The organism is Mesorhizobium dulcispinae (assembly GCF_033977345.1).
GTDB lineage: Bacteria > Pseudomonadota > Alphaproteobacteria > Rhizobiales > Rhizobiaceae > Mesorhizobium > Mesorhizobium dulcispinae.
Genome location: NZ_JAVIIY010000007.1, coordinates 168,936 through 225,354 on the forward strand (window position 1 = coordinate 168,936; position 56,419 = coordinate 225,354).

A 56,419-nucleotide genomic window follows, 5' to 3' on the forward strand; every position below is an offset into this window, starting at 1 on the left:
CGCCTCGTCGAAGCGCGGCGCCTGGCTGGTCGGACCGATGAACAGGCCCGAGAACAGATAGGACAGCGACGGGTGACGCTGCCATTGCAGCACCAGGCTCTTCAACAGGTCCGGCCGGCGCAGGAACGGGCTGTCGTTGGGCGTCGCGCCGCCGACTACGACATGATTGCCGCCGCCGGTGCCGGTGTGGCGGCCGTCGATCATGAACTTGTCGGTGCCGAGCCGCGACTGCCGCGCTTCCTCATAGATCGCCGTGGTCGTGGCGACGCATTCCCGCCAATTGGCGGCCGGGTGGATGTTGACTTCGATGACGCCGGGATCGGGCGCCACGCGGATGACGTTGAGGCGCGGGTCGTGCGGCGGGGCATAGCCCTCGATATGCACCGGCAGGCCGATCGCCTTGGCCGCGTTCTCGGCCGCCGCCACCAGTTCGAGATAGTCTTCCAGCGCCTCGACCGGCGGCATGAAGACGCAAAGCCGCCCGTCGCGCGGCTCGACGGTGAGCGCGGTCCGCACCGCGCCGCCGATCTCGGTGAGCTGCTGCTCGACGCGGTCCTGCTGCGCGGTGGCGGCCGTGAACGAAGCTTCCGCCTGCTGCCGGGCGATGTCGTCTGCCCCGCCGGCTGGAGCCTCAGGCAGGATTGCGTCGCGCGCCGGCAAGGCACCACGCGGCACCGAAGGATCGACCGGCACGATGTAAGGAAATTGCGCCGGCGGCACGTAAGGCAGCGCCCCGAGCGGCAGCCGGTAGCCGACCGGGGAATCGCCCGGCACCAGGAACAGGCGGCCGCGCCGCGTCTTCCATTTTTCCGAGCGCCAGCGCTGCCCGGCGGCCTGGCTGTTCCAGCGCTGGACCGGCAGCACGTAGCCGGACGGCTTGGTCAGCCCGCGCTCGAAGACGCGCGCCATACGGCTGCGCTCCTCGGGGTCTTCCAGCTTGGAGTTCGAGGGATCGACATTGTCCGGCAGCTTGCCTTCCTTGAGCAGCCATTCGGCCGGGTCCTCATAGGCCTCGCTGACCATCGCCTTGTCGATGCCGAGTTCGCCGGCGATCGCGGTGAGCAGACTTTCGGCCTGTTCAGGTCCGACCGCGGCATTGCCCTTCTCTCGTGCGATCAGCGAAGGGTCGCGCCAGACCGGCTCGCCGTCGGTGCGCCAGTAGAGCGAGAAGGTCCAGCGCGGCAGGCTCTCGCCCGGATACCACTTGCCCTGGCCGTAGTGGAGAAAACCGCCCGGCGCGAAGCGTTCGCGCAGCCGGCGGATCAACTCGTCCGCCTTGTCGCGCTTGGTCGGGCCGACGGCTGCCGTGTTCCATTCGGCGGACTCGAAATCGTCGATCGACACGAAGGTCGGCTCGCCGCCCATCGTGAGCCGCACGTCCTGCTTTTGCAGAACCGCATCGACCTTGTTGCCCAGCGCGTCGAGCGCCTCCCAGCTCTCGTCCGAGAACGGCTTGGTGATGCGCGGATGCTCGGCGATGCGGTCGACGCGCATGTCGAAGCCGAAATCGACATTGGCGAAGCTCGCCATGCCGGAGATCGGTGCGGCATTGCGGAAATGCGGCGTCGCCGCCAGCGGCACATGGCTTTCGCCGGTAAGCAGGCCCGAGGTCGGGTCGAAGCCGATCCAGCCGGCTCCCGGGATATAGACCTCGCACCAGGCGTGCAGGTCGGTGAAATCGACGGCGGTTCCGGGCGGTCCGTCCAGCGAGACGAGGTCCGGCTTCAACTGGATCAGATAGCCGGAGACGAAGCGCGCGGCGATGCCGAGGTTGCGCAGGATCTGCACCAGCAGCCAACTCGAATCCCGGCAGGAGCCCTTGGCCGCGGCGAGCGTCTCTTCCGGTGAATAGACGCCGGTCTCCATGCGCACGATATAGGCGATCTCGCGCTGCAGCCTTGCATTGAGGCCCACCAGGAAATTGACGGTATTTGTCGGGCTGCGGTCGATGGTTTCCAGGAATTTTGACAGCAGCGGCCCGGGCGGCTCCGGCGTCCGGTAGATGGCGAGGTCTTCCCTGATCTCTTCCGGATACTCGAAGGGGAAATTCTCTGCCGACTCTTCAACGAAGAAGTCGAACGGATTGTAGACCGTCATGTCGGCGACGAGATCGACCTCGATCTTGAGTTCCGTTACCGGCTCCGGGAAGACGAAGCGGGCAAGGAAGTTGCCGTACGGGTCCTGCTGCAGGTTGACGAAGTGGTTCTTCGGCTCGACCTTCAGCGAGTGGCTGAGCACCTTGGTGCGCGAATGCGGCGCCGGCTGCAGCCTGATCACCTGGGGGCCGAGCACCACCGGCCGGTCGTATTTGTAATGGGTCAGATGGTGGACAGCTGCCAGAATTGCCATGGTGCCCCGGAGAATGGCGTTTTACCGCCAGACCCTGACACAAGTCCTGGGCATTCTCCAAGCAGAGATGTTGCGCTGCACCTAATTTAAGCAGCTAATAAACGCACTGCGTCGCCGGATAACAGCCAGTGTCCAACGCCCGCGATTGGCGAAGACCTCTGCGGCTTCGTCATCCTATGGCGGAGCAAGGAGCGGAGCGACGCGCGCAGACCATAGGATCCATTCCGTGACGCCAGCCGAAGAACGCGGCGGTGCAAACAAACCTCCGTCGCGCCCCTGCGCCGTAAATTCCTGCACCGCGGCGGCGCCTTGACGTCACGGAATGGATCCTCGGGTCAAGCCCGAGGATGACGAAGCCGAGGATCGGCTCAGAAAAACGCCTGGATACCGGTCTGCGCCCTTCCCAGGATCAGGGCATGCACGTCATGCGTGCCCTCATAGGTGTTGACCGTCTCCAGGTTTTGCGCGTGGCGCATGACGTGGTAGCCGATCTGGATGCCGTTGCCGCCATGCATGTCGCGGGCCTGGCGGGCGATGTCGAGCGCCTTGCCGCAATTGTTGCGCTTGACGATGGAGATCATCTCCGGCGCCATCTTGCCTTCGTCCATCAGCCGGCCGACGCGCAACGAGCCCTGCAGGCCGAGCGCGATCTCGGTCTGCATGTCGGCGAGCTTCTTCTGGAAGAGCTGCGTGCCGGCGAGCGGCTTGCCGAACTGCTTGCGGTCGAGACCGTATTGCCGCGCCCGGTGCCAACAATCCTCGGCCGCGCCCATGGCGCCCCAGGAGATGCCGTAGCGCGCGCGGTTGAGGCAGCCGAAGGGGCCCTTCAGGCCCGAGACGTTGGGCAGCAGCACCTCTTCGCCGACCTCGACGCCTTCCATCACCACTTCGCCGGTGATCGAGGCCCTGAGCGACAGCTTGCCGCTGATCTTCGGCGCCGAAAGCCCTTTCATGCCCTTCTCCAGCACGAAGCCGCGGATCTGGTTGTCATGCGCCGCCGACTTCGCCCAGACGACGAAGACGTCGGCGATCGGCGCGTTCGAGATCCACATCTTGGAACCCGAGAGCCTGTAGCCGTTCGCCGTCCTTTCGGCGCGCGTCTTCATGCCGCCCGGATCGGAGCCGGCGTCCGGCTCGGTCAGGCCAAAGCAGCCGATCCATTCGCCGGAGGCAAGCTTCGGCAGGTACTTCCTGCGCTGCTCTTCCGTGCCATAGGCATGGATCGGATACATGACCAGCGACGACTGCACGCTCATCATCGAACGGTAACCGGAATCGATGCGCTCGACTTCCCGGGCAACCAGGCCGTAGGTCACGTAATTGGCGCCGAGGCCGCCATATTCCTCCGGAATGGTGATGCCGAGCAGACCCGCCTCGCCCATCTCGCGGAAGATCGAAGGATCGGTCTTTTCATCGGCATAGGCTTCCTCGATCCGCGGCGCCAGCTTGTCGGCGGCGAAGGCCGCCGCGCCGTCGCGCACCATGCGCTCGTCCTCGGAAAGCTGGTCCTCGATCAGGAAAGGATCGTTCCAGACGAAGGCGTTCTTCTCGGCGGCCATGACCTCGGTCTCCCGGCAAAATCTTGGATTGCCCGGCTTATCGGCCTCCGCCTGCAAAAAATCAAACGAAATTGCATCACGGATCAATGAGCGTTAGTAATGGATCATGAATGTCCAGCGCCGCCTTTTGCCGAACACCGCCGCGCTTGCCGCCTTCGAGGCGGTGGCACGTCTCGGCTCCTTTACCGCCGCCGCTCGCGAGCTCGATCTGACGCAAGGCGCCGTCAGCCGGCAGATCGGCCTGTTGGAGGAGCAATTCGGACGCCGCCTGTTCGAGCGCGACAGCCGCAATGTCAGGCTGTCGTCGGCGGGAGAAATCTACGCAGAGGCGGTTCGCTCAGCGCTCGGCCAGTTGCGCGATGCGGCGCTTGGATTGATGAGCAATCGGCATAGCGGCGTTCTCAACCTGGCAATTCTGCCGACCTTCGGCACCCGCTGGCTGATGCCGCTGATCCCGGATTTCGTCGCCCGCCATCCGGACATCACCATCAACTTCGCCACGCGCATCGGCCGCTTCGACTTCGCCCGCGAGCGCCTCGACGCGGCCATCCACCACGGCATGCCCGACTGGCCGGACGCCGACTGCACGCTTTTGATGCGCGAAACCGTCATGCCGGTGGTTTCACCCGAATTTCTGGCCAGCCGCGACATCGCTACGCCGGCCGATATCAGCCGCCTGCCGCTGCTGCACATGGCGACGCGCCCCGGCGCCTGGAGCGAATGGTTCGAAGAACAGGGCCTCGACGCGCCGACCGGCCCCGGGATGCAGTTCGAGCAGTTCGGCACGGTCGCACAGGCCTGCATGGCGGGGCTCGGCGTGGCGCTGTTGCCGGAAATCCTGATTGCCGGGGAATTGCAGCGCGGTCAGCTGGTGCCCGCGCCCGGCCAGCCGATGCAGAGCCGCAGCGCCTATTATCTCGTCGTGCCGCACGACAAACGCGGCCATCCGCCGGTTGCCAGTTTTCGCGATTGGCTCCTGGGCCAGGTCGAGAAGGAGCCGGCTTTTCTGGCCTGGTAGCTACTTCCGCTTCATCGCCTCAGCGAGCGCCGCCCCGAACGCGCCCTGTGCCGGCCGCTCCGGCTGACGCTGCGGCGCCTGAGAACGCGGCGCCGGCTTGCCGCCGGCGTGATCGCGCTGACCACCGCGCGGCGCCCCGCTCTCACCGCCATCCTTGCGCATCGAGAGCCCGATGCGGTTGCGCTTGATGTCGACATCGACGACCCGCACCTTCACCACATCGCCAGCCTTCACCACCTCATGCGCATCCTTGATGAAGCGATCCGCCAGTTGCGAGACATGCACCAGCCCGTCCTGATGCACGCCGATGTCGACGAAGGCGCCGAAGGCCGCGACATTGGTGACGGTGCCCTCGAGCAGCATGCCGGGCTTCAGATCCTTGATGTCGTCGACACCTTCGGCGAAGGTTGCCGTCTTGAAGCCGGGGCGCGGGTCGCGTCCAGGCTTTTCGAGCTCCGCGATGATGTCGCGCACCGTCGGCAGACCGAAGCGCTCGTCGACGAAGACGCGCGGGTCAAGCGCCTTGAGTGCCGCGCTGTCGCCCATCAGCGAACGCACGTCTCGTCCGCAGGCGGCGACGATCTTTTTCGCAACGCCATAGGCTTCCGGGTGTACTGAAGACGCATCGAGCGGCTCGGTGCCGTTCGGGATGCGCAGGAAGCCAGCGCACTGCTCGAATGCGCGCGGTCCGAGGCGCGAGACATTGAGGAGATCGCGGCGCGTCGCGAACGGGCCGCCGACATCGCGATGCGCGACGATCGCTTCGGCAAGCGACGGTCCCAGCCCCGAAACGCGCGCCAGCAGCGGCGCGGATGCCGTATTGAGGTCGACGCCGACCGCGTTGACCGCATCCTCCACCACCGCCTCAAGCGAGCGGCCGAGCCGGTACTGGTCGACATCGTGCTGGTACTGGCCGACGCCGATCGATTTCGGCTCGATCTTGACCAGTTCGGCGAGCGGGTCCTGCAGGCGCCTGGCGATCGACACAGCCCCTCGCAGCGACACGTCAAGCTCGGGAAACTCCGCAGCTGCCGCGGCCGAGGCCGAATAGACCGAGGCGCCCGCTTCGCTGACGATCACCTTGATCGGCTTCGGCCCGCCATCCGCAGGCAGGCTGGACAGCATGTCGGCCACCAGCTTCTCGGTCTCGCGGCTGCCGGTGCCGTTGCCGATCGAGATCAGCTCCACCCTGTGCAGACGGACAAGCTTGGCGAGCTCGGCCTGCGTGCCCCGCACGTCATTCTTCGGCGGAAACGGATAGACCGTCGTCGTCGCCACCAGCTTGCCGGTGCCATCGACCACCGCCACCTTGACGCCGGTGCGGATGCCGGGGTCGAGCCCCATGGTCGGCCGCGAGCCGGCAGGCGCCGCTAGCAAAAGATCCTTCAGGTTGCGGGCAAAGACATGGATCGCCTCTTCCTCGGCCCGCTCGCACAGGTCGCGCATCAGGTCGAGCGTGAGGTGCAGCGAGAGCTTGATGCGCCAGGTCCAGCCGGCGACCTCCATCAGCCATTTGTCTCCCGGCAGCGTGCCGCCGATCGCATAGGCATTGGCGATCATGCGCTCGACCGGTTTCACCGGCGACTGATCGTCGGCATCGACCTCGATGTCGAGCGACAGCACCTCTTCGTTGCGGCCGCGCAGCATGGCCAGGGCGCGGTGGCTGGGAACGCCCGCCCAACGCTCCACATGGTCGAAATAATCGGAGAATTTCGCGCCCGCCTCCCGCTTGCCGTCGACGACCCTGGCGCGCAGGAAGGCGCGTTCCTTCATATAGGCGCGCAGCTTGCCGACCAGATCGGCGTTCTCGGCAAATTGCTCCGACAGGATGTCGCGCGCACCTTCGAGCGCCACCTTGGCGTCCGGCACCTCTTCCGTGACATAGGCAAGCGCGAGTTCGGCCGGCACCGCCGAACGGTCGGCGAGGATCGCCTCGGCCAGCGGCCCGAGCCCACGTTCCCTGGCGATCTCGGCCTTGGTGCGGCGCTTCGGCTTATAGGGCAGGTAGATGTCCTCGAGTTCGGCTTTGGTGCTCGCCGCAGCGATCTTGCCCTCGAGCTCTTCGGTCAGCTTGCCCTGCTCGCGGATCGAGCCGAGGATCGTCTCGCGGCGCGCATCCAACTCGCGCAGATAGGCGAGCCGCTCGGAAAGGTCGCGCAGCTGCGTGTCGTCGAGCCCGCCGGTGACCTCCTTGCGGTAACGCGCCACGAACGGAACTGTCGCGCCCTCGTCGAGCAACCCGATTGCCGCCGCAGCCTGTTCCGGCCGCGAGCCGATCTCGGTCGCGATGATTGCTGCGATACGCTTGATGTCCGATGCCATGCTGGTTCCTGTCGAAAAGAGCGGCGACCATAGGCCGGGATGCTCCGCCCGCCAACCGCCGTACGTTCACCCGGCCGGGAAGGTCCACAGGAAACAGCAATGAGGGCGGACCACCGGAGTGGCTCAGACCATCCGGCTCAGCGCTTCGAGGAAGACGACGATGTCGACATCGAGCTTGTCGTCCACCGGCTCCGGCTGCGACGACATCTTGGCGATCACCACCTCGGCCTTCGGATTGACGTAAATCCACTGGCCATGAATGCCGATGCCGCAGAAGGCGCCGCTCGCCGTGCCCATCTGGTACCATTTGTTGCGGTAGCGGCCTTCGGGGAAAAGGAACGCCATCGTGCCGCGCTGCCACGCCTCAAAGCTGCCGCCGGCGGCAACCGTGTCGCGCACCCAGGCTTCTGGCACGACGCGGCGGCCGTTGGCCATGCCGCCCTGCCGCATCATCTCGCCGATGCGGGCAAGGTCGCGCGGCGTCATCGACATGCCACCGGCCGTGCGCGCCGTGCCTTCCATGTCGACTGTCACCGACATCTCGCTCGCAGCACCCAGCGGCAGCCAGAGTTTCTCGCTGAGCAGGTCGCCGACGCGCTTGCCCGACGCCCGCTCGAGCAGGATGCCGAGCATATCCGAATTGGGCGAGCGATAGCGGTAGGTCTGGCCATGCGGCTCGGCGAGACGCTGGATCGTCAACAGGAACGCCGCGAGGCTTTCCGATCCGCCGCCAGGGTTCCACAGCGTCGCGCGGCGATAACGGGCGAAAGCGCTTTCCGGATCGAGATAGGCCTCCTCGAAGTCGAGGCTGACCGTCATGTCGAGCACGTTGCGCACGCTGGCATCGCCATAGGCCGAGCCTCTGGCCTCGGGGATGTACCGCGTCACCGGCGCCTCCGGATCGAACATCCCCTCGCCTTCGAGAATGCCGCCGAGAATCGCGGTAACCGACTTGCTGATCGAGAAGATGATGTGACGCTGGCCGAACGCCATATTCGGCGCCGACCAGTCGCCGACCAGCCTGCCGGCCTTCATGATCGCCAGCCCGTCGGTATCGGAGCGCTTGAGGAAGGCTTCGACGGTTTCGGGCCCGCCGGCGAGCGTGACCTTTTCGTCCAGCAAGCTGCCGAGGGATTTCGCCTGGCTCTCGCCGCCGGACGCGGCCGCGACATGCGCGCTCGGCACCAGCTCGCCGACATTCTGGAACGACCACTGGCTGAACGGCCTCAGCCGCCAGTTGTCGAGCCGCACATCCTTGCGGGCAAAGCCATATCTGGTCTCGAACGCGGTCTTGCCGGTCACGATCTCTCTCCCGGTTTTCTGTGTCTGCAGGTCAGCGAAGCGCCGCCGCTATGGCGTGCACGGCCTTCAGCGTCGCGACCGAATAGGTGGCGTTGATGAAATCCGGATAGGTCGACAGCTTCACCACGACCATCCTGTGCTCCCAGCTGACATGGATCATCTGGCCGAACACGCCCTTGCACATCAGCGCGCGCGAGCGCGGATCCTCGATCCAGAACTGGTTGCGATAGCTGCCTTCCGGCAGGCTGGGGCTGAAATCCGGTCCGTGCCTGCCGGTGCGCGTTGCCTCGATCCAATCGGCCGGGATCACGCCGCCGCCATTGTCGAGGATCAGCTGGCCGAAACGGCCATAGTCGCGCAGCGTCGCGTTGAAGCCGCCCTCGGCCAGCGCATAGCCGGCGCTGTCGACGGTGAAGCAGGCGCTCTCGTCGGCGCCGAGCTTCTGCCACAGCTCTTCCGAGACCAGCTGCGCCAGCCGCTTGCCGGTCACCCGCTCCATGATGAAGGCAAGCACGTCGGTTTCGATCGAGCGGTATTCGAAGGCCTCGCCATGCTCACGCACCTTATCCTTCAGCCGCAGGATCAATTCGAACATATGCGTTGGCCACTGGAAGTCGGGATCCGTGCCCGGCGGCACCGGTTTCCAGCCGCTGGCGACATCGACCTGGCCGATTTCGGAATAGCGATCGGTGTATTCTTCCGAGAAGCGAACGCCCGCCGTCATGTCGAGCACTTGCTGCACAGTGGCGCCGGCCCAGGCAGTCGCGCCGAGCTCCGGAAGATAGTCCGTCACCAATTTGGCCGGGTCGATCACCCCGCGCCCGACCAGTATGCCGAACACCGATCCGGTGACCGATTTCGCCATCGACTGCGACAGATGCAGCGTGCGCTCGTCCATGCCGTTGAAGTAGCGCTCGTACGCGATCCTGCCGTCCTTGAGCACGAGGAAGCCATCCGTGTAGGTCTCGTCGAGCAGGCCGGCGAGCGTCGTGGGCCGGCCCTCGCTATCCGCCACCGCCAGGCCATCGAGGTCCACGTCGGCGCGCTCGAGGCGGCGGCGATGGCCATGGCCGCGCCAGACTTCGACGGTCGGCAGGACCTCGCGGATGTTCTGGAATGCCCAGCGGTTCCAAGGGCCCCTGTCCCAATCGAGTTTGGGCGGCACCATGATGGGCGGCGAGCCTTGCATGATCGGCGGCCGCGGATCGGAATTGCGATAAGAGGTCATCAAATCCTCCCTGGACACAAGAAAGGGAGGCCGGAGCCTCCCCTCCTTTCACGCGTTCCCGCAGAACTACTTGCGCAGGTTGGTCCAGATCTTGTTGTAGATCTCCACCACGTCCGGCGGGCACGGCGGCACGAATTCCGGCGTCGGCGAGCCGGCCGGCGGGCTGATCTCCGGCGAGTTGGCGAACTCTGCCGGGAGGAATTTGTGGCTGCCGGCAATGCCGTTGTCATAGCCGGCGAACTCGGAGATCAGCGCCGCGTTCTCGGGCGCCATGACAAAGTCCTGGAACAGCTTTGCATTCTCGAGATTCTTGGCGCCCTTCAGCACCGCGACATTATCCATCCAGCCTTCGATGCCTTCCTTCGGATAGGCATATTTGATCGCCGGGATCTTCTGGCGCGAACGGTAGCTGGCACCGTTCCACTGCTCCGAGACGATGACGTCGCCCGAGGTGATCTTGGTGATGGTGTCGTAGCTGAAAGTCTTCCATGACGGCTTGGCTGCCATCAGCAGGTCGTTGATCTTCTTCAGATTGGCCTTGTCGGCGCCGCAGCGCGGCACGCCGGCATAGCGCTCGGCCGCATGCATGACGGAGTTGACGTCGTCGAGCACGTTGATCTGGCCCTTGAGCTCGTCCGGCGGGTTGAACAGGATGGCCAGCGTGTTGATGTCGCCCTTGAACTTGTCCGTATTGACGGAGAACGCCGTCGTTCCGAATTGCCACGGCGCGGTGTAATGGCGGCCAGAATCCCAATAGATATCGACGAAGCGCGGATCGATGTTCTTGCCGTTGGGCATCGCGTTGGGCTCGGTCTTTTCGAGCAGGCCCTCTTCGATCATGATCTTCACGGTGTAGTCCGAGGGCACCACGATGTCGTAGCCGGAATTGCCGGCGCGCACCTTGGAGAGCATGGTTTCGTTGGAATCGTAGTCGTCCAGCGTCACCTTGACGTTGTACTGCTTCTCGAACTTCTCGATCAGCTTCGGGTTGGTGTAGTCGCCCCAGTTGTAGATATGCAGTTCGCCGTCGGCGAGCGCCGGCACGGCCGACAAAAGCACGGCCGCGGAAACGGCCGCCATCAGTTTTCCAGACATTCTATGTTCTCCTTGCCTTCCCATTGTTTTTGCGTTGGAGCTCTTGGTCATTTCGCGCGCCGGCGCGCGATCAGGAACGAGACCGAGACGAACAGGATCGACACCAATAGAAGGATGGTGGAGATGGCGTTGATCTCCGGCGTCATCGGCCGCCGGATCTGGTTCCAGATATAGAGGGGCAGCGTCGTCTGGCCGGGGCCGGCGACGAGCTGCGTGATGGTGAAATCGTCGAAGGAGACGATGAAGGCGAGCGCCGCGCCCGACATGATGCCGGGAACCAGGAGCGGCAGCGTGATGCGCTTGAAGGCGTTCCACGGCGTCGCGTAGAGGTCGGCGGCGGCATATTCCAGCGTCAGGTCCATGTCCTCCAGCCGCGCCCGGATCGGCATATAGGCGAAGGGGATGCAGAACACGGTGTGGGCGAGGACCAGGTTGCCGATGCCGAAATTCAGCCCGAACGTGCCGGCGATCAGCGCGAAGAAGGAGAGCGTCGCCACCGCGGTAATGATCTCCGGCACCATCAGCGGCAGGTTGATGACCATGAAGGCAGCCGCCAGCCCGCGCCACGGCTTCACCCTTGTCATGCCGATCGCCGCCAACGTCGCGCAGACGGTAGAGACGATCGTGGCGCTCACCGAGATGATCAGCGTGTTGCGGGCAGCGCTGTGGAACTCCGCATTGAGCAGCGCGCTGCCGTACCAGCCGAGCGTGACGCCTTCCCAGTGCGTGACCAGCGAGCCGCTGTTCAGCGAGAAAACCATCAGGATCAGCACCGGCACGTAGAGCACCAGAAGGCAGATGATGGCGATGGAGCGGAAGCCCGGCTGGTCCTTGATATCGATGGTGCGGGGCTCAGCCATGCTGCACCTTGCCGGACGTGTTGCGGACGTAGAAGAAGAGCGCCACCAGCACCGCGGCCATCAGGATCAGCGCCTGAGCGCAGCCGAGCGGCCAGTTGCGCCCCGATCCGAATTGCTGGGCAATGAGGTCGCCGATCATCAAATGCACGCCGCCACCCAGGATCAGCGGTGTGACATAGGCGCCGAGCGCGGGGATGAAGACCAGCAGGCAGCCGGCGATGATGCCGGGCTTGGACAGCGGAATGATCACCCGCCACAGCACCTGCCGGCGCGTCGCGTAGAGGTCGTAAGCCGCCTCGATCAGCCGGAAGTCGAGCTTTTCCAGGCTGGAATAGAGCGGCAGCACCATGAACGGCAGGAAGGCGTAGAGCAGACCGAGCTGGATGGCGAAATTGGTGTAGAGCATCGTGATCGGCTTATCGATCACGCCGAGCGCCAAGAGCGCGTTGTTGATCAGGCCCTCGTCACGGATGATGAACATGATCGCCAGCGTGCGGACGAGCAGGTTCGACCAGAACGGAATGGTGATCAGGAGCACCCACCAGTTGCGCTGCGCCGGCGGCCGTGTGGCCATGAAATAGGCGGTCGGGAAGCCGAGCAGCAGGCAGATGACCGTCGTCACCACCGCGAACAGGAACGAGCGCAGATAGATGATCAGGAAGTCGGGCGTGAATTGCAGCGTGTCGTCGAAAATGTCGCGCTGAAACAGGAAGTTCAGATAGGCGTCGGTCGAGAACTGCCACTGCACGCCGCCATAGGGCGCCGCGACGAGAAACGAATAGACGCAGATGATGAGGAGCGGCAGCACGCCGAAAATGCCGATGATGATCAGCGCCGGCAGGGACAGCAGGCGGTTGCGCCGTGCGCCGGCCTTCACCGCCTGGGCTTCAAACGACGCGGCCTTGGAAAGCGTGGGTGGGGAGAGCGTGGCTGTCGTCATCAGTCTTTCAGAACGCGCGCGGCGTCCTCCTCGAACTGGATGCCGACCTTGGCGCCTGTCTCGTAGGTGGCCGGATTCGAACGGCTGTTCTGGTGGCGCACGATGAAGTTTTCGCCACCGCCGTCGAGCTTCACGTGATAATGCGTGTCGGTGCCGAAATAGACGATGTTGGCGAGCGTGCCGGTGATGGTGCCCTTGGCCGGATCCGGCACCAGATCGGCATGCTCGGGGCGCACGACAAGCGTGACTTCTCCCGACGGATCGAAGCCTTCCGGATAGCCTGCGGCGATCGTCGCGTTGCTCGCGAATTTGACCGTCGCCACGCCGGGCTTCTTCGACACCACCGTGCCGCCCAGGAAATTCGTCTCGCCGATGAAGTCGGCGACGAAGCGCTCGGCCGGGCGGTCGTAGATATCGCGCGGCGAGCCGACCTGCAGGATCTTGCCGGCCGACATCACCGCGATGCGGTCGGACATGGTCAGCGCTTCTTCCTGGTCGTGGGTGACGAAGATGAAGGTGATGCCGGTCTCGTGCTGCAGCCGCTTCAGCTCGATCTGCATTTCCTTGCGCAGCTTGTAGTCGAGCGCCGAGAGCGGCTCGTCGAGCAAAAGCACCTTCGGCTGCGGCGCAAGCGCCCGGGCGAGCGCCACGCGCTGCTGCTGGCCGCCGGAAATCTGGCTGGTGCGGCGCGCCTTGAGCGCCTCCATCTTGACCAGCTTCAGCATCTGGGCGACACGTGCCTCGATCTCCGCTTTCGGCCTGCCGAGCATCTCCAGCCCGAAGCCGATATTCTGTGCCACCGTCATGTGCGGGAACAGCGCGTAGCTCTGGAAGACGGTGTTGACCGGGCGCTTGAAAGGCGGCAGCGGCGCGATGTCCTGGCCGTGCAGGAGGATTTCGCCGGCGCTTGGGAAATCGAAGCCGGCAATCAATCTCAGCAGCGTCGTCTTTCCGCATCCGGACGGGCCGAGCAGGGTGAAAAACTCATTCTCGCGGATCGACACCGACACCGTGTCGAGAGCGGCGACCTGATTTTCACCGGTTCCAAATACTTTGCGTACGCCGCGAACTTCGATCGCGTTCTTACCCGGCTGTTCCGGCACGATTACCCCATTGAGAGAGCCTGCTCTTGTCGGCAGGTGTGTTCCTGTTTGATTGTCACCATAAGCCGGTCGGCTTGGCAACTGCGGAGCAGTGACTCGATCTGAGCCTCTATTCAATTAAGCAATTCCTATGCCATCGTTAGGCTTGGTAGGTGATCTTCCCCCCGCAGATGGTGGTCACCGGACGCACGGTGTGCAACGCTTCCGGCGCGGTCGCCTCGATATCAGCCGACAAAACGACGATGTCGGCGAGGTATCCGGTCTTCAGGCGACCCTTGCGATGTTCCATGAACTCGGCATAGGCGCCCTCGACCGTATAGCCGGCTATCGATTCATGCAGCGAGAAGCTCTGGTCCGGCAGGCCTTCCGCCCAAGGTTTGCGCATCACCGCCGCCTGGATGCTCAGGATCGGATCAACCGGCGAGACCGGCCAGTCGGACGCGAAGACGACGCGGGCGCCGGCATTTTTGAGCGTGCGCCAGGCATAGCTCAGCGGCCATTTATCGCGGCCGATACGCGAAATCGTCGGCTCCAGCGGGAAATTCAAGGCGCCCGGCGGATGCGCCGGCTGCATCGACGCCAGCACGCCAAGCTCGGCAAAACGCGGCACGTCGGACGGCGTGGTCACCTCGATATGCTCGATGCGGTGGCGGCTGTCGCGCCTGCCGTTCTTCTTCTGCGCCGCCTGGTAGCCGTCGAGCACCGCCCGCACCGCGCCGTCGCCGATCGAATGCACGGCGATCTGCAGGCCGCGCCTGTCGGCCTCGACCGCCACTTCGGCGAAATGCTCGGGCGAAAAAAGCGGCTCGCCGCGCCAGCCCGGACGGTCGGCATAGTCGTCGACCATCACCGCCGTCCAGGAATCCAGCACGCCGTCATAGAAGACCTTGACCATGCCGGACGACAGCCACTCGGAATTGTAGGTCGCGGCCATGCGCGAGGCTTTTTCCAGCATGTCCAGCTTCATGAAATTCTTGAAATGGAACGGGATCTTGGTGCGGCAAAGGAGTCGTCCCTCTTTCTCCAGCCCGGCAAGCAGCTCGAGCTGGTAGAGGTTGCCGTCCATGTTCTGGATCGAGGTTATGCCGTGCCTGGCGCACCACTCGAGCCCCCGATGCATGAGGTCACGGTCGGCGGCAAGCTCCGTTGCGGACGGATAGGGGTCCGGCTCCGCGCCTTCGAGACCAAGCCGCGTCCGGTTTGCCCCGAAATGATCGAGAACGGGGCCGAACGCCTCGCCCTCACGCAACTCGCCGGCGGCAAGTCCATACGCGCCCATGACGATCTCGTTACCCTGGCCCACCTGCTTTCCATGCAGCAGGCCGGCCTCCTCCAGCGCCTTGGTGTTCGCCCACATCGTATGGTGGTCGGACGCCGACATCGCGAACGGCCGGTCGGGGATGATGCGGTCGAGGTCATGCCGCGTCACCGGCTCGGGCAGGATCGCATAGTCGACGCCGGCGCCAATCAGTAGCCGGGCATCGGGACGCTTGGCGGCAAAATCCTGGATCGCATCGCGCAGCGCGTCGAAACCGTGCACGCCCGCCAGATGCAGATTGTCGAGCTCGGCCGCGCCGCCGAAGAGATGCATATGCGCCTCGATGAAGCCCGGCAGCACCGAGCCGCCCTGGGCATCGACAACCTTTGTCGCCGGTCCCTTGAGTTCTTGGATGGAAGCGTGGTTGCCAATGGCAATGATCACGCCGTCCTTGACGGCAACAGCCTCAGCGGCGGGATTGTCATCGTCCATGGTCAGAACACGGCCGTTGACGACCATCAGATCCGCACCACCATCCGCAACCGACATCGCGACTCCACATTTTGCTGAGGGACCGACAACGCCCAAGTCCAACGAGCAGCCGCTCCACCGGGGCGACGCCATGGGACAAAAGTCGATGCCGATGCGCCGTCTTCGAAATTCCCCTTGTTATCGTTGAAGACAGCGTGGATAAAGAATGCGACTGTTTATTCGCGTTTGTCAACAGCCGGAATTTGGAATGTATAGTGGACTGCACCGCGCGCCGATGGTGAGGCCGGGCGGGGAACGGAGGCAACGAGCAGTGAAGCGCAGTCTCGACCGCAAGACCAAAATAGCGCTCGAACCGCGCAAGCAGCCGCGGCAGCAACGGTCAAGCAAGGTGGTCGACAGGATTCTCGACGCGGCGCTGATCCTGACGCGGGAGCAAGGAACCAGAACGCCGACGACGCTCGCCATCGCACAACGCGCGGGCTTGTCGGTCGGTTCGGTTTATCAGTACTTTCCCAACAAGGAAGCCATCCTTCTGGATCTAGCCCGACGCTGGCTGTCGTCTTTTCCTGAGGTCATCCAGAAGCGCATCAACGTCCCCCGGCCAGTCAATCGTGACGAGTTTCGGCGCGAAGTGCGCAAGCTCTTCATCGACACGTCGAGGCTCTATCTGGACAACGTCACGCTGATGCCGGTGATCGAGGCCATTTCCGGCAACGCCGACCTCAGGCCGATCCAGGACGAATACGACAAAGAGATCATCGCCCTCTACGCAGCCTGGTTGCAGCATGTGAACCCAGCCCTTGAGGAAAAGACCGCCAAGCGGCTGGGCCTGGTGATGATGGAGGTCGGGCACGCCTGCAGGCTTGTCGGACTGAAGAGAGATCGCAAGACGTTCGACCTCATCGAGGACGATGTGGAAGCCATGTGGCTGGCTCTCGTTACCCCCTATCTCAACCTCGACTGATTTCGCACCTCCAACCGATTTCGCACTTCCAGGGGAATTTCTATGAAGACTGTCTATTCGCCGCTCCATGCCGGCCATTCAGGCCAGATGGAACTGGTCACCTCGGCGATCGTGCCCGGTTTCGAGAAGCCGTCGCGGGCCGAATTCATCAAAGCAAGGGTGGAGAGCGAGAAACTTGGGCCGATCATCGGGCCGGTCGAGCACGACCTCGCCGCCGCCAAGCGCGTGCACGAAGCGCATTACATCGATTTCCTGCCCGCCGTGTGGCCGGAATGGGTCGCCGCCGGCTTCAAGGGCACAGCCATGGGCTTCACCTGGCCGACGCGCGGCTTGCGCGGCGACGTGCCGCCGAAGCGCATCGACGCCTTGCTCGGCTATTATTCCTTCGATGCCGGCGCCACCTTCGTCGAAGGCACATGGAAAGCGATCAAGTCCTCCTATGACGTCGCGCTGACGGCGGCGGCCCTCGTTAAGGGCGGCGAGCGGACCGCCTTCGCGCTCTGCCGGCCGCCCGGCCATCACGCAGGCGCCGCCTTCATGGGCGGCTACTGCTTCATCAACAACGCCGCCGTCGTCGCGCAATGGTTCCGCGACCAGGGCGCCAAACGCGTCTCGATCCTCGATGTGGATTACCACCACGGCAACGGCACGCAGGAGATCTTCTATCGCCGCGGCGACATCCAGGTGCTCAACCTGCACGGCGACCCGATGGTCGAGTATCCCTTCTTCCTCGGCCATGCCGACGAGCGTGGCGAGGGTGAGGGCGAAGGCTTCAACGTCAACTATCCGATGCCCTTCGGCACCAACTGGGACGGCTGGAACGCCTCGCTGGAGGACGCCTGCGCCAGGCTTGCCGCCTACGCGCCCGACGTCGTCGTGGTCTCGCTCGGCGTCGACACCTTCGAGAAGGACCCGATCAGCCAGTTCAAGCTGAAGAGCGAGGACTATCCCAAGATCGGCCGCCGCATCGCCAGGCTCGGCCTGCCGACATTGTTCGTCATGGAAGGCGGCTACGCGGTGGAGGAGATCGGCATCAACGCCGTCGGCGTACTGACAGGATTCGAGGATCGCTAATGCGTGTCGCCCAAAAGTGCTCAGCGGTTTTGGGAGAACGACATGCATCAAAACAAAGACTTAAAGCGCGTCGCCTGACCGTTTCTGCGCGCCGCGCTTTAAGTCGCATTCCCTCGAGAGGAGACGCGCCCCGGTTGCAACCGGGGGCGTATTTTTTTTCGACCTCACCGGGAAATCATCGGCTCAATTCAACTCTGAAATCACCGCCAAGTAACGCGAAGACCGGCCGCTGAGTCGCAACGCGAGTCCATCAGATTCGAATTTGTCAAATCGCGTTTGATGTCGGATTCATCTGCGAGTAGATTAGACCCGAATCAGCCGGTCCACGGGGGGCGCGGCGACCACCCAAAGTCTCAAGTTCCGGCATCCGGCCGGCACCAGACGCGGACGGCTTCGCGTTCCCTGAAAGGATTCGGCTCGGTTGGGCGCTGTGTGCGCCCTCGAGTGTGTCTTCGTGAACGTGACGCGTTTCGGGTCCGGGCGCTGGCTTTTGCCAGCACCGGGCACAGGGATCGATTCCGGCCAGAATATCAGATGAGCAGTCCCGCCGCGCTTCTCCAATCCGACGCTTCAGGCTCGCGCCTGGCGTCCCGCGGCGATCTCACCAGCTTCTTCATGCAGCTTGCCGCCGATATCGGCGCCGACAGCTACATGCTGGTCGCCATCGTGCACGACCAGGACCGCAACGACGCCCGCATCGTGTCGTCGAACTGGATTTTCGACGCCATCGAGCTGATCGGCAAAAGGCTGATCGCCAATCTTGCGCTGGGACCGCTGACGACGGCACCCGGCGTGCGCCCCAAGCCATTGGTCGCCGCGCACGCGCCCGATGCCGGCGCGCTGTTGACCGGCGAAGAAGCCAAGCTGCTCGATGTGCTCGGCCATGCCGAAATCTATTCGCTCAGGCTCAATGTCGGCCGGCAGCGCCTTTTCGTGCTGTTTTCCGCCGCCGAGCCCGGCAGGATCGACCTTACGGCCCTGATGAAGGCGCAGCTCAAATGCTGCTACGCGCTGTCCGGCATCCCTCAACTGATCGCGGCTGCCTCCATGCAGGACCCGCTGTCGGACCGCGAGCGCGAATGCCTGTTCTGGGTATCGGAAGGCAAGACCACGGACGAGGTGGCGCTCATCCTTGGCGTCTCGTCGAACACCGTCAACAGCTACATCACGCACGCCATACAGAAATTCGCGGCCAGCAACCGCGCGATGGCGATCGCGACCGCGATCAGGAGCGGCATCATTTGAAGCACGTACAAGTCAAAGAGGCTGCGGCCGCCCTTTTCAACGACCAGTGCAATCCCTTCGGCGCCTTCTCGCTCGGATCGGAGACACATCAAGCGGTGACCATCCCGGACGCCGTGCGCCGATGCCGCTGGATCGCCGTCGACATCAATGCTTCCGGCTTCGGTCTGTTCTTCGTCAGCCCTTCGCTGGAGCGCGCGCGCCTGGTCGCCTGCTTCGATTCCGACTATCCGTCGACCGCCGTCACGACCAAATTCACCTCGGGCGCCAGCGGCGAGGAGATGGTGCGCCACAGCCGCATCTCGACGACGCCGCGCTGGTGGGCCGATGATGGCATGGCCGGCTCGCGGCAGACGCTGGAGAGCCTGGCATGGTCCGAGCCGACTGCGCCGCTCGCGCCCGGCACCAATGGCATCGCCTTTCCGGTGCATGCCGATCGCGGTCAGTGCGGGCTGGTGGTCTTCCTGGGACCGGATATCGCGCTGACGGACGACACGCTCTGTGAAATCCACGCGCGCTGCTTTGCGCTGTTCGCGGCGGTCGCCCGCATCCGTCCGGGCGAAACCGGCAGGACGCGCGCCATCTCCAAGCGCGAGCTCGAATGCCTGAAGCTGACAGCCAACGGCAACACCAGCGAAGAGATCGCGAAACTCCTGAAACTGTCGGTGCACACCGCCAACCAGTATCTCACCCAGTCAACGCAGAAGCTCAACGCGGTCAACCGCAACCAGGCGGTCGCCAAGGCGCTGCGTCTCGGCCTGATCGAGTGATCGACCAAGCCGAGACGTTGACGGGTCTCAAAAATCGTCAAGGATAGGCGAGCGGCTCGGTTCTACGGATGCGCGCCCGATCGATCGCGTCCTCGAGCAAGGCGGTGTTGTGCTCCGGCGTCTCGCCGGGCTTCTCGAAAGACACGTAGTTGACGACCACGGAAGTCCCCTGCCCCGTCAGCGTCAGCTGGAAATAAATGGTGACGCCGCGCGGTCTGAGCTCGAGATCGAGCACGATGCGCGGGTGGCCCGTCCAATCGACATGCGCTTCGCCGCCGTGGCCGAGCCTGAGCGTGCCCGGCTGGAAGTAGAGTTCGGCGGCCGAGTCGACCAGGTCCGACAGGCAGGCGAAATGCTCCAGCCGGATGAAGGCGATGTAGTCGGCGACCTCGATGAGCCGCAGCTCGCCCACCACGTCCTGGATGGCGCTGGCGACGATCTGCTCGCGTGAATTGGCGTGTGGTTGCCGGTTCATGGATTACAAGCAGCGTCCGTTCATTGGGTTACTTTTCGCTCGCCCTTCTTCGAGTAGACGATCCGCACCAGCTCGGCGACGGCCTGATAGAATTGCGACGGGATCACGCTATCAACCGAAACTTGCTTGTACATGGAGCGGGCGAGCGCCACGTCCTCGAAGATCGGGATGTTGTGCTCCCTGGCGATCTCGCGGATCTTCAGCGCCACCAGATCCTGGCCCTTGGCGAGCACCAGCGGAGCGGAGTCCTCCTCGCGGACATATTTCAGCGCGATGGAATAGTGCGTCGGATTGGCGATGATGAGCGTCGCGCGCGGCACCGCCGTCATCATGCGCTGCCGCGCCCGGTCGCGCGCCAGCGAGCGCAGGCGCGACTTCACGATCGGATCGCCTTCCGACTGCTTCATCTCGTCCTTCACTTCCTGCTTGGTCATGCGCAGGTCGCGCCGCCAGTGGAAGCGCGACCAGACGATGTCGGCGACCGCGATCAGCCCCATGACGAAGACGATCGCCACCAGTATGTCGACGAAGATGCTGCGGATGACCATGCCGAACGACACCGGATTGGTGATCATGCCGGCGAGCAGCCTGCGGTGGTCTTCCGAAAGCGTGAAGGTGAGCACGGCGATGGCGAAGGCAAGCTTGGCCAGCGACTTGGCGAATTCGACGAAGCCTTGCACGCCGAACAGGCGGCTCCAGCCCTTGGCGATCGAAATGCGCGACAGTTGCGGCCTGATCCGCTCGCCGACGAATTGCGGTATGTTCTGGAACACCGAAGCGCCGACGCCAGCGACCACCAGCAGCACCAGCAGGCTGACGACGGCGCGGCCGATTTCGAACAGGACGGTCTTGTAGAGCTCGATGACGTCGGTCTCGGTGTCCATCGGCCAGGCTTCCGGCTTTTCCAGGAACATGGCGAGGAACATGCCGAGATTGACGATGGCGTCCTTGGCGTAGAAGACGGTGAACACCAGTATGGCAAGGAAGGAAGCAAAGATCGCCGTCTCGCGCGAGTGGGGCAGCTTGCCCTGCTCGATCGTGTCGCGGATCTTCTTCTCTGTGGCTTCCTCGGTTTTGGAATCCTTGTCGACCGCCTCAGCCATGGTGCCCTGACCGGATCGCTATCGTCAGGCAGCTTCGGCGGCGGTCTGGGTCGAGGGAAGCTCGAACGCTCCCTGCCGCGAAAGACGAATGGTCGCCACCGCGATCGTCTTGCGCGCCGCCATGATGTCGGTGAGCGCGATGCCTTCCGATCCCTGTCCGAGCTCGGATTCGATCATGCGGCGCGAACGTGCGCCGATCGCCGACAGCACAGATTCGGTAAGCTCCGGCGGCGCGCCGCGCAGCGCCAGCGTGACGAGCTCGGTCGACAGCCCGTCGAACAGAAGCACGCGCGCCTTCTGGGTGAGCAGCGGCAGGTCATCGAAGGCAAACAGCCGCGACCTGACGCCGGCGAGGTCGGGCGTGCCGGCTTCCTCCAGATCCTGCATGAGCTCGTCGAGCTCGGGTTTGGCCATTTCGTTAAGCACGCTGGCGACGCGCTCCTGGCCAACCGACGTGTCTCTGGTCGCCTTTTGCGAGAGCACGCTGGCGCGCAACTGGTTCTCGACGATCCTGGCTGCCACATCCGGAATGTTGGCCATCGTCACCATGCGCTTGATGATCTGGCTGCGTATCGGCTTTTCCATTGTCAGCAGCACGTTGGCCGCGCTCTGCGGCGCAAGCTTCGACAGCACCATGGCGGACGTCTGCGGATGCTCGCCGGCGAGGAAAGTGCCGAGACGCGTCGGCTCGAGCTTTTCCAGATCCGGCCAGATCGGCGGCGGTCCCTCAGGGGCGGGCTCGAATTTCTTCTCGCCCATGATGGCGCTCATTTCCTCGGGCGAGAGGGATTCGTTGAGGATCGTGTCCATCCGGTCGGCCGAATCGAGCAGGCCCGCGCCCTCGGTGAACTCGGCCTCGAATTCCGCGACGATGCGCTCCAGGTCGGATTGCGGGATGGTGCGCAGCAGCCGCGCGCCCTCGATCAGCGCCTTCAGCTCTTCCTGCTTGAAGAATTTGAGCAGCCGGCTGGCCGAAGGCTTGCCCATCGCCACCAGTATGGCTGCCGCCTTTTGCGGGCGCGTCAGCGTCAACGACGTCATTGGGCCTGGCTCCGCTTCAGGTGAATGCTCTCGCTGCCCATCCTCAGGCGCTCTTCGTCGCGGCTATGATCTCGGTAAGCCTGATGCCGAAGCGCGACGGATCGTGTTCCAGCACGGTGATCTCGCCGCGCGCGATCCTACGGCCGTTGACCACCACGTCGACCGGCTCGCCGATGCGGCGGTTGAGCGCCACCGTCGAGCCTTTCTGCAACGCCATCAGCTCCGACACCGGCATTTCGGTGCTGCCGAGAATGATCTGCACGTCGACCGGGATCGTCATGATGATCGAGGAATTGGCGCCGGCCTGGAGCGCGGCGTCGGGGCGATTTTCCTCTTCCCGGAGCACGCCGCGCAATTCCTCGATGGCGCGGTCGAGCTGCTCGTCCGGCTGGTCGGCTTCGGGTTCGGCTTCCACCTTGGTCTTTGCCATGCCTCGTCTCCAATAATCCCAAGCCCGGCCTCAGCCCGGCATGAGTCCGTCAATGAAATCCTGTCCGCCATCGTGGGGATGCCGGATGCGGACCGTGTAATTCTGTCCGAGCTTGCCGAACTCGCAGACGAACAGCGTCTTGTCGCGCGCGCTGAGCCTGGCCTGCAGCTGCGCGTCCTCCTCGAATTCGATCACCTGGCCGGGCTGGAAGGCGGCGAGATCGCCGAGCGTCAGGCGGGCGAGCGGCATGGTGGCCTCGAGCCGCACGGCCGAGCGCATCACTTCCTCCGAGAACCGGGCTCGCCAGTCGAATTCCGTCGTCTGGCCGTCGCCATGACCGGCGGTGGCGCCGCGCGTCGCCAAAAGGATGCGCTGCGGGATCATCACCGTCACCGTGCCGGTGTCGGTCGGCGTCGAGATGCCATAGACGATGCGAACCGCCGCGCCGTCGCGCAGCACGCGCCGTTTTGCCTCGTTGCCGGACATCGCCCGGGGGATCGGCAGGCGCAGCTCGAGCGAACGCCGGCCCGATCCGTTCAGCGCCACCGCCACCTCCTGGAAAACCGTGGTCGCGACGTCGGTCTCGATCTGCGACAGCTCGCGCTCGATCGGCGCCACCGGCTGGTCCGGATCGCCGCCGAAGAGCGCCGAGACCATGACGGCGATCGCCGGAGCGTCCATGACCAGCGTCATGGCGTCGGCCGAGGTCGGCGAGGAAACGATGGTCATGGCGAAGGTTTCGCCGGCGCGCAGGCGCGCATCGGGGACACGCGCCACTTCCACGGCTTGCAGGTCGACGGTGACCGGCGCGCCGAGCTCGCCGGCAAGGGCTTTCTGCAGCAGCGGCAGCGAGCGTTCGGCCATGCCGCGGCCGACGCCGATCACCTGCGCTGCCTCGCCGCTGTCGCCGACGAGACGCTCGATGATCAAAGCCCGGGTTTGCGAGGGACTGCCCGGACTGGTCATGACAGCAAGCGGTCCCGGCTGAAGTTCTGCATGCTCAGGCCGCCTTCTTCTCGGCGGCGCCTGTGTTCATCGTGCTCTGCTCGACGGCATCGATCGTCGGACGCTCGTAAGACGAGATGGTCTTGCGGCCGAACTCGATCGCGACCTGCGGCAAGGCGCCGTTCATATAGGCGAGCAGCGTCTGCTTGACGATGATGTAGAGGCGGTTCTTCTTCTCGCGCACCGTCTTGATCTTGGTGGCGACCGGACCGACCACGGCATAGGACAGGAAGATGCCGAGGAAGGTTCCGACGAGTGCGGCGCCGATAAGCCCGCCGAGGATCTCCGGCGACTGGTCGAGCGCGCCCATCGCCTTCACGACGCCGAGCACTGCGGCGACGATGCCGAGCGCCGGCAGGCCGTCGCCGACGGCGACCATCGCGTGATAGGCCTTCAGCTTGTCGGTGCGGATCGTCTGGATCTCTTCGTCCATCAACGCCTCGATCTCGTGCGAGCGCGCATTGCCGATGATGATGATGCGGCAATAGTCGCAGATGAAATGCGTCAGGTCGTGGTTCTTCAGCACCGTCGGGAACGCCTGGAAGATCGCCGACTCCTCCGGATTGTCGATATGCGCCTCGACCTCGCTGCGCGACTTCGAGCGCAATTCGCGCATCAGGCTGTGCAGGACGCCCAGCGTCTCGAGATAGTCGCGCTCCTTCGGCACGGCCTGCTTGAAGGCTTCGAGAATGCCCTTGCCGGTGTCCTTGACCGTCTTCATCGGATTGGCGACGAGGAAGGTACCGAGCGCCGCGCCACAGATGACCACCGCTTCCCAAGGCTGCATCAGCACATGCAGATGGCCGCCCATGGCCATGAAGCCACCGAGCACGCAGCCAAGCGTCACCACAAGTCCGATCAGAATACCCACGACAGGTCCTTCCGCATGTCACGTCGTGGATCAGGGATAGTCCCCGTGCCTTGTGTGAGGCTTGAATCGCGATGCGGGAAAACCGATTCAGCTTCGCACAAGGAAGCTTCGCTATCGTCCTCGGACAGCTTCGGCCGGAGGCGCAAATGTTGAACACCTATACGAGCTATCAGCTCATCGCCAGGGACATCCCAAAGGCAATCGACCAGGTCGAGTCGCAGCCCGTCGTGAAGCGTGAGACCGACTACTACCTGGCCAATATCGGCAACGTCAAAACCATCGACGATTTCGTCAACAACACGCGGCTCTTCAACTACGCCATGAAAGCGTACGGGCTGGAGGACATGGCCTATGCCAAGGCCTTCATGGTCAAGGCGCTCAAGGAAGGCGTGTCCGACTCCGACAGCTTCGCCAACAAGCTCAGCGACAAGCGCTACGCCGACTTCGTCAAGGCGTTCAATTTCGCTGCCCATGGCTCGACAGCCACGCTCTATTCCTCCGCGCAGCAAGGCGCGGTCGACAAATACATGCGCCAGACGCTGGAGGAGAATGCCGGCGAGACCAATCAGGGCGTGCGGCTGGCGCTCTACTTCCAGCGCAAGGCGCCCAACATCACCAACTGGTATGACGTGCTTGCCGACACGGCGCTTTCGAGTGTGGTCCGCACCGCGCTCGGCCTGCCCGATTCCATCGCTTCCGCCGACATCGACAAGCAGGCGCAGATGTTCGAGCAGAAGCTCGATATCGCCGACTTCAAGGACCCCGACAAGCTGAACAAGTTCCTGACCCGCTTCACCAGCCTGTGGGAGATCAACAACCCGACCTCCAGTGCCGTGACCTCGGTCAGCGTGCTGTTCGCGCAGCCGACTACGGTCGGCATCTCGACCGATCTGATGATGGCCATGCAGAAGCTGAAGTTCTGAGAACACCATGCAGGACAGTCTCTACGTCGCCCTCTCCTCGCAGATTGCGCTCGAGCGCCGTCTCGACACCATTGCTGACAATGTCGCCAACGCCTCGACCATCGGCTTCCGCGCCACCGGCGTGAAATTCGAGGACGTGGTGTCCGGCACCGGGCCGAAGTCGGTGTCCTTCGCATCCTCCGGCAAGACCTATCTTTCCACCGCGCATGGCTCACTGACCGAAACCGGCAATCCTTTCGACTTCGCCATCCAGGGCGACGCCTGGTTCGCCATCGAGACGCCGGCCGGCACGGTGATGACCCGCGACGGTCGTTTCTCCATGAACGAGAACGGCGAGCTGATGTCGATCGAGGGCTACCCGGTGCTGGACGGCGGCGGCGCGCCGATCCAGCTCGACCCTCGCAACGGTCCGCCCAAGGCCGGCGCCGACGGCTCGCTCCGCCAGAACGACCAGCTGGTCGGCGCCATCGGCCTTTACGATTTCGACCCGGGCGACAATTTCGTCCGCTACGGCAATTCGGGCATCGTTCCCGCGCGCACGCCGGAACCGGTCACCGACCGCTCCGACGTCGGTGTCGCCCAAGGGTTTCTGGAAGAGTCCAACGTCAATCCGGTGCTGGAGATGACCCGGCTGATCCAGGTGCAGCGCGCATTCGAGAATACGGCGGCGCTGATCCGGCAGAGCGCTTCGTCCACCGACGACGCGATCAAGACGCTCGGCTCGAAGTAGCGGCATGGCGACCGGCTCGTCCCTGCTCCGCGCGCCCGAGAGGCTGGCCGATTCTCCAATGGATCGACTCGCCGCGCTCGAACGCGTCTGGCGGCGGTTCGACAATCCGGAAACATTGCTGAGCCACGGCGGCCGCGTCGCCGAGATCTCGCCCACCCACTACAAGGTGCATGGCCTCTCCGGTATCGCAAGGCTCGGCGACATCGTCGAGCAGCGCGGCAAGGCAGGCACGCGCCGTGGCGAGATCGTCAGGATAGGCCGCGACGAGGTCGTGGTCGCGCCGTTCGAGCGCAGCGCCGATGCCGGCATCGGTGACGCCGTGTTCCGGCGCGGGCCGCTTGCCGTCACGCCGCATGTTTCCTGGCGTGGGCGTGCCATCGATGCGCTGACGCGCGTCATCGACGGCGGCCCGCCGCTGATCAGGCCGAATGCCTCCGATAGCGCCGACACACTGACGCCCGGCGCCATGTCCCGCCAGCGGGTCGGCACAGGCTTCCTGACCGGGGTGCGGGTGATCGACATCTTCACCCCGCTCTGCTTCGGCCAGCGGCTCGGCATTTTCGCCGGTTCCGGCGTCGGCAAGTCGACGCTGCTTGCCATGCTCGCCGGCGCCGAGGCCTTCGACACGGTGGTCGTGGCGCTGATCGGCGAGCGCGGCCGCGAGGTGCGCGAATTCCTCGAGGACACGATCGGCGCCGACAGCATGGCCAAGACCGTCGCCGTCGTCGCCACCAGCGACGAAAGCGCCATGATGCGCCGCCGCGCGCCCGACACCGCCATGTGCGTGGCCGAGCATTTCCGCGACCAGGGCCATCGCGTTCTGCTGGTGCTGGATTCGATCACCCGCTTTGCCCACGCGCTGCGCGAGGTGGCGACAGGAACCGGCGAGCCGCCGGTCGCGCGCGGTTATCCGGCGTCGGTTTTCACCGACCTGCCCAAGCTGCTCGAAAGAGCGGGGCCGGGCGCCGAGAGCAAGGGCTCGATCACCGCCATCATCTCGGTTCTCGTTGACGGCGACGACCATAACGACCCGGTGGCCGATTCGGTGCGCGGCATCCTCGACGGTCACGTCGTTCTCGACCGCGCGATTGCCGAGCAGGGCCGCTACCCGCCGGTCAACCCGCTGTCGTCGATCTCGCGTCTCGCCGACAAGGCCTGGAGCGCGGAGCAGCGCATGCTGGTGACCAGGCTGAAGTCGATGATCGCGCGCTTCGAGGACACGCGCGATATCCGTCTCCTGGGCGCCTATCAGGGCGGCGCCGACGCCGAGCTCGACATCGCCGTGCGTCAGGTGCCGCTGATCTACGAGGCGCTCGCGCAATCGCCGAAGGACCGCGCATCGGCCGATCCGTTCGCCGATCTCGCCCGCCATCTCAAGGGGAAGCAGAATGGCGATCAAGGAGACTGATCTGCAGCAGACCGAGCGCATGCTGCGCGAGATGATTGCCGAGGCCAAGGCCGCCGAGGAGGCCGACGCCAGCCGCGATTCGCTGATCAACGGCCTGTTCCCGAAGAAGGTGGAGTGGCCGCAGCCGCCGCCGGCTCAGTTCCCGCGCCTGGCCAACAGGAAAGCGGACCGGCGCAGCGATTTCGTCGTCGCCGCGCTCGGCATCGCTCTCGGCCTGATCTGCGCGCTGTTTCCCTGGTACATCTTCTTCAACCAGGAGCAGTTCGGCGTGCAGGCCATCAAATTCGGCGGTAGCGGCAGCAATTCCGGACGCGAGGGCGGCGGCGTCACGGCCGAACGCAGCGGACCGCTGACGGCCAAGGACGTTCCCAACGCCGACATCGATCTGCTTGCCACCGGGACGGTGCAGGACGAACCCGCCGCGGCGCCCGGCGACCAGCCTTTCCCGGCCGCCGCGTCCGAATTCAAGATGGTGCATGTCGCCAACGGCCGCGCCATGATCGAGGACGATACCGGTTTGTGGATCGTCCAGCGCGGCTCGGTCCTGCCCGATTCCAGCCGCGTCGCCTCAATCGAGCAGCGCGGCGGCAAATGGGTGATCGTCACCGACGCCAACAAGGTGATCGCGCTTTCCAGGTGACAGGCCGCGGGCTCGTCCCGCGCAAGGTCCGCGCAAGACTGGCGGCCTAGTCTTGTGCGTACTCGCCCGGAGAGTCCCATGGAACCCGTCAACCTCTTTGACCTCGCCACAAGGCAGTCGCAATGGCTGGCCGTGCGCCAATCGGCGATCGCCTCCAACATCGCCAACGCCAACACGCCGGGCTACACGGCAAACGACGTCGAGCCGTTCGAAAAGATTCTCGACCGCACCGCGGTGACGTTGAAGGCCACCGAGGCCGGCCATCTCGGCGCGGAGGCGACCAATGCCGGCTTCAACGTCAAGCCGGAGGAGGCCACCGGCTCGATCATGCCGTCGAAGAACACGGTCGTTCTTGAAGACGAGTTGATGAAGGCCGGTGAAGTGCGCCGCTCCTTCGAGCTCAACACGGCGATCGTCAAAGCCTTCCATTCGATGATGACGATGGTGGTGAAGAGCTGACCATGGACGCGCTGACCGCAGCCCTCAAAGTCGCGTCGTCCGGCCTTGGCGCCCAGTCGGAGCGCCTGCGCGTGGTGTCGGAGAACCTCGCCAACGCGCAGTCGACCGGCAACACGCCGGGCGCCGATCCCTATCGCCGCAAGACGATCACCTTCCAGTCCGAGCTCGACCGCGCAAGCGGCGGCTCGCTGGTCGAGGTGAGCTCGATCGCGCGCGACCCGTCGGACTTCCCGATCGAGTTCCAGCCCGGCAACGAAGCCGCCGACGAAAAAGGCTACGTGAAGATGCCCAACGTCAACGTGCTGGTCGAAATGGCGGACATGAGCGAGGCGAACCGCTCTTATGAGGCCAACCTGCAGGTCATCAAGCAAGCTCGCGATCTGATTTCCATGACCATCGACCTGATGAGGAACCAGTAATGATCGGCGGTATCGGGGCACTACAGTTCAAACCGGCAATCGACGGCGCGGAGGCAGCCTCGCCGGGGCTGCTTCAGAGCGGCGTCGGGACACAGGCAAGCGAAAGCATCAGCGGCAGCTTCGCGGAGGCCCTCAGCCATGCCGCGACGAAGACCGTCAACACGCTGCAGAACGCCGAGCAGATGTCGATCCAGGCGCTCAAGGGCGATGCCGACACCCGCCAGGTGGTCGATGCAGTACTGAGCGCCCAGCAGGCTCTGCAGACGACCATCGCCATCCGCGACAAGGTCGTCTCGGCCTACCTCGAAATCAGTCGCATGAGTATCTAGGACCGCGTCATGAAAGCCCTTGCGATCGCCGCCACCGGCATGAACGCCCAGCAGACCAATCTGGAAGTCATCGCCAACAACATCGCCAACATCAACACCACCGGTTACAAGCGGGCGCGAGCCGAATTCTCCGACCTGCTCTACCAGGTCGACCGCACTCAAGGTGTGCCCAACCGCTCCAACACCTCGCTGGTGCCCGAGGGTGTCTCGATCGGCCTCGGCGTCAAGACGACGGCCGTGCGCAACGTCCACACGCAGGGCGAACTGACCAGCACCGGCAACAGCTTCGACCTGGCGCTGACCGGCCGCGGCTGGTTCCAGATCGAGGGCGCGGACGGCGGTACGCTCTACTCCCGCGCCGGCGCCTTCAACACCAATGCCACCGGCCAGCTGGTCACCGTCGACGGCGCCAACGTCGTTCCGGCGATCACCGTGCCGACCAATGCAGTCGAGGTCATCGTCAACAAAACCGGCCAGGTCTTTGCCCGCATCGACGGCCAGACCGACCTCCAGCTTCTCGGCCAGCTCCAGATCGCCAACTTCGCCAACGAGGCGGGCCTGGCGCCGCTCGGCGACAATCTGTTCCAGGAAACGGCCGCTTCCGGTCCGGCCAATGTCGGCGTTCCGGGCGACCCGGGCTTCGCCACGATCCAGCAGGGCTATCTGGAGTCCTCCAACGTCGATCCGGTCAAGGAAATCACCGAGCTGATCTCGGCGCAGCGCGCTTATGAAATGAACTCCAAGGTCATCCAGGCCGCCGACGACATGGCCTCGGTAGTCTCCAAGAACATCAGGTAACGGATGATGGCGACGCCGATCTCCTGCCCCGCATTCCGCCGCGCCGCGCTGGTCCTTGCGCTGGTCACGGGCGGCATGCCGGCGCTTGCGCAAGAGACGGCCAACCCGATGCAGGGAGAGTCGGCCAACCAGATCGCCGCCAGTCAGGCGGTCGGCGAGGCCGTGCTGATCCCCAACCGGGTCATCTATCCCGGCGAGACCATCGAGCTCGCCGCGCTGAAGCAGGTGACGCTCGTCCCCGGCAAGCACCAGCCGGACGGCATGGCGACGCGTTCCGAAGAACTCCAGGGCAAGGTCGCCAAGCGCACGCTTCTGCCCGGCCGCTACATTCCGGTGGCCGCCATCCGCGACGCATGGCTGGTCGAACAGGGCGCTTCCGTGCAGGTCTATTTCACCGCCGGCGCGCTGACCATCTCGGCAGCCGGCGTCACGCTGCAGCCGGGCGCCGCCGGCGACCTCATCAAGGTCCGCAACATCGACAGCGGCAAGATCATTTCCGGCATCGTCATGGCCGACGGCACCATCAAGGTCGGCGCATCGTGATGCGCGCTTTCGCATTTTTGCTGAGCGCCGCGATCGGCCTTCAGCCCGCGCTGGCCGACGGGCTCACGCCCAAGGCCAAGCGCGACCTTGCGCAGAAAAATGGCGGCGTCTACGACGATCCTGAATACGATCCGGCCACCACCACGCGCATGTTCCGCGTTTCGACGGGGCCGAGCACGCTGCCGCCCGGCCAGGTCGCCGCACGCATCAAGGACATTGCCCAGCTGCAGAGCGCGCGCGACAACCAGCTCGTCGGCTACGGCCTGGTCATCGGCCTGGCGGGAACGGGCGACAGCCTGCGCAACTCGCCCTTCACCGAACAGTCGATCCGCGCGATGCTGGAAAATCTCGGCATCGCCACCGAAGGCGGCAGCGCGCGTGCCAAGAACGTCGCCGCGGTCATCGTCACCGCCAACATGCCGCCCTTCGTCCAGTCGGGCGCACGCATCGACACCGACGTCTCCTCGATGGGCGATGCCACCTCGCTTGCCGGCGGCACGCTGATCATGACGCCGCTCAAGGCGGCGGACGGCGAGATCTACGCCGTCGGGCAAGGCTCGGTGATCGTGGGCGGTTTCACCGCCAAGGGCCAGGCCGAGGAGCTGACGCAAGGCGTGCCCACCGCCGGCCGCGTGCCGAACGGCGCTATCGTCGAGCGCCCGGTGCCCGCCGAGTTCGACGACCAAGGCGTGCTGACGCTGCAATTGCGCAATCCCGATTTCTCGACCGCCATCCGCATCGCCGACGCCATCAACGATTACACCTCGCAGCGCTTCGGCGTGCGCGTCGCGGCCGAGCGCGATGCGCGCACCGTGCAGATCAGGCGGCCGAAGAACGTGTCGGCCGCGCGCTTCTATGCGGAGATCGAAAACCTGGTCGTCGAGTCGGATGCGCCTGCCCGCGTCGTCATCGACGAGCGCACCGGCACCATCGTCATCGGCAACAACGTCAAGATCTCGCGCGTCGCGATCAGCCACGGCACGCTCACCGTGCGCATCACCGAAGCGCCGAAAGTGGTCCAGCCGGAGCCCTTCTCCAGGGGCCAGACCGCGGTCGAACCCTTCACCGCCATCGAGGCCTCGCGACCCGACGCCCGCGTCGCCGTGCTCGACGGCCCCGATCTCGAAACGCTTGTCTCCGGCCTCAACCGCCTCGGCGTGAAGCCCGACGGCATCATCGCCATCCTGCAAGGCATCAAGTCGGCCGGCGCCCTGCAGGCCGACCTGGTTCTTCAATAGGCACGCCGATGATCGAGCTTTTCCTCTCACGACCGCATCGTCGCCCGAGACTTCACAAGGTCATGAGCCTCCTCGCCGCTGCCGCGATCGTTGCGCTGGCGGGCGGCGCGGCCCGCGCGGAAGAAGTGCGCCAGGTATTGCCCGGCGGACAGGCGCCGGCTCAGCCGGCCCAGCTCACGCGCGAAAAGGTGCCGGACGAAAGCGAGATCCAGCGCTTCTGCTCCAACATCGCCGATGCCGCCCGCGATCGCCGCTACGCCTTGCAGGCCAAGGAGCTGAAGCAGCTCCAGGCCGGCATCGACCAGCGCATGAAGGCGCTGGAGGACAAGCGGGCCGAGTACGAGCAATGGCTGAAGCGCCGCGAGGTGTTCCTGGCGCGCGCCGAGGACAGCGTGGTCAAGATCTATGCCGGCATGAAGCCCGACGCCGCGGCCGAGCGCCTGGCGATGGTCAATGCCGAGCTCGCGGCGGCCATCCTGATGAAGCTCGATGCGCGCAAGGCCGGCGTCATCCTCAACGAAATGGACCAGAAGGCGGCGGCGACGCTCACCGGCATCATGGCCAGCGCGGCGCGAAGGGTTGATCCGTCATGAAGTTGAAATTGCTCGTCCTTGTCGCGGCGACAGCATTGTCCGGCTGCGGCACCGATCTCAGGGAGGTCGGCCGGGAGCCCGCGCTCTCGCCGGTCGGCTCCGGCATCGGCAATGGCGGCGGAGCCCCCTACACCTATCCGGAGCCGCCGGCGGCGCCCGTGAAGAAATTCTCGCTGTGGGACGACCGCCAGAGCAGGCTCTTCACCGATCCGCGGGCGCTGCAGGAAGGCGACATCCTGACCGTCAACATCAAGCTCAACGACAAGGCCAATTTCAAGAACCAGAACGACCGCAGCCGCACCGCCGCGCGCAAGCTCGGCTACGACGTGACGCTCGGCTGGGACGGCAAAAGCACCAGCGGCAAGGGCGATGCGGGCTTAAGCTCCAGTACCGAGACCAACGCCGACGGCGAGATCAAGCGCTCGGAGAATCTGGAGCTCAATGTCGCCGCCGTCGTCACCGAGGTGCTGCCCAACGGCAATCTGATGATCAGCGGCTCGCAGGAAGTGCGCGTCAACTACGAGCTTCGGGTCCTCACCATCGCCGGCATGGTGCGTCCCTCCGACATCGGCGCCGAGAACACGATCCCCTATGAGCGTATCGCCGAGGCTCGCATCTCCTATGGCGGCCGCGGCCGTGTGATGGAGGTCCAGCAGCCGGCCTACGGTCAGCAGATCCTTGACCAGGTTCTTCCTTTCTAGGCCGGGGAGATCGCTGTCCATGGCAAATGTCGAGCAGGCGCAGCCCAAGAAGGGACCTCCCCTGGCGATCCAGCTCGCCGCGCTGCTTGTCATGACGGGCGCGGCTATCGGCATGGGCTGGGTTTCCGGCGGCTATCTCAAGCAGGGAGAAACGCCGGCGCCGGTTCCTGCCGCGCCGGAGAACGCCGGCAGCCCGGAGAAGCCCGCGGACGCCGGCAAGCCGGTTGCCGGACCTGCCGTGGTTCAGCTGGCGCCGATCACCACCAATATCGCCTCGCCGAGCGAAGTCTGGATAAGGCTGGAGGCATCGGTGCTCTACGACGCGCCGCAGCCGCCGGAAATGACCGAGCAGATCCATCAGGACCTGCTCGCATATGTGCGCACGCTGAAGATGCATCAGATCGAAGGCGCCAGCGGCTACCAGCATCTCAAGGCCGATCTCGACGAGCGCGCAGCGCTGCGCAGCGGCGGCCACGTCAAACAGGTTCTCATCAGGACGATGTTGCTCGAATGAGAAAGTTCCTCATCGCCACGGCGCTGATCGTCGTCACCACCTCTGTCGCCGCGGCCCAGCAGCTGGATCTCGGCGGCATCGGCAAGGCCGACGGCACCACGATCGGCTACCTCATCCAGATGTTCGGCCTGCTCACTGTGCTTTCGGTGGCCCCGGGCCTGCTGATCATGGTGACAAGCTTCACCCGCTTCGTCATCGCCTTCTCGATCCTGCGCGCCGGCATTGGCCTGCAGTCGACGCCCGCCAACCTGATCCTGATCTCGCTGTCGCTGTTCATGACCTTCTATGTCATGGCGCCGACCTTCGACCAGGCCTGGAACACGGGCGTCAAGCCGCTGATGGACAATCAGATCACCCAGGCCGAAGCCTTCGAGAAGATCTCGGATCCGTTCCGAAGCTTCATGCTGCACAATGTGCGCGACAAGGATTTCGACCTCTTTGCCGATCTCGCCCGCGAGCGCGGCCAGATCGTCTCGCGTGACACCGTCGACCTGCGCATTCTGGTGCCCGCCTTCATGATCTCGGAGATCAGGCGCGGTTTCGAGATCGGTTTTCTGATCGTGCTGCCGTTCCTGGTGATCGACCTCATCGTCGCCACCGTCACCATGGCGATGGGCATGATGATGCTGCCGCCGACGGTGGTCTCCCTGCCGTTCAAGATCATGTTTTTCGTACTGATCGACGGCTGGAATCTTTTGGTCGGCAGCCTGGTGCGGTCCTTTACCTGACCGGGCTTCAGGACGCACCCAAAGCGCTGAAGGCTCAGGCTGCGGAAGCCGGCACGAATTCCCGCGAATTATTTTCGATTAACCGTCCGATTTAGTCCTTTGGTAGGGACTTGCCGCCATAGTCGCTCGCAGATGGCGGGTGACCGATCGCAACGGTCATTGGCATGATGCCGCACCGTCATACCGGACAAGCCGGTATGTCAAAAAAATCCGTGTAAAAACAAGGTACGAGTAGCCATGGCCAGTATCATGACCAATTCCGCCGCGCTGACCGCGCTGCAGAGCTTGAACAATACCAACAAGCAGCTCGAGATCACCCAGTCCCGCATTTCGACCGGTTACCGCGTCGCCACCGCTTCCGACAACGCCGCCTACTGGTCGATCGCTACGTCGATGAAGTCCGACAACAAGGCGCTCTCGGCCGTTCAGGACTCGCTCGGCCTCGGCGCCGGCAAGGTCGACACCGCCTACACCGCCATCAACGACATCAAGGACCAGGTCGACCTGATCAAGACCAAGCTGGTCACCGCCCGCGGCGCCAGCCAGGAAGACCAGCAGAAGATCGCGACCGAAATCAAGGCCATCCAGGACCAGATCAAGTCGTCGGTCACCAATGCCAACTTCGCCGGCTCGAACCTGCTGCAGAACGACGGCACGGCCGCTTCCGACCTGAACATCGTCGCTTCGTACAACCGCACCGGCGCGACCGTCACCATCGACACGATCACAGTCAAGTCTTCCGACACGCAGGTTCTCGACACTGCCGGCACCGGCGGCATCGTCGGCGGCCTGCTTGCCGCGACCTTCTTCGATCCGAGCTCGGCCGCCGTCACCTCCACCGCCATCGACACCGCGCTCGGCAGCGTTGAAACCGCGCTCGGCAAGCTCTCCACGGGTGCTGCCTCGCTCGGTGCCGCCAAGTCGCGCATCGACACCCAGAAGAGCTTCCTGTCGAACCTGTCGGACTCGATCGACAAGGGCGTCGGCGCCCTGGTCGACGCCGACATGAACAAGGAATCGACCCGCCTGCAGGCCCTCCAGGTCCAGCAGCAGCTGGGCATCCAGGCGCTCTCGATCGCCAACGGCAACTCGCAGTCGATCCTGTCGCTCTTCCGCGGCTGATCGCCCAGCAAATTTCAGGCATCTGGATCGGGCCGCGCCATCAGCGCGGCCCGATTTTCGTTGTGACGCCACTGCCCTCCGCGGCGCGCCCCTTCCTTTAAGAAATGCTACCGCATTGCGGTTTCAAGGCCGACCTTTAACGCGCCATTAACTGTGACGCGCTAGTTATGGTTAACCAATCGCTATGACGGGCCGACCGACGGTCGACAGGCATGACGCCCCCCGCCAGAGAGTTGACCGGCATGCCACGAGGCATGCCTGCTTTGAGAAGGGGTGCATCTTGGCAAGTATCATGACCAACGCCGCCGCGCTGACCGCGCTGCAGAGCCTCAACGCCACCAACAAGGCGCTTGAAACCACACAGGGTCGCATCTCGACCGGCTATCGCGTCGCCACCGCTTCCGACAACGCCGCCTACTGGTCGATCGCCACCTCGATGCGGTCCGACAACCAGGCGCTCTCGGCCGTCCAGGACGCGCTCGGCCTCGGCGCCGGCAAGGTCGACACCGCCTACACCGCCATCACCCAAATCAAGGATCAGGTCGACTCGATCAAGGCCAAGCTGGTCACCGCCCGCGGCGCCAGTCAGGACAATCAGCAGAAGATCGCGACCGAAATCAAGGCCATCCAGGATCAGATCAAGTCGTCGGTCACCAATGCCAGCTATGCCGGTTCGAACCTGCTGCAGAATGATGGCACCGCCGCCTCCGATCTGCATGTCGTCGCCTCCTACAACCGCACTGGCACGACCGTCTCGATCGATACCATCGACGTGAAGGCCACCGACACGCAGGTCCTGGACACGGCCGGCACCGGCGGCATCGTCGGCGGCCTGCTCGCCACAACCTTCTTCGACCCGAGCGCCGCCGCAGTCTCCGACGCCAACATCGACACCGCGCTCGACGCCGTTGAAACGGCGCTTGCCAAGCTCTCGACGGGTGCCGCCTACCTTGGCGCCGCCAAGTCGCGCATCGACACCCAGAAGAGCTTCCTGTCGAACCTGTCGGACTCGATCGACAAGGGCGTCGGTGCCCTGGTCGACGCCGACATGAACAAGGAATCGACCCGCCTGCAGGCCCTCCAGGTGCAGCAGCAGCTTGGCATCCAGGCGCTGTCGATCGCCAACGGCAACTCGCAGTCGATCCTGTCGCTGTTCAAGAGCTGACAGTTCGGCTGAGGCAAACTTTCCATCGCAAGGCCGCGTTCTTGGACGCGGCCTTTTCGCTTGCGCGCCGGAGCGCTGCTGCCGTGCTGTCCGGGTCTCGCGAAATCCTTGGCGGCAGGCACTATCATCCTCGCACAAGCTTCGCGGTCTAGTCTTCCGGCGGACAGTCATGCTGGGAGCGGTTGAATCGTGCCGGAACAGATCCAGAGCCTCATCGCGAACCTCCGCGGATTCGGCGTCAGGCGTCTCGCTCTCATGGGCGGCATCGCCGCGCTGGTTATGGCCGTCATCGGCGTCGCCTCGGTCTATCTCAACCGTCCGGCCTACGAGACGCTCTATGTCGGGCTCGACCGCAACGACGTGAACCAGATCGGCCTGGTGCTGGGCGAGGCCGGCATTGGCTTCGATGTCGGCGCCGACGGAACGTCGGTGCTGGTGCCGGCCGGCACCACGGCGCAGGCGCGCATGCTGCTCGCCGAGAAGGGCCTGCCGACCAGCGCCAACGCCGGCTACGAGCTGTTCGACAATGTCGGCTCGCTCGGCCTGACCTCCTTCATGCAGCAGATCACCCGCGTGCGCGCGCTGGAAGGCGAGATCGCGCGCACCATCCAGTCGATCGCCGGCGTCAAGGCGGCGCGCGTCCACATCGTCATGTCCGAACGCGCCAATTTCCGCCGCGATGAGCAGCAACCCTCGGCCTCGGTGGTCATCCGCTATGCCGGCGTCGATGCCGAAAAGAGCGCGCAGTCGATCCGCCACCTGGTCGCCGCCGCGGTTCCCGGCCTGTCGGCCGACAAGGTCACCGTGCTCGATTCCAACGGCAATCTGCTCGCCGCCGGCGACGACACTTCCAACACCAGCGCCGCCCGCACGCTCGGCGTCGAGCAGACGGTCGAGGCGCAGATCGGCGACAACATCCGTCGGGCGCTGACGCCCTATCTCGGTCCCGACAATTTCCGTGCCAGCGTCAAGGCCGACGTCAACACCGACACCCGCCAGACCGAAGAGACGATCTTCGACCCCGAATCCCGCGTCGAGCGTTCGGTGCAGTCCGTGCGCACCAACGAGGCCAGCAACCAGAAGCAGGCCTCGACCCCGACCAGCGTCGAGCAGAACCTGCCCGAGACGCAGACGACCACGACGGAAGGGCCGCAGTCCTCCTCGCAGAACGACCGCAAGGAGGAGATCACCAACTACGAGATCAACTCCAAGAAGATCGCCACAGTCTCCAACGGCTATTCGGTGACCAAGATGTCGATCGCCGTCGTCGTCAACCAGGATCGGCTCAAGACCATCCTCGGCAAGGACGCCACGCCCGAGCAGATCGCCAAGCGCGTCGCCGACATCCAGAAGATGGTGGCCTCCGCCACCGGCCTCGACGAGAAGCGCGGCGACATCATCGACGTCTCGGCGGTCGAATTCATCGACGGACTGGACGGCGAGCCGGTCGACCAGCCGGGCATCCTCGCCTCGATCGGCACATATACCGGCACGCTGATCAACGCCGGCGCTTTCATCGTCGTCGTCTTCCTGGTCGCCTTCTTCGGGCTGCGGCCGATGGCGGCTGCGCTGACGGCATCGGCCAAGCCCGCGGCGATCGCCGGCCCGAGTTTCGACGATGTCCAGCGCTCGCTGCCGACGCCTGACGCGCCGGTGGCCGCGATCGCCTCCGACACGCCGGTCGGCGCCCTGCCAGGCGCGCGCGCTGGCGCCACCCCGCTCGACGACCTGCGCCAGAAGATCAGACCTGCACCGCAGGAACGGCTGGCGCGCATGGTCGACCTCAATGAGGAACGCACCGCCCAGATCCTGCGCAAATGGGCGGCTGCCCCGGAAGCCGTGGGTTAAGCCATGGCTTCGGGAGCCCTTTTCGATCTCCTGCCTGATTTCGGGTCGCGCGCCCCGCGCGCCGGTCAGGCACCGGCGGTGCCTGACATCGAGTGCAAGGAGGCATCCCCGCCGCAGGCCGACATCGGAGCGCTGATCGCCGAGGCCGTGGCCGACGCGGAAGCAGCACTCGAGGCGCGCCTCACGGCCGCCCACGCGGCGGCGCTGGAGGCCGAGCGTCAGGCCAATGACGATGCGGCGAAAGCGTTCCTGGAAAGCTTCGGCGGCGATCTCGGCGCGGCGGTCAAGACGCGCATCGACGCCATGGAGGCGCGCGTTGCCGAACTCGCCGGCGCCACGATTGCCCGCATCATCGGCGGCATCGTCAGCGACGACCTGCAGAAGCGTTCGCTCGACGCCCTTGCCCGCACCATCGACGCGGCGATTGCCGACAGCGAGGCCGTGCGCATCGGCGTGCGCGGGCCACAGTCGCTGTTCGAGCCGCTGAAGGCGGCGCTTGGCAACCGCGCGGCCAATCTCGATTTCACCGAGGCCGCCGGCTTCGACCTGACCGTGACCATCGATGAGACAGTCTTCGAGACGCGCATCGCCGAATGGTCGGCTTCCCTGTCTGAGGTCCTGTCATGAGCGCCATCGACCACGGCGATGCCAGGCACGAGATCATCATCGTCAAGCGCAATCATGACGGTCATGACGACGACCATCACGGCGGCGTCTGGAAGATCGCCTTTGCCGACTTCATGACGGCGATGATGTGCTTCTTTCTCGTCATGTGGCTGATCAACGCCGCCAACGAGCAGACCAAGGCGGCCGTCGCCAGCTACTTCAATCCGGTCGAGCTGATCGATCGCAACTCCAGCCGCAAGGGCCTGGAGGATCTTGGCGACGGTCCAAGCAAGGTTGGTCTCACCGCCGACAATCCGCAGGACGGCGCCAGCAAGGCCGGCGAGAATGGCAAGGGCGGCGCCGGTTCCTCCGACCGCAGGCAAACCAAGCAGGCCTCGCAGAAGTCTGACCTCTCCGACGAGCATCTGTTTGCCGATCCCTACGCCGTGCTGTCGGAGATCGCCACCGACACCGGCGTGATGCAGAATGTCAGCGCCAAGGGCGAAGGCGGCGTTCAGAATGCCGGTCCGGCGACCGGCGCCTCCGGCGGCGAATCCTATCGCGATCCTTTCGCGCCGGATTTCTGGTCGCAGCAGGTGGCCACACCCGGCGCCGAAGCCAGCGCCGAGCGCAAGAAGATCGAAGGAGACCCGGCCAAGCCCGGCGAGAAGGTCGCCGAAGCCGAAGTGCCGAAGGTCAAGGCCGTTCCGCCGGCGCCGCCGCAGCTGGATGCGCCGCTCGAGCCGCTGGCGACACCGGAAAAGCCCGGCGCCAAGGCGACCGCGGGCGATACGAAAGTCGGGAAAGCCGAAGGCAAGGAGACCAGGGGCGAGAAAACCCAGGCTGAAAAGGCGGAAGCCGAGGCCGCCGCGACCGACACCGCGAAGCCGGCAACCGCGAAGGCCGAAACGGCAAAGGCCCAGACGGCAAAGGCGGAGCCGGAGCAGGCTTCCGACAAGGGAGAAAAAGCCCCGAGCAGCGCCGCCCTCAAGGCCGCCGCCGAAATCAAGCAGGAACTGGCCAAAACCTTCGCGCCAGGTGAGAAGCTGGCCGACGGCGTCTCCGTCGAGGCCACCGACAAGGGCGTCGTCATCTCGATCACCGATCAGCTCGACTTCGGCATGTTCGAGATCGGCTCGGCCGTGCCGCGCCGCGAACTGGTGCTGGCGATGGAGAAGATCGGCCACATCATCAACGAGAAGAAGGGCACCATCACCATCGGCGGCCACACCGACGCGCGGCCGTTCCGCAGCGACACTTACGACAACTGGCGGCTGTCCACCGCCCGCGCCCACTCCGCCTATTACATGCTGGTGCGCGGCGGCGTCGACGAAAGACGCATCACCGAGGTCGCCGGCTTCGCCGACCGCCAGCCCAAGGTCCCGTCCGATCCGCTGGCCGCCGCGAACCGCCGCATCGAAATCCTGATGGCGACCGGCGGATGAGAGGCAGGACCGTCATCGGCTGTGCAGTCGGGCTGCTGCTGCTGGCCGCAGGATCGCCGGCTGCGGCTTTCGCGCAGGATGACGGCTTGCAGCCCTACCAGCTGGTGCGTTCGCTGCAGCTGATCCAGGATCGCATCGCCGGCGGCGACCATGCGGCGCTGCCGATGCAGGCCAAGCTCCTCGAAATGACCGACGCCAGGCTTCGCGCCGCCGATGCCGAGGATTTCAAGGACCCGAAGAATTTTCGCGCTCTGCTCGTCTACGGCATGAGCGGCGGCAACCCCGTCACCGTCGCGGCGGCGGCCTCGCGCGCGACGACCGACCCGCAGAGCCTTGCCATCGCCAAGGGGGTCGTCGCCTACCTGAACGGCAGGCCGGCCGCCGCGATCGAAATCCTGAAGCCGATCGATCCGATGAGCGTGCCCGCCGACCTCGGCGCCTTCCTGGCGCTGGTCAAGGGCTCGCTGCTCGCGACCGATGAACCCGCCGCGGCGCTGACCTTGCTGGACGAGGCCCGCCTGCTCAGCCCCGGCACCCTGGTCGAGGAAGCCGCACTTCGCCGTTCGGTCGGCCTTGCGGTAGCACAAGGCGACGCCGCGCGCTTCGCGCTCGCTTCGACGCAATATGTCGCTGCTTACCTCTATTCGCCCTATGCCAGCCAGTTCGCCGACTCCTTCGTCTCCGGCGTGATCGCGCTGCATATGTCGATCAGCCAGGACAAACTCGCCGACATCACCTCGATGATGGATCCCGAGCGCGAGAAGGTGATCTATCTGCGCATAGCCCGCCGCGCAGCGATCGACGGGCTGGCGGACCTCTCCGCCTTCGCCTCGGCGCGGGCCGAGCAGGGCCGCAACGGCCAAGGCAATCAGGACGACCCGCGTGCCGTGCTCTATTCGAGCCTTTCCACGGTGACATCGGCCACGATCGACGATGTGCGCGCAAGGCTGGGCAAGATCGATCGCGGCAAGCTTTCGGAGAGCGACCGCGCCTTGCTCGATGCGGCGCAAGCCGTTGCCGGCGAGGTTGTCGCTCCTGTGCCGGCGGCCGCCAGGGACGAGACCGAGGCCGCGGGCCTGGAAAAGAGCGGCACGCCGAAACCAGCCGCCGAAACCGAGGCTGTGAGCCAGGCCGACGCCGAGGCCTTGCCGCCGGTGGAAGGCGCGGTGTCCGAACAGCCGGCTATCGCGGCCTCAGCCAAGCCGGTGTCGAACGCGCCGGCCGCGGCTGCCGCGCCGCCGAACCCGCCGGCGACAGCGCAGGTCACCGCCGACGCGCCTGCGTCCGCTCCGGCGCAATCCGAAACGCCGCCTGTGCTGCCTGCGTCCGCGCCGGCCGCCGCGGCAAGTCTTGATCCGCACGATCCCACCGACGCCGCGATGATGAACACACGCCGCCAGCTCGATCAGATTGACCAATTGCTCGGAGCCGCTCCCAAATGACCAGCGTCAATCAGGCCCTGCCGGGATTCGTCTCCGCTCACAGCCAGCCGCGCCAGCAGGCTGCCGACGGCAAGGAAAAAGGTTCGAATTTCGGTGACATGGTGCATGGCGCCAAAAAATCGGCCCGGCAAGCCAGGCGGTCGGCCGAATCTCTCTCTTCCGATGCGCATCCAATGCGGCGCGCCATCGCCGGCTCGCCCAAAGTGCAGCCCGATCAGGATGGGCAGAACAAGACCGCCGCGCAAAAACCGGCGGCCGGAAAAGCCACCAGGAACAACGCCGACACCGGTCATGCGAAGACGGCGGACGATGCCGACGCGGCGGCGCAATCGTCCGATGCCGCTCCGCTCCAGGACGGTTTGCCCTTGCTGATGGCGCTGGGCGACATCCGCCATTTCGCAACGTCGACAAATGCCGATCGCGGCGGATCCGTCGAGGCAGAGGCAGGAACCCAGCCCTCCATCGGCCAGTCCGCCGCTTCGCAGCTGGCGATCCGCCAGGGCAAACGCACATTGGCCGACGCTCCCGAAAGCGCCGAGCCGTTGCCGCGATCCGGCCGCGCGACGATCGCGACGGAGAAGCCCGGGCCCGATTTCGGACAGAAGCCGGCCGGCGTCGGTCCGGACGGCGACAAATTGGTCCGCAAGGACGACATCCTGCCCGGAACACCTGGCATCGAGACCGACGCCGCGGCACCGCAAACCTGGCGTCCGGCAGCCGCCCAGAAAACCGCGCAGACGGCGCAATCCACCGCATCGATCAGTCAGGCCAAGCCGTCCTCCGCCGCAGGGCGTATGGATGTGGTCAGCCAGCAGAGCTTCCCGGCGCCGGCGCAAAATCCCGTCAGTCAGACGGCATCGGCGCTGGTCGAGGCGATCGCTTCCGACAATGGCGTTCAGCAGGCCTTCTCGAGCGCCTCGATCGCCGCTCAAACCGCCAATTCTGTTGCCGTTCCGACACATGTCCTGAAGATCGAGCTCCACCCTTCGGAGCTCGGCATGGTGACTGCGAGCCTGCGGCTGTCGGGGGAGCAACTTTCGATTGAGATGAAGCCGGAAACGCATGAGGCATACCGCCGTCTGACCGCCGACAGCGAGGCCATCGTCAAGTCGCTCCGCGGTCTTGGCTTCGAGGTCGATCATGTCACCATTCTGCAACCCTCGATAGCGGCACATTCGGCCGCCCGCGCCGACGCGAACAGCGCCATGCCGATGTCGACGGGCCGCGACCAGCCTTCGTTCCAACCGGGGAATTCGGGCGGCAACAGCGCCGGCGGCGATCGGCAACCGGGAAGGAACGAAGGCAATGGCGCTCAGGAATTCAGCCGCGCTGCTTCGCCTCTTCGCGAGCGCGCTGGCGACGATATCTATATCTAGCCTGGTTGCGGCCGGCGTCGCGAGCGCCGCCTCAAATCCCTGCGAGCCGGAGATCCTGCGTGCCGCCGATCGCTATGGCGTGCCGACAGGGATCCTTTATGCGGTCGGCCTGACCGAGACGGGAAAGAAAGGCAGCCTTCAGCCCAACGCATTGAATATAGAAGGAAAAGCCGTCTTCCCGCACAGCCGAGGGGAAGCGCTGGCGACATTCGAGAATGCCCGCCGGGAGGGCAAGACGCTGATCGATCTCGGCTGCATGCAGATCAACCATCGCTACCACGGCGCGCATTTCCGCAGCGTCGGGGACATGCTCGACCCGCACCAGAACGTCGACTACGCGGCGCGCTTCCTGGCGAGCCTCCATGCCCGCCACATCACCTGGTCGATGGCGGTCGCCCGCTATCATGCCGGCCCCGACAACGACCCGGCGCAGAAGGTCTATGTCTGCCGCGTCATCGCCAACATGGTCGCCACCGGCTTCGGCAAATGGACGCCAAACGCCAGCGCCTTCTGCAATCAATAGTTGTTCTCGCAGCGGCTCTCTGGCCCGCCGCCGATGCGGTTCACGGCAGCTTCAGTATCGTCCTCGGTGAGGCGGCGCCAACACACCTTTGCAACCGCCTTTATTACGGCTCCCAAAAAAACTCCCAAGAAAATAGCTACAAGAAATGACGGTTTTTCAGGATTCACCGCACCGGGTACCGCTTTCCGCACGGGGCAGATGAGCTGATTCGGAGGGGTGGTCCGATGATCGTGATCGTTGATGAGCGCGAGCTCGTAACTGAGGGTTATAGCTCGCTTTTCGATCGCGAGGGCGTCGCCACCGCTGGCTTCGCGCCGGGCGAGTTTGGCGAGTGGGTAAGCTCCGCCGCCGACACGGATCTGAGATCGGTCAGGGCCTTCCTCATCGGCGACTGCCGCGAGGGCGCCATCTCACCGCGCCAGATCCGCGACCGCACCGGCGCACCGGTGATTGCGCTCAGCGAACAGCACTCGCTGGAACACACGCTGCGGCTTTTCGAGAGCGGCGTCGACGACGTCGTCCGCAAGCCGGTGCACATCCGCGAGATTCTCGCCCGCATCACCGCCATCCGCCGCCGTGCGCATGAGGAGGCCGCCTACACCGAAGTCGGCTCGATGCGCATCTTCATGGATGGACGCGACCCGGAGATCGACGGCGAGCCGCTGCCGCTGCCGCGCCGCGAGCGGCGCATCCTGGAATACCTGGCCAGCAATCGCGGCCGGCGCGTGACCAAGACGCAGGTCTTCAATGCCATCTACGGCATCTTCGACGAAGAGGTCGAGGAGAACGTGGTGGAGAGCCACATCTCGAAGCTGCGCAAGAAACTGCGCGAAAGGCTCGGTCACGATCCAATCGATTCCAAGAGGTTCCTCGGCTACCGGCTGGTGTTCTGATGGCTCCCGCCGGCATAGCCCGCGCCAGCCTCGCGCAAGACACGGGGTTTAGTTTTGTGGCCTCTCAGAAAGGCACCGAGGAGATGTATCGATGAGCCTCTACGGAATGATGCGGACCGGCGTCTCCGGTATGAACGCGCAGGCCAACCGCTTGTCCACGGTGGCCGACAACATCGCCAACTCCGACACCACCGGCTACAAGCGCTCCTCCGCCGAATTCTCGACGCTGATTATGCCGACCACCGGCGGCGCCTACAATTCGGGCGGCGTCACCACGACGATCCGCTCCGCCGTCAGCTCGCAAGGCGTTCTGCAGTACACCACCTCTGTGTCCGATCTCGCCGTCAACGGCGACGGTTTCTTCGTCGTGCAGGATCCGAGCGGCACGCCCTATCTCACGCGCGCCGGCGCCTTCGTTCCGGACGCTCAAGGGCGCCTGGTCAACGCCGCCGGTTACCAGCTGATGGCCTACAGCTACGCCAACGGCGAGCCGGCCGCTACCGCCAACGGCTTCGAAGGCCTTGTGCCGGTACAGATCTCCGATCAGGAGATGACGGCGACGCCGAGCACGGAAGGCACCTTCACCGGCAACCTCCCGGCGGGCGCCACCGCTGTCACCGCCGGCAACCTGCCCACAGACAACACAGCTTCGTCACAGTACACATCGAAATCTTCGCTGGTCGCCTACGACAATCTCGGCAACAAGGTGCTGCTCGACGTCTACTTCACCAACACCGGCACCGGCACCTGGCAGGTCTCGGTCTTCGACCAGTCGAAAGCCACGGCCGGAACCTCCTTCCCCTACACCGGAGGCGCGCTGGGCTTCGCCAACCTCACCTTCGACACCACCACCGGCAAGCTCACCGGCGCCGTCGACAGCGTCTCCTTGACCGTGCCGAACGGCTCGACCCTCAACCTCGATCTCTCCAAGCTGACGCAGCTCGGAACCGGCTTCACGGTCTCCGACGCCAAGGTCAACGGCAACGCGCCGAGCACGATCGAAAAAATCCAGATCAGCCAGGACGGCGTCATCTACGCGCAGTTCCAGGACGGCTCCACCAAGCCGCTCTACAAGATCCCGCTGGCCGATGTTCAGAGCCCTGACAACCTTACCGCGATGCCGGGCAACGTCTATGTGCAGAGTGCGGACTCGGGCGCCGTTCGCATCGGCTTTGCCAATGAAGGAAAGCTTGGCTCGGTCGTCTCGGGCGCGCTCGAGAATTCCAATGTCGATATCGCCGAGGAACTGACCAACATGATTGCGGCGCAGCGCAGCTACACCGCCAATTCGAAAGTCTTCCAGACCGGTTCCGACCTGATGGATGTCCTGGTCAACCTGAAGAGATAACCCCATCGGGCGCCAGCCCGTGAAAGACCCGCATGTCGCTTTCCACCGCATTAAGCATCGCCCAATCGGCGCTTCTGGCCACATCCAAGCAAACCAGCGTCGTGTCGCGCAATGTGGCCGACGCGTCCAACCCGGATTATGCCCGCCGCGTCGCCGTCGTCACCAGCACGGCGCCCGGCGCGCGATCGGTGGAGATCCAGCGCGCCGCCAATGACCTTCTGTTCCGGCAGAACCTTTCCGCGCTGTCGGCATGGAGCGGCCAGAGCGCGCTTTACAGCGGCATGGATCAGCTCGACCTCTCGGTCAACGGGGTCGACAATGCGTCGTCGCCGTCGACCGCGATCGCCAATCTGCAGCAGGCGCTGCAGCTCTACGCCACCACGCCGTCGAACCAGAATCTCGGCGCCAGCGTCATCGACGCGGCCAGGCAGGTGGTGAGCTCGCTGAACGACGGCACCACGGCGATCCAGGATTTCCGCACCCAGACCGACAGCCAGATCGCCACCGCAGTCGACGACCTCAACTCGCTGCTCAGCCAGTTCCAGGACGCCAACAAGGCCGTCATCGCCGGCACGCGCTCCGGCACGGATGTGTCCGACGCGCTCGACCAGCGCGATGCGCTTCTGAAGAAGATCGCGGAATATGTCCCGGTCTCGACCTTCACGCGCGGCGACAATGATATGGTCATCACCACCAAGGACGGCACGACGCTGTTCGAGACGGTGCCGCGCTCGGTGACCTTCACGCCTTCGGCCGGCTACACCGCCGGCGCGCCCGGCAACACGATCTACATCGACAATGTGCCGCTTTCGGCAGGCACCGGCGACAACACCAGCGCCGACGGCAAGCTTGCCGGCATGCTGAAGCTGCGCGACGGCGTCGCCGCGACCATGCAGAGCCAGCTCGACGAGATCGCGCGCGGCCTGGTCACGGCGTTCGCCGAGACCGTGCCTTCACAGCCCGACAGGGCCGGCCTGTTCACCTGGCCCGGCGCGCCGGCTATTCCCGCCGCCGGCACCCTGGTCAACGGCCTCGCCGGTTCGATCAGCGTCAACGCCGCATTTGACCCGAGCGCCGGCGGCAGCGCGGCGCTGCTGCGCGACGGCGGCGCCAACGGCGCGGCCTATATCGCCAACACCAGCGGCGGGGCTTCCTACTCGGACCTGCTGATCGCCTACGGCAACAGGCTGGATCAGCCGATGGCCTTCGACACGTCCGCCGGCATCACGGTCAGCTCCGGCGTCACGGATTACGCGGCCAATGCCATCGGCTGGTTCGAGGGCGTGCGCCAGCAGGCGTCGACCAACGCCGACGCCAAGGAGGCGCTGGCCACGCGCACTGCCGAAGCGCTGTCGAACGATACCGGCGTCAATGTCGACCAGGAAATGTCCCTGCTTCTCGACCTCGAGCACACTTACCAGGCGTCGGCGCGCATGATGAAGACGGTCGACGACATGCTGGACGCCTTGTTGAGCGCGGTGGGATAAGCCATGAAAGCGACAGCCGTCTCCTCAGCCGCCATCTCCAACGCCCTGCGCTATCAGCAGATGCGCATGCAGGCCGAGCTCGTGAAAGCGACGACGGAATCCCAGACCGGCAAGGTAGCGGATGTCGGCCTGGCGCTTGGCGGGCGTACGACACAGGCCGTCACCTTCCAGCGCGATCTCGACCGGTTGAACGGTATCGTCGATTCGAACTCGCTGGTCGCCGCGCGGCTGACATCGACGCAGGATTCGCTGGGCCAGCTCTCCGATGTCGCGCAGGACCTGCTGACGGCGCTGACCAGCGCCGTATCGGGCGACTCCTCGACCGGCATCACCCAGACCGCCGGCGCCACAGCGCTGCAGCAGATGACGGGTATCCTGAACACCAGCGTCAACGGCGAATATCTGTTTGCCGGCACCAATACCGACGTCAAGCCGTTCGACGATTTCAGCGCAGCCGGCTCGCCCGCCAAGGCGGCGTTCGACGCCGCCTTCACCAGTTACTTCGGCTTCACCCAGAGCGACCCGGCGGCCGCCGGCATCACGGCCGCCCAGATGGACGACTTCATCACCACGGCGGTCGAGCCGCAGTTCCTGGGCTCCGGCTGGCAGGCCAACTGGTCGAGCGCCACCGACGATCGGATCACCAGCCGCATCTCATTGAGCGAGACCACGCAGACATCGGTCAGCGCCAACGAGCAGGGCATCCGCAAGCTCGCCATGGCGGCCGCCATGGTCAGCACACTCTTCGCCGGCAACATCAGCGAGGCAGGACAGAACACGATCGTCAGCCGCGCGCAAAAGCTGGTCGGCGAAGCCATCGGCGGCATCGTCCAGGTGCAATCGGAAGCCGGTCTCGCCCAGAAGCGCGTGTCCGACGCCAGCGATCGCATGAAGACCCAGGTCGACCTGTTCGAGAAGCACATCATCGATCTCGAGGGCGTCGACCCCTCGGAGGCCGCCACCCGCGTAGCCGACCTGACCCAGCATATCGAAACGTCCTTTGCCTTGACCGCGCGACTGCAGCAGCTCAGCCTGCTGAACTATCTCACCTGAACACTCTCACCGGAACGCCAGAGCTCCGACGATGTATCAATTCTCCTACGCCGACATCCAGACCGACTCCGTCGCCGACGCCAAGGACCGGGAGCGGCAGCTGCTCACCCGTTCGATCGACATGTTGTCCGCGGCGGCCGCCGTCGGGCCGGAGTCGATGGAGGCGGTCGAGGCGCTGCACTTCACCAACCGCATCTGGACCACCTTCGTCGAGGATCTCGGCTCCGGCGACAATGCGCTGCCCAAGGAGCTGCGCGCCAACCTGATCTCGATCGGCCTGTGGCTGCTGCGCGAGACGGAGGACATCCGCCAGGGCCGCACCAACAATTTCGAAGGATTGATCGAGGTGTCCCAGATCATCCGAGACGGCATCCAATGACCAACACGCTAAAGATATCGCTGAAGCCGAACGAGAAGATCTACATCAACGGCGCCGTCATCCGGGTCGACCGCAAGGTCACGATCGAGCTGATGAACGACGTCCAGTTCCTGCTCGAGAGCCACGTCATCCAGGCCGAGCAGGCCTCGACGCCGCTCAGGCAGCTCTACTTCATCGTGCAGATCATGCTGATCAACCCGTCAGGCGCCTCCGAGGCGCGCGACATGTTCCGCCGCTCGCTGCCGATGCTGATTGCAAGCTTCGACAACCAGGAGATCTGCAGTGCGCTGAAGCAGATCGACCGCATGGTCGGCGAGGACCACATCTACGAGGCGCTGAAGGCGATCCGCGCGCTTTATCCGCTCGAGCGCCAGGCGCTTGGCGGTAATGACGACATTGCGGAAGCGCCGCGCGCGCTGGCTATGGGAGCATAAAGATGGCCGTGGACATGACGACGACGATCCCGGTTGGCGCCAACCAGGCCAGCCAGCAGACCTCGAAGACGGCGGTTGACTATCAGTCGTTCCTGAAGCTTCTGATCGCCGAGATGAAGAACCAGGATCCGACCAAGCCGATGGATTCGACGCAATATGTCGCGCAGCTCGCGACCTTTTCGCAGGTCGAGCAGTCGGTGCAGACCAACAGCAAGCTCGACCAGATCATGCAGTCCTCGGCGCTGTCGCAGGCGGACGCGCTGATTGGCCGCTCGATCACCTCCGCCGACGGCAAGACCACCGGAATTGTGGCTTCGGTGAAGCTCGCCAGCAGCGGTCTGATCGCGGTGCTGCAGAACGGCACCGAGGTCCCCGTCGGCGCGGGCGTCTCGATCAAGCCGGCCGCCTAACCGGTTTCGTCAGCGGTTCTACCCATGAACGAGGCCGACGCCCTCGATATCGTGCAATACGCGGTGTGGACGGTGCTCACCGCATCCGCCCCGGTCGTGCTTGTGGCGATGGCCGTCGGCATCGGCATCGCGCTCATCCAGGCGCTGACCCAGATCCAGGAAATCACGCTCACCTTCGTGCCCAAGATCGTCGCCATCATGCTGGTGGTGGCGCTGACCGGCCCGTTCATCGGCAGCCAAATCTCGGCCTTCACCAACGTCATCTTCGAACGGATCGAACACGGGTTCTGACCCGCGGCCGCTGGCACCCTTGCCGCCTGACCTAGGCGCTGCGGACCGAGACCATCGGCGAAGTCACGAAAATTTGGTCCACACCGGCAAGATGCTTGGCTTAAAGCTTCGCCGACGCATTTTCGCCTTTGCCTTCCTGTTGTTGGACCGCGATCCTTTGACGAGTCGCCGGCGCGATCCTGGCGCGCGGCGAGCGTGAGACAAAAGATAAAGGCGAGACAGCGACCATGATCGACGACGAGCCGGAAAGCGAACGCGTCTCGGCGCTGGCGCCGTTCCGGCACGGCATCTTCCGTGCCGTCTGGTCGGCAAGCCTGGTGTCGAATTTCGGCGGCCTGATTCAGGGCGTCGGCGCCGCCTGGATGATGACCACCATCGCCACCTCGTCCTACCAGGTGGCGCTGGTCCAGGCCTCGACCACCTTGCCGATCATGCTGTTCGCGCTCATTGCCGGCGCCATCGCCGACAGCTTCAACCGCCGCAAGGTCATGCTGGTGGCGCAGAGCTTCATGCTGGTCGTCTCGGCGCTGCTCACCGTCTTCACCTGGTTCGGCTGGATGACGCCCTGGACGCTGCTGGCCTTCACCTTCCTGATCGACAGCGGCACGGCTCTCAACAGCCCGTCATGGCAGGCTTCGGTCGGCGACATGGTGCCGCGCGCCAAGGTGCCGGCAGCGGTCGCGCTGAACTCTATGGGCTTCAACATCACGCGCAGCGTCGGTCCGGCGATCGGCGGTGTCATCGTCGCCGCCGCGGGCGCGGCGGCGGCCTTCGCCGCCAATGCGATCAGCTATATCGGGTTGATCGTGGTGCTGTTCCGCTGGAAGCCGGAAGTACCGGCACAGACCCTGCCGCGCGAGTCGCTCGGCGCCGCGATGGGCGCGGGCCTGCGCTATGTCGCGATGTCGCCCAACATCGCCAAGGTGCTGGTCCGGGGTCTTGCTTTCGGCTTCAGCGCCGGCGCGGTGCTGGCGCTGTTGCCGCTGGTGGCGCGCGATGTCGTCAAGGGCGACGCGCTGACCTACGGCATCATGCTCGGCGCCTTCGGCATCGGCGCGGTCGGCGGCGCCCTGATCAGCGTGCGGCTGCGGCAGTTGCTCTCCAGCGAAACGATGGTGCGCGCCGCCTTCGCCGGCTTTGCGCTCTGCGCCCTCAACGCCGCCGTCAGCCACAATGCCTGGCAGACCTCGGCGGGCCTGCTTGTCGGCGGCGCTTGCTGGGTGATCGCGCTCTCGCATTTCAACGTCACGGTGCAGATGTCGACCCCGCGCTGGGTGGTCGGCCGCGTGCTGTCGATCTACCAGACGGCGACCTTCGGCGGCATTGCGCTGGGCAGCTGGATCTGGGGCGTCGTCGCCGACGCCCATGGCGCCGAGACGGCGTTGATGGCGGCTGCGATCGCCATGCTGGCGGGCGGCGCCATCGGCTTGTTGTTGCCGCTGCCGCAGCAGACGGCGCTGAACCTCGATCCGCTCAACCGCTTCAAGGAGCCGATGCTGGCGCTCGACCTCAAGCCACGCAGCGGCCCGATCGCCATCATGATCGAATACGTTATCCGCGAGGAGGACGTTCCGGAATTCCTCGCCACCATGGCCGAGCGCGGCCGCATCCGCCGCCGCGACGGCGCCCGCAACTGGACGCTCGCGCGGGACCTCGAGAACCCGTCGGTGTGGATCGAGCACTACCACACGCCGACCTGGGTCGAGTACATCCGCCACAACCGGCGCGCCACCCATGCCGACGCGGTTGTCGGCGAGCGCATCCGCGCGCTGCACAGCGGTGAGAACCCGCCGCGCGTGCGCCGCATGATCGAACGCCCGACGACCGCCGGCACGGCGCTTGTTTCGCCGAAGGGACCGATCGAGCACTGACGCGTGTCGCCCAAAAGTGTGTAGCGGTCTTAGGGAGAACGGCACGCATAAGAACGATCAGCCTGCGCTCTGGATCATGTAGAGCTTGCGTGTCGTCTCGTGGATCAGCCATTCGCCTTTCCAGCCTTGCGGCAGGACCAGAAGGTCGCCCGGTCCGAGCGCGTGCATCTCGCCGTCGGCGCGGCTCACTTCGGCGCGTCCGGAAATGATATGGCAGATTTCCGACGAGCCTGAGCGATCGGCGATGAAGCGGCCGGGCGTGCATTCCCATATGCCGATGTCGATCGTTCCGTCCGGCGACTGGAACAGCGAGCGCGCCGCCTCGACCTGATCCCCTTCGACGGAGGTCGGCTTGGGCGAGAACGCGCCGATTTCGGCCTTGGCGAGGTCGTGGAAAGTCGAAAGGTCGATCAAGTCGGGCTCCATGGATCAAAGCAATTCCAGGAAAAGTGTGCAGCGGTTTTCCGTCCGGAATTGCGTGGAAAAGATAGCTGGAGAGGTTCGGCTAATGCCGAACCTCTCTAGTGGCCGGTAATGCTATCCGCCAAAGCGGCCAATTTCGAGGTGTGCGCCAGCCCCGCCGCCTCGCGTTGGTCGGCGATGCGATAGAGCTGGTACATCGAGTGCACGCCGAGCCAACGGAAGGGCTCCGGTTCCCAAGGTCGCACCTTGCGGTTCACCCAGGGCAGACGCGTAAGCTCCGTATCCTGGCCGAGGATCAGATCGGCAAGCGTGCGGCCCGAAAGGTTGGAGCTCGACACGCCGAGCCCGACATAGCCGCCGGCCCAGCCGATGCGAGTCCTGGGGTCGAGGCCAACCGTGGTGCACCAGTCGCGCGGCACGCCGAGCACGCCGCACCAGGCATGGTCGATGCGGCATCCCGTCGTCTGCGGCAGGAGCGTCGTCAGGATCGTGTGCAACTGGTCGATCGTCGCCTGCTGCGTTTGGCCGTTGACGTCGGTGCGCGACCCGTATCGATAGGGTACGCCGCGCCCACCCATGGTGATGCGCCCCTCGCGCGTGCGCTGCGCATAGCAATAGGCGTGCGCCGCATTGCCAAGCAGCTCGTGCCCTTCCCAGCCGATCTCGCGCCAAAGCTCCGGCGACAGTGGCTCGGTGACGATCTGCGCGCTGTTGAGCGCCAGCCATGTCCGCTCTTCTCCGGGAATGCCGGCGGTGAATCCCTCCGTCGCGCGGATGATGGTTTCGGCCCGCACCGTGCCACGGTCGGTGGTCACGCTGCCTTTGGCAATGGAGGTCACCGTGGTCTTCTCGTAGATCGGCACGCCGAGCCGCTCGACCGCTTGCGCCAGCCCGCGCACCAGCTTGGCCGGCTGCACCCGCGCCTGGCCGTGGATGACGAAGCCGCCCATGACATTCCGGATGTTGATGCGCGCCCGTGTCGCGTCGGCGTCGAGCAGTTCGATGCGCTCGGGATCGGCGTCCCAGGAGCGGATCGTCTCGCATTCCTCGCGCACGCGTTCGCGCTGCGCCGAATTGGTGGCGACTGTCAGATTGTCGACGCGGCGGATGTCGGCATCTATGCCTTCTTCCGTAGCCACCCGGATCACTTCGTCGACGCAGCCGGCCATCGCCTTCTGCATGGCGGTCACGCCTTGCCTTGTCGAGGTCTTCAAATATTTCTCGCGCGACCAGCCGAAGCCGCCCGACAGCCAGCCGCCATTGCGCCCGGAGGCGCCGAAGCCGGCGAACTCACGTTCGAGGAGCACGATGCGCAGCGAGGGGTTGGCCTTTTTCAGATAGTAGGCGGTCCAGAGCCCGGTATAGCCGGCACCGACGATCGCGACGTCGGCTTCGATGTCGCCGGGCAAGGGCGGGCGCGGGGCCGGGACCGCGCCCAGATCCGCATACCAGAACGAGATGTCGCCGTTGCGCTTGACTTGCATGGGATGATTCCAGGAGAGAGCGGATGAGAGGGATCAGGTGAGCGTCGTGTCGGCCGTGCTGTCGTCGGGCAGGAGCTTGGCGTCTGCGCCGTCGAAGCAGAGCTCCACCTTTTCGCCGAGGCCGAAACTCTCGCCGGTCAGCGGCGAGCGCACGATCGCCACCGAGCCATCGGCGAGCTTCACTTCGTATTTCGAGCCCGAGCCGAGATAGATCGCCTCGGCGATCGTTCCCGACAGCCGGTTGGCGCCGGCAGCCGCCTTCTTGTCGGGCCGGCGGATGGCAAGTTTCTCGGGTCGCAGCAGCATCACCGGGCTGGCCTCCCCGTTGATCCGCTTTGGCGCGGCGACCGTCTCGCCAGCGATGGTCAGCGCGGTGCTGGTGCCGTCGCTTCTTGCCTCGCCGCGCAGCACGGTGGAGTCGCCGATGAAGCGGCCGACGAACAGCGTCACCGGCTCATCATAGAGCTGGCGGCCGGTGCCAACCTGCTCGATGCGTCCACGATTGAACACGGCAATGCGGTCGGACAGCACCAGCGCCTCTTCCTGGTCGTGCGTGACGTAGACGAAGGTGGTGCCGAGCTCGCGATGGATGCGCTTGATCTCGAGCTGCAGCCATTCGCGCAGCTTCTTGTCGAGCGCGCCGAGCGGCTCGTCCATCAGAAGCAGCGGCGGGTCGAAGACGATGGCGCGGGCGAGCGCCACGCGCTGCTGCTGGCCGCCCGACAATTCGCTCGGATAGCGATGCGCGAAATCGCCCATCTTGACCATGTCGAGTGCCGTTGCCACGCGCGCCTTGCGCTTGGCCTGATCGACGCCGCGCAGCGTCAGCGGATAGGCGACGTTGCGACCGACCGTCATGTGCGGGAACAGCGCGTAGTGCTGGAAGACGACGCCGATGTTGCGCTTGTGCGCCGGTACGCCGACGACGCTGTTGCCGCCGACCAGCAGCTTGCCGCTCGACACATCGGTGAAGCCGGCGATCACATTCAGCGTCGTCGTCTTGCCCGAGCCGCTCGGCCCGAGCAGCGTCATGAACTCGCCGGGCTCGATCCTGAGCGACACGCCGTCCAGCGCTTTGAACGCGCCATAGGCCTTGATGACGGATTCGAGGTCGATCGCCGCGCCGCGACTGTCCGGTCTTGGGTTCATAGGCGTCCCTTCCGCTCGCGGCCAAGAAGAAGCATGCCGCCGCCGATCAGAATCGTGGTGGCGCATAACAGGATCGTGCCGACGGCGGCGACCGTCGGATCGGCGTCGCGGGTAATCGAGGAGAAGATCTGCACCGGCAGCGTCTTGAGATAGGGGTTGGTGATGAAGAGCGAGACGATGATCTCGTCGAAGGACGTCGCGAAGGCGAACAGCAGGCCCGACAGAATGCCAGGCAGGATCAACGGCAGCGTGACGGTCCGGAATGTGGTGAGCGCGCCGGCGCCGAGACTCGATGCGGCCGTTTCAAGACGCTTGTCGAACACTTCGAGATTGGCCGAGACGGCGATCAGCACGAAGGGCAGCGCCAGGATGGTGTGGGCAAGCACGAAGCCGGCCAGCGTTCCTACAAGCTGGGCATCGAGATAGACCGCATAGATGCCGATGGCCAAAACCACGCCCGGCACCACTATCGGCGTCAGCATCAGCATCCGCAGCAGATTGGCCGGTCGCGCCTTCATGCGGTCGAGCCCGAAGGCGGCGAGCGTGCCGAGCACCGTCGCCAGCACCGCGACGATCGAAGCGACCTTCAGCGAGTTGAGGAAGCTGGTCGACCATTCCGGATTGGTGGCGAAATTCTGATACCACTGCCAGGAAAAGCCTTGCGGCGGAAAGGCGAGCGACTTGTTGCCGTTGAAGGACATCGGCACGACGACGAGCGTCGGCGCCACCAGCCAGATCGCCACCAGCAGGCAGACGAGGCCGAGGATGACACGGGTGAGCGGCTTCATCTCCATCAGCGCCGCCCCGCTTCCCGGTGCCGCGATCGCATCACCGGCGCGGCCAGCCCGAGCAGCACGAATGTCGCCACCAGCAGCACCACGCCCATCGCGCCGCCGCGGCCCCATTGCAGCAGGCTGAGCACCTGGGTCTGCACCAGTGTCGAGAGCATCGTCGAGCGCGGCCCGCCGAGCAGCGCCGGCGTGATGTAGAAGCCGAGCGCCAGGATGAAGACGATGATCGCGCCCGCATAGACGCCGGGCAGCGACAGCGGCAGATAGACCGTGAAGAAGGCGCGGGAAGGCCGGGCGCCCAGGCTGCGCGCCGCCTGCACCAGCCTGAGGTCGATGCCTTTCATCACCGAATAGA

The 56,419-nt window shown here is 64.9% G+C and carries 57 protein-coding genes (2 of these 57 only partly in view); 36 read left to right on the forward strand and 21 right to left on the reverse strand.

The features are described from left to right. Together RFN30_RS17295 and RFN30_RS17300 are read right to left on the reverse strand one after the other, a co-directional pair. Window positions 1-2,349, reverse strand: the 5' portion of a protein-coding gene (locus RFN30_RS17295) for a transglutaminase family protein (protein ID WP_320263290.1). 1,002 nt of this gene lie to the left of the window's left edge; only the first 2,349 of its 3,351 coding nucleotides appear in the window; it begins with the start codon at window positions 2,347-2,349; its stop codon lies beyond the left edge, outside the window. Window positions 2,350-2,717: 368 nt separating this feature from the next. Beyond that, entirely contained in the window at window positions 2,718-3,908 is a 1,191-nt protein-coding gene (locus tag RFN30_RS17300; RefSeq protein ID WP_320263291.1) for an acyl-CoA dehydrogenase, read from the reverse strand. A 106-nt stretch (window positions 3,909-4,014) separates the two neighbouring features. Between RFN30_RS17300 and RFN30_RS17305 the strand changes: the two genes are divergently transcribed. Beyond that, window positions 4,015-4,926 (forward strand): LysR family transcriptional regulator, encoded by a 912-nt coding sequence (locus RFN30_RS17305; RefSeq protein WP_320263292.1) that lies wholly within the window; start codon window positions 4,015-4,017, stop codon window positions 4,924-4,926. On the opposite strand, the gene RFN30_RS17310 is transcribed toward RFN30_RS17305, so the two are convergent. The 8 genes from RFN30_RS17310 to RFN30_RS17345 form a co-directional block, all read right to left on the reverse strand. After that, window positions 4,927-7,248, reverse strand: a complete 2,322-nt coding sequence (locus RFN30_RS17310) for a Tex family protein (RefSeq protein ID WP_320263293.1) — start codon at window positions 7,246-7,248, stop codon at window positions 4,927-4,929. Between the two features lie 123 nt (window positions 7,249-7,371). Next, on the reverse strand, window positions 7,372-8,550 hold the full coding sequence (locus RFN30_RS17315) for a serine hydrolase domain-containing protein (protein ID WP_320263294.1): 1,179 nt from the start codon (window positions 8,548-8,550) through the stop codon (window positions 7,372-7,374). A gap of 31 nt (window positions 8,551-8,581) precedes the next feature. Next, window positions 8,582-9,778 carry a serine hydrolase domain-containing protein gene (locus RFN30_RS17320; protein WP_320263295.1) on the reverse strand — a complete coding sequence of 399 codons (1,197 nt, stop codon included), beginning with the start codon at window positions 9,776-9,778 and terminating at the stop codon, window positions 8,582-8,584. 66 nt (window positions 9,779-9,844) lie between these two features. Continuing rightward, complete coding sequence (locus tag RFN30_RS17325; protein WP_320263296.1) at window positions 9,845-10,873, reverse strand: extracellular solute-binding protein; 1,029 nt, start codon at window positions 10,871-10,873, stop codon at window positions 9,845-9,847. A 47-nt stretch (window positions 10,874-10,920) separates the two neighbouring features. Further along, window positions 10,921-11,733: an ABC transporter permease gene (locus tag RFN30_RS17330; protein WP_320263297.1), complete on the reverse strand. Its 813-nt coding sequence runs from the start codon at window positions 11,731-11,733 to the stop codon at window positions 10,921-10,923. Then, on the reverse strand, window positions 11,726-12,673 hold the full coding sequence (locus RFN30_RS17335; RefSeq protein WP_320263298.1) for an ABC transporter permease: 948 nt from the start codon (window positions 12,671-12,673) through the stop codon (window positions 11,726-11,728). The genes RFN30_RS17330 and RFN30_RS17335 overlap by 8 nt, the downstream gene beginning before the upstream one ends. Continuing rightward, entirely contained in the window at window positions 12,673-13,776 is a 1,104-nt protein-coding gene (locus RFN30_RS17340; RefSeq protein ID WP_320263299.1) for an ABC transporter ATP-binding protein, read from the reverse strand. Before RFN30_RS17340 ends, RFN30_RS17335 begins: the two co-directional genes overlap by 1 nt. A 139-nt stretch (window positions 13,777-13,915) precedes the next feature. Continuing rightward, a complete protein-coding gene (locus RFN30_RS17345; protein ID WP_320263300.1) occupies window positions 13,916-15,583 on the reverse strand; it encodes an amidohydrolase in 1,668 nt (555 codons plus the stop codon). A gap of 253 nt (window positions 15,584-15,836) precedes the next feature. On the opposite strand from RFN30_RS17345, the gene RFN30_RS17350 reads away from it, so the two are divergent. From RFN30_RS17350 to RFN30_RS17365, 4 genes are all read left to right on the forward strand, one after another. After that, a complete protein-coding gene (locus RFN30_RS17350) occupies window positions 15,837-16,490 on the forward strand; it encodes a TetR/AcrR family transcriptional regulator (RefSeq protein WP_320263301.1) in 654 nt (217 codons plus the stop codon). A gap of 42 nt (window positions 16,491-16,532) precedes the next feature. Continuing rightward, window positions 16,533-17,564, forward strand: a complete 1,032-nt coding sequence (locus tag RFN30_RS17355) for a histone deacetylase family protein (protein WP_320263302.1) — start codon at window positions 16,533-16,535, stop codon at window positions 17,562-17,564. Between the two features lie 534 nt (window positions 17,565-18,098). Continuing rightward, the gene (locus RFN30_RS17360; protein WP_320263303.1) at window positions 18,099-18,809 is read left to right on the forward strand and encodes a helix-turn-helix transcriptional regulator; all 711 of its coding nucleotides are present in this window, start codon (window positions 18,099-18,101) and stop codon (window positions 18,807-18,809) included. Next, a complete protein-coding gene (locus RFN30_RS17365; RefSeq protein ID WP_320263304.1) occupies window positions 18,806-19,576 on the forward strand; it encodes a helix-turn-helix transcriptional regulator in 771 nt (256 codons plus the stop codon). The genes RFN30_RS17360 and RFN30_RS17365 overlap by 4 nt, the downstream gene beginning before the upstream one ends. Before the next feature lie 37 nt (window positions 19,577-19,613). Here RFN30_RS17365 and RFN30_RS17370 read toward each other — a convergent pair whose 3' ends face one another. From RFN30_RS17370 to motA, 6 genes are read right to left on the reverse strand one after another with little or no spacing between them, the layout of a single operon-like run. Then, window positions 19,614-20,051, reverse strand: a complete 438-nt coding sequence (locus tag RFN30_RS17370) for a BspJ family T4SS effector nucleomodulin (RefSeq protein ID WP_320263305.1) — start codon at window positions 20,049-20,051, stop codon at window positions 19,614-19,616. Between the two features lie 20 nt (window positions 20,052-20,071). Further along, window positions 20,072-21,154 carry a flagellar biosynthesis protein FlhB gene (gene flhB / locus RFN30_RS17375; protein WP_320263306.1) on the reverse strand — a complete coding sequence of 361 codons (1,083 nt, stop codon included), beginning with the start codon at window positions 21,152-21,154 and terminating at the stop codon, window positions 20,072-20,074. Window positions 21,155-21,178: 24 nt separating this feature from the next. After that, window positions 21,179-22,195 (reverse strand): flagellar motor switch protein FliG, encoded by a 1,017-nt coding sequence (locus tag RFN30_RS17380; RefSeq protein ID WP_320263307.1) that lies wholly within the window; start codon window positions 22,193-22,195, stop codon window positions 21,179-21,181. Window positions 22,196-22,238: 43 nt separating this feature from the next. Next, a complete protein-coding gene (gene fliN / locus RFN30_RS17385; protein WP_320263308.1) occupies window positions 22,239-22,625 on the reverse strand; it encodes a flagellar motor switch protein FliN in 387 nt (128 codons plus the stop codon). 30 nt (window positions 22,626-22,655) lie between these two features. Beyond that, window positions 22,656-23,591, reverse strand: coding sequence for a FliM/FliN family flagellar motor switch protein (locus RFN30_RS17390; RefSeq protein ID WP_320263309.1), 936 nt, complete (start codon window positions 23,589-23,591; stop codon window positions 22,656-22,658). 34 nt (window positions 23,592-23,625) lie between these two features. Next, a complete protein-coding gene (gene motA / locus RFN30_RS17395) occupies window positions 23,626-24,501 on the reverse strand; it encodes a flagellar motor stator protein MotA (protein ID WP_124995616.1) in 876 nt (291 codons plus the stop codon). 146 nt (window positions 24,502-24,647) lie between these two features. On the opposite strand from motA, the gene RFN30_RS17400 reads away from it, so the two are divergent. The 31 genes from RFN30_RS17400 (at window position 24,648) to RFN30_RS17550 (ending at window position 52,217) form a co-directional block, all read left to right on the forward strand. Then, the gene (locus RFN30_RS17400) at window positions 24,648-25,424 is read left to right on the forward strand and encodes a DUF1217 domain-containing protein (RefSeq protein WP_320263310.1); all 777 of its coding nucleotides are present in this window, start codon (window positions 24,648-24,650) and stop codon (window positions 25,422-25,424) included. A gap of 7 nt (window positions 25,425-25,431) precedes the next feature. Then, window positions 25,432-26,154, forward strand: coding sequence for a flagellar basal-body rod protein FlgF (gene flgF / locus RFN30_RS17405; protein ID WP_192254959.1), 723 nt, complete (start codon window positions 25,432-25,434; stop codon window positions 26,152-26,154). A 58-nt stretch (window positions 26,155-26,212) separates the two neighbouring features. Continuing rightward, window positions 26,213-27,562: a flagellar protein export ATPase FliI gene (gene fliI / locus RFN30_RS17410; protein ID WP_430699057.1), complete on the forward strand. Its 1,350-nt coding sequence runs from the start codon at window positions 26,213-26,215 to the stop codon at window positions 27,560-27,562. Further along, the gene (locus RFN30_RS17415; protein ID WP_320263312.1) at window positions 27,543-28,202 is read left to right on the forward strand and encodes a hypothetical protein; all 660 of its coding nucleotides are present in this window, start codon (window positions 27,543-27,545) and stop codon (window positions 28,200-28,202) included. Before fliI ends, RFN30_RS17415 begins: the two co-directional genes overlap by 20 nt. A gap of 78 nt (window positions 28,203-28,280) precedes the next feature. Beyond that, window positions 28,281-28,661, forward strand: coding sequence for a flagellar basal body rod protein FlgB (gene flgB / locus RFN30_RS17420; RefSeq protein ID WP_320263313.1), 381 nt, complete (start codon window positions 28,281-28,283; stop codon window positions 28,659-28,661). A gap of 2 nt (window positions 28,662-28,663) precedes the next feature. Then, complete coding sequence (gene flgC / locus RFN30_RS17425; protein WP_126092197.1) at window positions 28,664-29,080, forward strand: flagellar basal body rod protein FlgC; 417 nt, start codon at window positions 28,664-28,666, stop codon at window positions 29,078-29,080. Further along, window positions 29,080-29,409 carry a flagellar hook-basal body complex protein FliE gene (fliE, locus tag RFN30_RS17430; RefSeq protein WP_320263314.1) on the forward strand — a complete coding sequence of 110 codons (330 nt, stop codon included), beginning with the start codon at window positions 29,080-29,082 and terminating at the stop codon, window positions 29,407-29,409. The genes flgC and fliE overlap by 1 nt, the downstream gene beginning before the upstream one ends. Window positions 29,410-29,418: 9 nt before the next feature. Further along, the gene (gene flgG, locus RFN30_RS17435; protein WP_320263315.1) at window positions 29,419-30,207 is read left to right on the forward strand and encodes a flagellar basal-body rod protein FlgG; all 789 of its coding nucleotides are present in this window, start codon (window positions 29,419-29,421) and stop codon (window positions 30,205-30,207) included. Window positions 30,208-30,210: 3 nt separating this feature from the next. Beyond that, entirely contained in the window at window positions 30,211-30,750 is a 540-nt protein-coding gene (gene flgA, locus RFN30_RS17440; RefSeq protein WP_320263316.1) for a flagellar basal body P-ring formation chaperone FlgA, read from the forward strand. Beyond that, window positions 30,747-31,988: a flagellar basal body P-ring protein FlgI gene (locus tag RFN30_RS17445; RefSeq protein ID WP_320263317.1), complete on the forward strand. Its 1,242-nt coding sequence runs from the start codon at window positions 30,747-30,749 to the stop codon at window positions 31,986-31,988. Before flgA ends, RFN30_RS17445 begins: the two co-directional genes overlap by 4 nt. 62 nt (window positions 31,989-32,050) lie before the next feature. After that, complete coding sequence (locus RFN30_RS17450) at window positions 32,051-32,581, forward strand: MotE family protein (RefSeq protein WP_320263318.1); 531 nt, start codon at window positions 32,051-32,053, stop codon at window positions 32,579-32,581. After that, complete coding sequence (gene flgH / locus RFN30_RS17455) at window positions 32,578-33,282, forward strand: flagellar basal body L-ring protein FlgH (RefSeq protein ID WP_320263319.1); 705 nt, start codon at window positions 32,578-32,580, stop codon at window positions 33,280-33,282. The genes RFN30_RS17450 and flgH overlap by 4 nt, the downstream gene beginning before the upstream one ends. Before the next feature lie 19 nt (window positions 33,283-33,301). Continuing rightward, window positions 33,302-33,796 carry a flagellar basal body-associated FliL family protein gene (locus RFN30_RS17460; RefSeq protein ID WP_320263320.1) on the forward strand — a complete coding sequence of 165 codons (495 nt, stop codon included), beginning with the start codon at window positions 33,302-33,304 and terminating at the stop codon, window positions 33,794-33,796. Continuing rightward, complete coding sequence (gene fliP, locus RFN30_RS17465) at window positions 33,793-34,524, forward strand: flagellar type III secretion system pore protein FliP (protein ID WP_320263321.1); 732 nt, start codon at window positions 33,793-33,795, stop codon at window positions 34,522-34,524. Before RFN30_RS17460 ends, fliP begins: the two co-directional genes overlap by 4 nt. 237 nt (window positions 34,525-34,761) lie before the next feature. Beyond that, entirely contained in the window at window positions 34,762-35,646 is an 885-nt protein-coding gene (locus RFN30_RS17470; protein ID WP_320263322.1) for a flagellin N-terminal helical domain-containing protein, read from the forward strand. Between the two features lie 280 nt (window positions 35,647-35,926). Beyond that, complete coding sequence (locus tag RFN30_RS17475; protein WP_320263323.1) at window positions 35,927-36,811, forward strand: flagellin N-terminal helical domain-containing protein; 885 nt, start codon at window positions 35,927-35,929, stop codon at window positions 36,809-36,811. A gap of 189 nt (window positions 36,812-37,000) precedes the next feature. After that, entirely contained in the window at window positions 37,001-38,659 is a 1,659-nt protein-coding gene (fliF, locus tag RFN30_RS17480) for a flagellar basal-body MS-ring/collar protein FliF (RefSeq protein WP_320263324.1), read from the forward strand. A gap of 3 nt (window positions 38,660-38,662) precedes the next feature. Further along, window positions 38,663-39,286, forward strand: coding sequence for a hypothetical protein (locus RFN30_RS17485; RefSeq protein ID WP_320263325.1), 624 nt, complete (start codon window positions 38,663-38,665; stop codon window positions 39,284-39,286). Then, window positions 39,283-40,710, forward strand: a complete 1,428-nt coding sequence (locus RFN30_RS17490; protein WP_320263326.1) for a MotB family protein — start codon at window positions 39,283-39,285, stop codon at window positions 40,708-40,710. Before RFN30_RS17485 ends, RFN30_RS17490 begins: the two co-directional genes overlap by 4 nt. Continuing rightward, window positions 40,707-42,152, forward strand: coding sequence for a MotC family chemotaxis protein (locus RFN30_RS17495; RefSeq protein WP_320263327.1), 1,446 nt, complete (start codon window positions 40,707-40,709; stop codon window positions 42,150-42,152). Before RFN30_RS17490 ends, RFN30_RS17495 begins: the two co-directional genes overlap by 4 nt. Continuing rightward, complete coding sequence (fliK, locus tag RFN30_RS17500; RefSeq protein ID WP_320263328.1) at window positions 42,149-43,528, forward strand: flagellar hook-length control protein FliK; 1,380 nt, start codon at window positions 42,149-42,151, stop codon at window positions 43,526-43,528. The genes RFN30_RS17495 and fliK overlap by 4 nt, the downstream gene beginning before the upstream one ends. Beyond that, complete coding sequence (locus RFN30_RS17505) at window positions 43,458-44,051, forward strand: transglycosylase SLT domain-containing protein (RefSeq protein WP_320263329.1); 594 nt, start codon at window positions 43,458-43,460, stop codon at window positions 44,049-44,051. The genes fliK and RFN30_RS17505 overlap by 71 nt, the downstream gene beginning before the upstream one ends. Window positions 44,052-44,275: 224 nt before the next feature. Further along, window positions 44,276-44,944 (forward strand): response regulator transcription factor, encoded by a 669-nt coding sequence (locus tag RFN30_RS17510; RefSeq protein WP_320263330.1) that lies wholly within the window; start codon window positions 44,276-44,278, stop codon window positions 44,942-44,944. A gap of 91 nt (window positions 44,945-45,035) precedes the next feature. Continuing rightward, window positions 45,036-46,292, forward strand: coding sequence for a flagellar hook protein FlgE (locus RFN30_RS17515; RefSeq protein ID WP_320263331.1), 1,257 nt, complete (start codon window positions 45,036-45,038; stop codon window positions 46,290-46,292). Window positions 46,293-46,324: 32 nt separating this feature from the next. After that, the gene (gene flgK / locus RFN30_RS17520) at window positions 46,325-47,779 is read left to right on the forward strand and encodes a flagellar hook-associated protein FlgK (RefSeq protein WP_320263332.1); all 1,455 of its coding nucleotides are present in this window, start codon (window positions 46,325-46,327) and stop codon (window positions 47,777-47,779) included. Between the two features lie 3 nt (window positions 47,780-47,782). Further along, on the forward strand, window positions 47,783-48,832 hold the full coding sequence (locus tag RFN30_RS17525; protein WP_320263333.1) for a flagellar hook-associated family protein: 1,050 nt from the start codon (window positions 47,783-47,785) through the stop codon (window positions 48,830-48,832). 31 nt (window positions 48,833-48,863) lie between these two features. Further along, window positions 48,864-49,211 (forward strand): flagellar biosynthesis regulator FlaF, encoded by a 348-nt coding sequence (gene flaF, locus RFN30_RS17530; RefSeq protein WP_320263334.1) that lies wholly within the window; start codon window positions 48,864-48,866, stop codon window positions 49,209-49,211. Further along, a complete protein-coding gene (gene flbT, locus RFN30_RS17535) occupies window positions 49,208-49,645 on the forward strand; it encodes a flagellar biosynthesis repressor FlbT (protein WP_320263335.1) in 438 nt (145 codons plus the stop codon). Before flaF ends, flbT begins: the two co-directional genes overlap by 4 nt. Window positions 49,646-49,647: 2 nt before the next feature. Beyond that, a complete protein-coding gene (gene flgD / locus RFN30_RS17540; RefSeq protein WP_320263336.1) occupies window positions 49,648-50,055 on the forward strand; it encodes a flagellar hook assembly protein FlgD in 408 nt (135 codons plus the stop codon). Between the two features lie 24 nt (window positions 50,056-50,079). Further along, window positions 50,080-50,346, forward strand: a complete 267-nt coding sequence (gene fliQ, locus RFN30_RS17545; protein ID WP_027165133.1) for a flagellar biosynthesis protein FliQ — start codon at window positions 50,080-50,082, stop codon at window positions 50,344-50,346. Window positions 50,347-50,573: 227 nt separating this feature from the next. Further along, on the forward strand, window positions 50,574-52,217 hold the full coding sequence (locus RFN30_RS17550; RefSeq protein ID WP_320263337.1) for an MFS transporter: 1,644 nt from the start codon (window positions 50,574-50,576) through the stop codon (window positions 52,215-52,217). 57 nt (window positions 52,218-52,274) lie between these two features. On the opposite strand, the gene RFN30_RS17555 is transcribed toward RFN30_RS17550, so the two are convergent. From RFN30_RS17555 to RFN30_RS17575, 5 genes are all read right to left on the reverse strand, one after another. Continuing rightward, window positions 52,275-52,643 (reverse strand): cupin domain-containing protein, encoded by a 369-nt coding sequence (locus RFN30_RS17555; protein ID WP_320263338.1) that lies wholly within the window; start codon window positions 52,641-52,643, stop codon window positions 52,275-52,277. Between the two features lie 95 nt (window positions 52,644-52,738). Beyond that, on the reverse strand, window positions 52,739-54,124 hold the full coding sequence (locus RFN30_RS17560; protein ID WP_320263339.1) for an NAD(P)/FAD-dependent oxidoreductase: 1,386 nt from the start codon (window positions 54,122-54,124) through the stop codon (window positions 52,739-52,741). A 33-nt stretch (window positions 54,125-54,157) separates the two neighbouring features. Beyond that, complete coding sequence (locus RFN30_RS17565) at window positions 54,158-55,273, reverse strand: ABC transporter ATP-binding protein (RefSeq protein ID WP_320263340.1); 1,116 nt, start codon at window positions 55,271-55,273, stop codon at window positions 54,158-54,160. Then, window positions 55,270-56,067, reverse strand: coding sequence for an ABC transporter permease (locus RFN30_RS17570; RefSeq protein WP_320263341.1), 798 nt, complete (start codon window positions 56,065-56,067; stop codon window positions 55,270-55,272). Before RFN30_RS17570 ends, RFN30_RS17565 begins: the two co-directional genes overlap by 4 nt. Beyond that, window positions 56,067-56,419 carry the end of an ABC transporter permease gene (locus RFN30_RS17575; protein ID WP_320263342.1) on the reverse strand. It continues 520 nt past the right edge of the window, so 353 of the gene's 873 nt are visible here — the last part of the coding sequence; its start codon lies off the right edge, out of view; it ends in the stop codon at window positions 56,067-56,069. The genes RFN30_RS17570 and RFN30_RS17575 overlap by 1 nt, the downstream gene beginning before the upstream one ends.

What these genes read in the sequence shown, in the direction of transcription:
- RFN30_RS17300 (WP_320263291.1), bottom strand. Translation starts at nt 3,908, where the DNA reads ATGGCCGCCGAGAAGAACGCCTTCGTCTGGAACGATCCTTTCCTGATC.
- RFN30_RS17305 (WP_320263292.1), top strand. Translation starts at nt 4,015, where the DNA reads ATGAATGTCCAGCGCCGCCTTTTGCCGAACACCGCCGCGCTTGCCGCC.
- RFN30_RS17310 (WP_320263293.1), bottom strand. Translation starts at nt 7,248, where the DNA reads ATGGCATCGGACATCAAGCGTATCGCAGCAATCATCGCGACCGAGATC.
- RFN30_RS17320 (WP_320263295.1), bottom strand. Translation starts at nt 9,778, where the DNA reads ATGACCTCTTATCGCAATTCCGATCCGCGGCCGCCGATCATGCAAGGC.
- RFN30_RS17325 (WP_320263296.1), bottom strand. Translation starts at nt 10,873, where the DNA reads ATGTCTGGAAAACTGATGGCGGCCGTTTCCGCGGCCGTGCTTTTGTCG.
- RFN30_RS17330 (WP_320263297.1), bottom strand. Translation starts at nt 11,733, where the DNA reads ATGGCTGAGCCCCGCACCATCGATATCAAGGACCAGCCGGGCTTCCGC.
- RFN30_RS17335 (WP_320263298.1), bottom strand. Translation starts at nt 12,673, where the DNA reads ATGACGACAGCCACGCTCTCCCCACCCACGCTTTCCAAGGCCGCGTCG.
- RFN30_RS17345 (WP_320263300.1), bottom strand. Translation starts at nt 15,583, where the DNA reads ATGTCGGTTGCGGATGGTGGTGCGGATCTGATGGTCGTCAACGGCCGT.
- RFN30_RS17355 (WP_320263302.1), top strand. Translation starts at nt 16,533, where the DNA reads ATGAAGACTGTCTATTCGCCGCTCCATGCCGGCCATTCAGGCCAGATG.
- RFN30_RS17360 (WP_320263303.1), top strand. Translation starts at nt 18,099, where the DNA reads ATGAGCAGTCCCGCCGCGCTTCTCCAATCCGACGCTTCAGGCTCGCGC.
- RFN30_RS17370 (WP_320263305.1), bottom strand. Translation starts at nt 20,051, where the DNA reads ATGAACCGGCAACCACACGCCAATTCACGCGAGCAGATCGTCGCCAGC.
- flhB (WP_320263306.1), bottom strand. Translation starts at nt 21,154, where the DNA reads ATGGCTGAGGCGGTCGACAAGGATTCCAAAACCGAGGAAGCCACAGAG.
- RFN30_RS17380 (WP_320263307.1), bottom strand. Translation starts at nt 22,195, where the DNA reads ATGACGTCGTTGACGCTGACGCGCCCGCAAAAGGCGGCAGCCATACTG.
- fliN (WP_320263308.1), bottom strand. Translation starts at nt 22,625, where the DNA reads ATGGCAAAGACCAAGGTGGAAGCCGAACCCGAAGCCGACCAGCCGGAC.
- RFN30_RS17390 (WP_320263309.1), bottom strand. Translation starts at nt 23,591, where the DNA reads ATGACCAGTCCGGGCAGTCCCTCGCAAACCCGGGCTTTGATCATCGAG.
- RFN30_RS17400 (WP_320263310.1), top strand. Translation starts at nt 24,648, where the DNA reads ATGTTGAACACCTATACGAGCTATCAGCTCATCGCCAGGGACATCCCA.
- flgF (WP_192254959.1), top strand. Translation starts at nt 25,432, where the DNA reads ATGCAGGACAGTCTCTACGTCGCCCTCTCCTCGCAGATTGCGCTCGAG.
- fliI (WP_430699057.1), top strand. Translation starts at nt 26,213, where the DNA reads ATGGATCGACTCGCCGCGCTCGAACGCGTCTGGCGGCGGTTCGACAAT.
- RFN30_RS17415 (WP_320263312.1), top strand. Translation starts at nt 27,543, where the DNA reads ATGGCGATCAAGGAGACTGATCTGCAGCAGACCGAGCGCATGCTGCGC.
- flgB (WP_320263313.1), top strand. Translation starts at nt 28,281, where the DNA reads ATGGAACCCGTCAACCTCTTTGACCTCGCCACAAGGCAGTCGCAATGG.
- flgC (WP_126092197.1), top strand. Translation starts at nt 28,664, where the DNA reads ATGGACGCGCTGACCGCAGCCCTCAAAGTCGCGTCGTCCGGCCTTGGC.
- fliE (WP_320263314.1), top strand. Translation starts at nt 29,080, where the DNA reads ATGATCGGCGGTATCGGGGCACTACAGTTCAAACCGGCAATCGACGGC.
- flgG (WP_320263315.1), top strand. Translation starts at nt 29,419, where the DNA reads ATGAAAGCCCTTGCGATCGCCGCCACCGGCATGAACGCCCAGCAGACC.
- flgA (WP_320263316.1), top strand. Translation starts at nt 30,211, where the DNA reads ATGATGGCGACGCCGATCTCCTGCCCCGCATTCCGCCGCGCCGCGCTG.
- RFN30_RS17450 (WP_320263318.1), top strand. Translation starts at nt 32,051, where the DNA reads ATGAGCCTCCTCGCCGCTGCCGCGATCGTTGCGCTGGCGGGCGGCGCG.
- flgH (WP_320263319.1), top strand. Translation starts at nt 32,578, where the DNA reads ATGAAGTTGAAATTGCTCGTCCTTGTCGCGGCGACAGCATTGTCCGGC.
- RFN30_RS17460 (WP_320263320.1), top strand. Translation starts at nt 33,302, where the DNA reads ATGGCAAATGTCGAGCAGGCGCAGCCCAAGAAGGGACCTCCCCTGGCG.
- fliP (WP_320263321.1), top strand. Translation starts at nt 33,793, where the DNA reads ATGAGAAAGTTCCTCATCGCCACGGCGCTGATCGTCGTCACCACCTCT.
- RFN30_RS17470 (WP_320263322.1), top strand. Translation starts at nt 34,762, where the DNA reads ATGGCCAGTATCATGACCAATTCCGCCGCGCTGACCGCGCTGCAGAGC.
- RFN30_RS17485 (WP_320263325.1), top strand. Translation starts at nt 38,663, where the DNA reads ATGGCTTCGGGAGCCCTTTTCGATCTCCTGCCTGATTTCGGGTCGCGC.
- RFN30_RS17490 (WP_320263326.1), top strand. Translation starts at nt 39,283, where the DNA reads ATGAGCGCCATCGACCACGGCGATGCCAGGCACGAGATCATCATCGTC.
- RFN30_RS17495 (WP_320263327.1), top strand. Translation starts at nt 40,707, where the DNA reads ATGAGAGGCAGGACCGTCATCGGCTGTGCAGTCGGGCTGCTGCTGCTG.
- fliK (WP_320263328.1), top strand. Translation starts at nt 42,149, where the DNA reads ATGACCAGCGTCAATCAGGCCCTGCCGGGATTCGTCTCCGCTCACAGC.
- RFN30_RS17505 (WP_320263329.1), top strand. Translation starts at nt 43,458, where the DNA reads ATGGCGCTCAGGAATTCAGCCGCGCTGCTTCGCCTCTTCGCGAGCGCG.
- RFN30_RS17510 (WP_320263330.1), top strand. Translation starts at nt 44,276, where the DNA reads ATGATCGTGATCGTTGATGAGCGCGAGCTCGTAACTGAGGGTTATAGC.
- RFN30_RS17515 (WP_320263331.1), top strand. Translation starts at nt 45,036, where the DNA reads ATGAGCCTCTACGGAATGATGCGGACCGGCGTCTCCGGTATGAACGCG.
- flgK (WP_320263332.1), top strand. Translation starts at nt 46,325, where the DNA reads ATGTCGCTTTCCACCGCATTAAGCATCGCCCAATCGGCGCTTCTGGCC.
- RFN30_RS17525 (WP_320263333.1), top strand. Translation starts at nt 47,783, where the DNA reads ATGAAAGCGACAGCCGTCTCCTCAGCCGCCATCTCCAACGCCCTGCGC.
- flaF (WP_320263334.1), top strand. Translation starts at nt 48,864, where the DNA reads ATGTATCAATTCTCCTACGCCGACATCCAGACCGACTCCGTCGCCGAC.
- flbT (WP_320263335.1), top strand. Translation starts at nt 49,208, where the DNA reads ATGACCAACACGCTAAAGATATCGCTGAAGCCGAACGAGAAGATCTAC.
- flgD (WP_320263336.1), top strand. Translation starts at nt 49,648, where the DNA reads ATGGCCGTGGACATGACGACGACGATCCCGGTTGGCGCCAACCAGGCC.
- fliQ (WP_027165133.1), top strand. Translation starts at nt 50,080, where the DNA reads ATGAACGAGGCCGACGCCCTCGATATCGTGCAATACGCGGTGTGGACG.
- RFN30_RS17550 (WP_320263337.1), top strand. Translation starts at nt 50,574, where the DNA reads ATGATCGACGACGAGCCGGAAAGCGAACGCGTCTCGGCGCTGGCGCCG.
- RFN30_RS17555 (WP_320263338.1), bottom strand. Translation starts at nt 52,643, where the DNA reads ATGGAGCCCGACTTGATCGACCTTTCGACTTTCCACGACCTCGCCAAG.
- RFN30_RS17560 (WP_320263339.1), bottom strand. Translation starts at nt 54,124, where the DNA reads ATGCAAGTCAAGCGCAACGGCGACATCTCGTTCTGGTATGCGGATCTG.
- RFN30_RS17565 (WP_320263340.1), bottom strand. Translation starts at nt 55,273, where the DNA reads ATGAACCCAAGACCGGACAGTCGCGGCGCGGCGATCGACCTCGAATCC.
- RFN30_RS17570 (WP_320263341.1), bottom strand. Translation starts at nt 56,067, where the DNA reads ATGGAGATGAAGCCGCTCACCCGTGTCATCCTCGGCCTCGTCTGCCTG.